Origin of the sequence: Aeromonas sp. 600724 (assembly GCF_049175135.1) — a bacterium.
Taxonomy (GTDB): Bacteria; Pseudomonadota; Gammaproteobacteria; order Enterobacterales; family Aeromonadaceae; genus Aeromonas; species Aeromonas veronii_A.
In genome coordinates this window covers 1-57,671 of sequence record NZ_JAAKUM010000005.1, presented here as the reverse complement: position 1 = coordinate 57,671, position 57,671 = coordinate 1, and the positions used below count along the sequence as shown (strand labels likewise).

Genomic DNA, 57,671 nt, shown 5'->3' with positions numbered 1-57,671 from the left:
ATCAAGCTGGTCGATGAGGCCCTTGCCGTAAAGGAGAAGGAGCTAATGGAAATCTAACCGTCTGAAAGGTATATTACGAGCGCCGTGTAGTGCCCCTGCACGGCGCTTTTGTCTTTGTGGGAGAAAACCATGTCGCTTTTGGCTGCGTTGGGTGATTGTGCCAACTCGTCTTTACCCCGTCACGTCGCCATCATCATGGATGGTAACGGTCGCTGGGCCCAGAACCGAGGCAAGATGCGGGTTTATGGCCACAAGGCGGGCGTCAAGTCAGTGCGCGAGGCCGTTACCTTTGCTGCGCGAGCCAAGATCGAGGCATTGACCCTGTTTGCATTCTCCAGCGAAAACTGGCGTCGTCCGGAAGGGGAAGTCAGCGCCTTGATGGAGCTGTTCATTACCGTGCTGGGCCGCGAGGTGAACAAACTTCACAGTCACGGGATCCGGCTCAGGGTGATTGGCGATACCGCTCGCTTCAGTGATCGGTTGCAGGCCAAAATCGCCAAGGCGGAAGCCTTGACCGCCAATAACAAGGGATTGACCCTGAATATTGCGGCCAACTATGGCGGCCAGTGGGATATCGCTCAGGCGGCTCGCAAGCTGGCCCGCGCGGTTGTTGCCGGTGAACTGGCCGCCGATGACATCGATGAATCCATGCTTGGTCGCGAAGTGTGTATGGCCGACCTGCCGCCGGTGGATCTCCTGATCCGTACCGGTGGCGATCATCGCATCAGCAACTTTGTGTTATGGCAGCTCGCCTATGCAGAGCTCTATTTTACCCCGGTATTGTGGCCCGATTTCAACGAGGCCGAGTTCAGTGAGGCGGTTGCCTCTTTCGTTGCCCGCGAGCGTCGCTTCGGTTGCACGGGTGAACAGATACGGGAATTGATCGCCGAGCAGCAGACCGGCTAAACCCCGCTCCCAAGAGAGAGGTTTCTTTTGCTAAAACAACGAATTATTACTGCTTTGATGTTGATCCCCCTGGTGTTGGGGGCGCTCTTCTTTCTGCCATTGAAATTTTTTGCCCTGTTGGCAGCGCTGGTGTTTTTGTTGGCCAGTCGCGAATGGAGTGGGTTTGTCTCTGCTGCTCCGCAGCAATGGTTACCCATCGTATTTTGTCTGTTGCTCGGTGCCAGCCTCTTTTGGCTGCCGGTGGAGCAACTCTGGACGCCTCACCTGCACCCCCTGGTGATGGGCGTGCTCTGGACCGCGGTAAGCTGGTGGCTGCTGGGTCTGCTGCTGGTGCTGCGCTATCCCCAAAGCGCCAAGCTGTGGAAAGAGTCTATCTGGCTCAAGTCGCTGTTTGGTCTGGTGACTCTGGTTCCCTTCTTCTGGTCGCTGGTCGCCATCCGTGGTTACAACTTTTACCATGACCCCATGATGGGGGCCTGGATCCTGTTGTTCGTGATGGGACTGGTCTGGGCGGCAGATTCTGGCGCGTATTTTTTCGGCAAGGCGTTCGGTAAGCACAAGCTGGCACCGGCTGTGAGTCCGGGCAAAACCATCGAAGGGATGTGCGGCGGCCTCTTTACCGCCAGCCTGCTGGCCATCGGTGTCACCTGGTCGATGGGATTTGTTCCTGCCAAGATGATCACCGTGCTGTTTTGCTCTCTGCTGGCGGTGCTAGCCTCCGTACTCGGCGATCTGACCGAAAGCATGTTCAAGCGCGAGGCGGGCATCAAGGACTCCGGCACCCTGTTGCCGGGTCATGGCGGCATTCTCGACCGGATCGACAGCCTGACCGCCGCCCTGCCGGTGTTTCTGCTCAGTTATCTGCTACTCAGTCAGGAGTTTTGATGCACAAGTCACTGGTTATTCTGGGGGCCTCTGGCTCCATTGGTCAGAGTACCTTGAAAGTGCTGCGCCATAACCCGGGCAGTTGGCAAGTATTGGCGTTGACCGCCGCCCGCAACGTGGATGCCATGTTGCGGGACTGCCTCGAATTCTCCCCCCGTTTTGCCGTGATGGTCGATGAGGATGCCGCCCGTGAACTGGCTGCCCGTCTGAAAGCGCACGGCAGTGCGACCCGGGTCATGTCTGGTGCAGCAGCCCTCTGCGAGGTTGCCGCTCACCCCGACGCCCATAGCGTGATGGCCGCCATTGTGGGGGCGGCCGGACTGGCCCCGACCATGGCTGCGGTTCGTGCCGGAAAGCGTATTTTGCTGGCCAACAAGGAGGCGCTGGTGATGTCCGGTGCTTTCTTCATGGAGGCCGTGCGCGAGCATGGCGCCGAGCTGCTACCCATCGACAGCGAACACAATGCGATCTTCCAGTGTCTGCCGACTGCCGTGCAGCGCCAGCCCGGTTTTTGCGATCTGGCGGCGGCGGGGATCAGCAAGATTTTGCTGACCGGTTCCGGCGGTCCGTTCCGTTACACCGAGATCAGCGAGCTGGCGAAGGTGACGCCGGCGCAGGCCATCGCTCATCCCAACTGGTCGATGGGGGCCAAGATTTCGGTCGACTCCGCCACCATGATCAACAAGGGGCTGGAGTACATCGAGGCGCGCTGGTTGTTCAATGCGGCGCCCGAGCAGATCCAGGTGGTGATCCACCCGCAGTCGGTGATCCACTCCATGGTGCAGTATAAGGATGGCTCCGTGCTGGCCCAGCTTGGCAATCCGGATATGTGTACCCCCATCGCCCATGCGCTGGCTTATCCCAATCGCATCCCCTCCAGTGTGGAACCTTTGGATTTCTTCAGTGTCGGAGAGTTCAGCTTTATCCGGCCTGATTATGATCGCTACCCCTGTCTGGCGCTGGCCATCAATGCCTGCCAGAAGGGACAAGCGGCGACCACTGCGCTCAATGCGGCCAACGAGGAGGCGGTTGCCGCCTTCCTGGCCGGGCGCATCGGTTTTATGGATATTGCCCGGATCAACGAGGCAGTGATGCTGGCGCTGGAGAGCAGCGCCGTCGGCTCGCTCGATGATCTGTTTGCCCTGGACGGTGCGGCAAGAGCCCGTGCTCACACTTTGATTGAGGAGCTTGGCTGATGGGCGGTGTGTTGTGGAATATCGGTGCTTTTGTTGTTGCGCTGGGCCTGCTGGTCGCGGTGCACGAGTTTGGTCACTTCTGGGTGGCCCGTCGTTGTGGCGTCAAGGTTGAGCGCTTCTCCATCGGTTTTGGCAAGGCGATCTGGCGCCGGATGGGTAAAGATGGCACCGAATATGTGCTGGCGCTGATCCCGCTCGGTGGTTACGTCAAGATGCTCGATGGCCGGGTCGATGAACTCAAGCCCGGTGACGAGCAGTATGCCTTCAACCACAAGAGTGTCTGGGCGCGGATGGCGATTGTCGCCGCAGGTCCCATGGCCAACTTCGTCTTTGCCCTGTTTGCCCTCTGGCTGATGTTTATCATCGGGGTGCCGAGCGTCAAGCCGGTGATCGGTGAAGTGCGTCCGGCATCCATCGTGGCCGAGGCGGGTGTGCTGCCCGGGATGGAGATTGTCGGGGTCGGCGATGAGCTGACCGGTGACTGGGAGAGCGTCACCTACGCTCTTATAAGTCATCTGGGTGATGATGCAGTGACTCTCAAGGTGCAGGCACCCAATACCAGCTATGCCACCGATAAAACCTTGTCGCTGACCGGCTGGACCTTCGATCCGGATAAAGAGTCGCCTATCGGCAGCTTGGGGATCGTCCCCCTGAGTGGCAAAGTGCTGCCAGTCGTGGCTGCAGTGGTGGCCAAGAGTGCCAGTGAAAAGGCGGGGCTGCAGGTCGGTGACCGTATCAAACAGGTCGGCGATCAGCCTATTACCGCGTGGGCCCAGTTTGTCGAACTGGTGCAGCAGGCACCGGGCGAACCCCTTCAAGTGGTGGTTGAGCGCAACAACAGTGATCTCAACGTGACCCTGACCCCGGATAGCCGCAAGGTGCAGGGCAAGCTGGTGGGATTCGTCGGTCTCTCACCGCAACTGGTTCCATTACCGGATGAATATCGAATTCTGTTACAGTATGGGCCTTTGCAGGCGCTGTGGCATGGCGCGGACAAAACCTGGAGCCTGATCACGCTCACCTTTGACATGATTGGCAAGTTGATTGGTGGCATCGTGTCGCTGGACAACCTGAGTGGCCCCATCTCCATTGCCAAGGGCGCCGGCAGCAGTGCCGACTATGGTCTGGTCTATTTCTTGAGTTTTCTGGCGCTGATCAGCGTCAATCTGGGGATTATCAATCTGTTCCCCCTGCCGGTGCTTGATGGTGGCCATCTGGTCTATTTCCTGATCGAAGCGGTCACCGGCAAGCCGGTATCAGAGAAAATACAGGAAGTGGGTTTCAGGATCGGTGCCGCCATTCTGATGTTATTGATGGGCATTGCGCTGTTTAACGATTTCGCTCGCCTCTGAGGCCAGAGCATCAACAAGGACACATAAGAACAAAATGGCTGTTAAAAAAGCATTGGTGTTGAGTTGCCTGCTGGGTGCCAGTTTCCTGGCCCAGGCGGCCCCTGCCTCTTTTGTGGTGCAAGATATCCAGGTCGAAGGTCTGCAACGGGTGACCCTGGGTGCCGCACTGTTGAACCTGCCGATCCGGGTCGGTGATACCGTCGACTCCGTGGCTCTGGCCAGCGCCATCAAAAAGCTCTATGCCTCGGGTAACTTCGAGGATGTGAAGGTTTACCGTGATGGCCAGGTGCTGCAGGTGATGGTCAAGGAGCGTCCAACCATCTCCAGCATCGAGTTTGCCGGCAACAAGGATATCAAAGAGGAGCAACTGACCCAGAGTCTGGAGTCCTCCGGTATTCGTGTGGGTGATCCGCTGGATCGCACCGTACTCACTTCCCTCGAGAAGGGACTGGAAGATTTCTACTATGGCGTGGGTAAATACTCCGCCAAGGTCAAGGCCATCGTCACCCCGTTGCCGCGCAACCGGGTCGACCTCAAGTTCACCTTCGTGGAAGGGGAAGCGGCCAAGATCCAGCAGATCAACATCGTCGGCAACAGCGTCTTCCCTGAAGAGAAGCTGATTGCCCAGCTCTCCCTGCGCGACGAAGTGCCCTGGTGGAACTTCACCGCCGATCAGCGCTATCAGAAGCAGAAACTGGCCGGTGATATCGAGACCCTGCGCTCCTACTACATGGACCGCGGCTATATCCGCTTCCAGCAGGAGTCTACCCAGGTCTCCATGACCCCCGACAAGAAGGGCGTCTACGTCACGCTCAACATCAAGGAAGGGGATCAGTACAAGGTCTCCGGCGTCCAGCTCAAGGGTGACCTGATCGATCGCAGTGGCGAGATGAAGGGATTGATCCCGATTGCTGCCGGCAGCACCTACTCTGCCAGTCAGGTGACTCATACCGAAGAGGTGCTCTCCAAGTTCCTCGGCCGTTACGGTTATGCCTATCCGAAAGTGGTCACCTTCCCGCAGGTCAATGACAAGACCAAGGAAGTGGAGCTGATCGTCAACGTTGAGCCGGGCCCCCGTGTCTATGTGCGCAACATCAACTTCAGCGGTAACGCAACCACCGAAGATCAGGTGTTGCGTCGCGAGATGCGCCAGATGGAAGGCACCTGGCTCTCCTCCGACAATATCGAGCAGTCCAAGAGCCGTCTCAACCGCCTTGGCTACTTCGAGAGCGTTGAAGTGGACACCAAACGGGTGCCGGGCAACGATGACCTGGTTGACCTCGACTTCAAGGTCAAGGAGCAGCCAGCGGGTTCCATCAATGCCGGTATCGGTTACGGTACCGAGTCGGGTCTGAGCCTGCAGGCGGGGATCTCCCAGGACAACTTTATGGGTACCGGTAAAAAGGTCTCCATCAATGCCAGCACCAACGACTACTCCAAGAACGTTGACCTGAGCTACAACGACCCCTACTTCACCGTGGATGGTGTCAGCCTGGGTGGTCGGGTCTACTACAACCAGTTCCGCGCCGATGATGCCGATATCGTCGATTACGAGAACGAAACCATCGGTTTCCGTCTCTCCAGCGGCTTCCCGGTCAACGAGTTCAACCGTCTCGACTTCAGTACCGGTATCGAGAGCACCAAGCTGAGCCGTCCGTCATTCAATGCCCAGAACTATCAGGAGTGTCTGAAGGACAATCCGGATACTGATGGCAATACCTACTGCTGGGATCAGTGGAATGATAACCGCCAGTCGGTACAGATGGATCAGTTCTGGAATGCTTACTCACAGGATGGTTCCAACCTCGACTTTGTGACCGTTGATGTCACCGCTGGCTGGACCCGCTCTACCCTGAACAAGGGGATGTTCCCGACTTCTGGCGATCGTCAGCGTATCAACGCCAAGGTGACCGTGCCGGGCATGGAGCTGCAGTACTACAAGCTCTCTGCCGAAGATGCCCACTACTTCCCGCTCGATGCGGATCACAGTTGGGTAATGATCGGCAAGGGTCGTGTCTCCTACGGTAACGGCTATGGCGATGACTCCATGCTGCCGTTCTTCGAGAACTACTATGCCGGTGGTTTCGATACGGTGCGTGGTTTCAAGAGCAATACCATTGGTCCCAAGGCGATCTACAAGACCTACAACAAGCCGGGTGCTGGTAGTTGCACGGGTTCTCAGCCGTGTGAAACTGGCTACTACGAAGGTTCCGACACCTCGGTGGGTGGTAACGCTCTGGCCGTCGCTTCACTGGAGCTGGTCTTCCCGACCCCGTTTGTTTCCGAGACCTATCGTCCGCAGATCCGTTCCACCGTCTTTATGGACGCAGGTACCGTCTGGAGCACTGATTTTGCCAACGGAGCATATCCTTGCGCCGCCGGTTCTGATTGCAACTATCTGAGCCAGGACTACTCCAACCCGGGCAATATCCGGGTCTCTGCCGGTGTCTCCCTGCAGTGGCTCTCGCCGATGGGCCCGCTGGTGTTTGCCTTGGCCAAGCCGATCAAGAAATATGAAGGGGATCGCACCGAAGTCTTCTCCTTCAACATCGGTCGTACTTTCTAAGCAGAGTTTCGCCCCCACCCATGCGGTGGGGGTCTTCAATGATGGGACGCGCGGTATGCGTGCCTCACCAGGTAACAAGACGGTCCTAACGCCGCTTGCATAATCGGGTAAATCAGGTAGCCCTCGCCATGAGGGAACAAGGAGTAAGTGTGAATAAAGCGTTGAAAGTAGCTGGTTTGAGCTTTGCACTGATGGCTGCCGGCATGGGTTCTGCCTTCGCTGAGACCAAGATCGCCGTGGTGGATATGGGCGAAGTCTTCCAAAAGCTGCCCCAGCGTGAAGCCGTTGCAGCCAAGCTGAAAGGTGAATTCGAGCCGCGTATGCGTGAGCTGCAGAAGCTGGAACAGGAAGGCCAGAAGCTGGTCGAGAAGTTCCGCAAGGATGAAGCCTTCATGAGCGCAGAGCAGAAGAAGCAGAACCAGGAGAAGCTGGCCAAGCTGCAGATGGAGTTCAACCAGAAGCGTCAAGCCTTTGAGCAGGACAACGGCCGCCGTCAGTCCGAAGAGCGCAACAAGATCCTGACCAAGGTGCAGGCTGCCATCGATTCCATCGCCAAGAGCAATGGTTACGATCTGGTGCTGGAGCGCAATGCCGCCCCGTATGCCGCCAGCAAGCTGGACATCTCCGGCCAGGTTATTTCTCAGGTAAGCAAGAGCAACTAATTGATGGCATTCACTCTCGCACAGCTGGCCCAGCAACTGGGGGCCCAGGTCCATGGCGACGGAACCCTGGAAATCCGCAAGGTAGCGACACTGGAAAAGGCCGGGGAGGGGGATATCACCTTCCTGTCCAACAAGAAGTACCGGCACTATCTGGAGCAGAGCAAGGCGACTGCCGTGCTTATCACAGAGGCGGATCTCCCTTTCTGTCCCACCAATGCACTGGTGCTCAAGGATCCATACGTGGGTTTTGCCCGGGTAGCCCAACTGCTGGATACTACCCCGCAGCCGGCCATGGATATCCATCCGAGTGCTGTCATCGCGGCCGACGTCCAGCTGGGCGAGAGAGTGGCCATCGGCGCCAATGCAGTGATCGAATCCGGCGTTGTGCTGGGTGACGATGTACGCATTGGCCCGGGCTGTTTTGTTGGCAAAAATACCCGGCTGGGAGCCCGCTCCCGGCTGTGGGCCAACGTCACCCTCTATCACAATGTGACCATGGGTACCGACTGTCTGGTTCAATCCGGCACAGTGATCGGGGCCGATGGTTTCGGTTACGCCAACGAGCGTGGCGAGTGGATCAAGATCCCCCAGCTCGGCGGAGTGACCATTGGCAACCGGGTCGAGATCGGTGCCTGTACCACCATTGATCGCGGTGCGCTGGAAGATACCCGCATCGCTGACAACGTCATCATCGACAACCAGTGCCAGATCGCCCACAACGTCGAGATCGGTTACGGCACCGCCGTGGCGGGCTCCACCGTGATGGCTGGTAGTCTCAAGGTCGGCAAATACTGTATCATTGGCGGCGCTTCCGTCTTTAACGGGCATATGGAGATCTGCGACCAGGCCACCGTTACCGGTATGGCCATGGTGATGCGACCCATTACCGAGCCCGGTGTCTACTCTTCCGGCATCCCTCTGCAAACCAATAAAGAGTGGCGCAAGACCGCCGCCCGGGTGATGCGTATCGAAGAGATGCACAAGCGGTTAAGCAAGCTTGAGAAGAAGCTGGATCAAGAATAATCACGATTGGTATAGGGTACTGTTTTGACTACTGAAAAGAAGAGCCTGGGTATCCAGGAAATCATGGATCTGCTGCCCCACCGTTATCCGTTTCTGATGGTGGATCGTGTAGACGACTACGAGATCAGCGATGAGCGCAAAACCCTGCGTGCCATCAAGAACGTCTCGTTCAACGAGCCGATCTTCCAGGGGCACTTCCCGGCCAAGCCGGTGTTCCCGGGCGTACTGATCCTGGAAGCGATGGCACAGGCCACCGGTATCCTGGCCTTTACCATGGTGGGCAAGCCGTCTCCCAACGAACTCTATTATTTTGCCTCAATCGACAACGCTCGCTTCAAGCGTCCGGTCGGCCCCGGTGACCAACTGGTGCTCGACGTGGAGTTCCTGAAAGAGCGTCGCGGTATTGCCAAGTTCACCGGTGTCGCCACCGTCGACGGTGAAGTGGTCTGTACCGCCGAGCTGATGTGCGCCAAACGCGAGGTTTAACACACGTGATCGACCAGACTGCCATCATTCACGATACAGCCATCGTCCATGAGTCTGCCGTGATCGGTAAAGGGGTTGAAATCGGCCCCTTTTCTGTCATCGGCGCCGAGGTGGAAATCGGTGACAACACCTGGGTAGGTTCCCATGTGGTGATCAAGGGCCCGACCAAGATTGGTCGCGGCAACAAGATCTTCCAGCACACCTCCATCGGTGAGGATTGCCAGGACAAGAAGTACGCCGGTGAGCGCACCTTCCTCGAGATTGGCGACAACAACGTCATTCGTGAGAACTGCACCTTCCACCGTGGCACCATTCAGGATCAATCCCTGACCAAGGTGGGCAGCGGCAACCTGTTCATGGTCAACGTTCACGTTGCCCACGATTGCATCATCGGTGACAACTGCATCTTCGCCAACAACGCGACCCTGGCGGGCCACGTGGTGATCGGTGACTTCGTGATCTTCGGTGGTCTCTCTGCCATTCATCAGTTTGGCCGCGTCGGCTCCCACGCCTTCGTCGGTGGCTGCGCCGCCCTGAACAAGGACGTGCCGCCTTACGTGATGGCTGCCGGCAACTACGCCAAGCCGTTCGGGGTCAACTCTGAAGGTCTGCGTCGCCGCGGTTTCAGCGCTGAGGCGATCTCTGCCGTCAAGCGTGCCTACAAAGAGATCTTCCGCTCTGGCAAGACCATCGAAGAGGTGCTGCCGGTGCTGATCGAGATGGCGCAAGCCGAACCGGCCGTCCAGCTCTATGTGGACTTCCTCAAAGATAACGAGCGCGGGATCATCCGTGCCTGATCCGGTTCGTATCGGTATCGTCGCCGGAGAGGTCTCCGGCGACATTCTGGCTGCCGGTCTGGTGCGCGAGCTGCAAGCCCGCTACCCGAATGCGCAGTTCGAAGGGATCGCCGGGCCGCGGATGCAGGCCCTCGGCGTCAAGGCGCTGTTCGAGATGGAAGAGCTCTCCGTCATGGGGATCACCGAGGTGCTTGGCCGTCTGCCGCGCATTCTCAAGGTCCGTCGCGAACTGTTGCGCCACTTTATTGCCAATCCGCCCGATATCTTCATCGGCGTGGATGCACCGGATTTCAATATCGGAGTGGAGCTGAAACTGCGCCGCGCCGGTATCAAGACGGTTCACTATGTCAGCCCCTCGGTGTGGGCCTGGCGCCAGAACCGCATTCACAAGATCAAGGCCGCTACCGACATGGTGCTCGCCTTCCTGCCGTTCGAGAAAGCCTTCTACGACCGCTTCGACGCCCCTTGCCGTTTTGTCGGTCACACCATGGCGGATGATATTCCATTGGTGCCGGATCAGGCCGCCGTGCGTCGCAACCTCGGTATCGATGCCAATCGCCGCTGGCTGGCAGTGCTGCCGGGCAGCCGTACCGCAGAAGTGGGCTTTATGTCCCCCCTGTTTCTCGAGGCGTGCAAACACCTGACGGTGCGCTATCCGGATCTCGGCTTCATCGTGCCGCTGGTCAACCAGAAACGGCGTGAGCAGTTTATGGCCATCAAGGCCGAGGTAGCGCCGGGTCTCGACATGGTGCTGCTGGAAGGGCAGGGCCGCGAGGCGATGATCGCCGCTGACGTGGTGATGCTGGCCTCTGGCACCGCAGCGCTCGAAGCCATGCTGGTGAAAAAGCCGATGGTGGTGGGCTACAAGCTCAAGCCCTTCAGCTATTGGCTGGCCCAGCGACTGGTAAAGACCGAATTTGTCTCTCTGCCCAACCTGCTCGCCGGTCGCATGCTGGTGCCGGAACTCATCCAGCACGAGTGCACCCCGGAGAATCTGGTGGAAGAGGTGAGCAAGTACTTCGAGCACGACAACAGTGCGCTGGTCAACACCTTCACCGAGCTGCACCAGCTGATCCGCTGCAATGCCGACTCGCAGGCCGCCGATGCGGTGGTGGATCTGCTCGGCAGATAACGCTATTTCGGACCGTCGATTGCGCCGCGCAGCCCGTTAATCCGTTTTCCGAGCGGTGATGCCGCGCCAGTCGACCCCTGTCAGGCCCCACGGGGCCTGTTTTGATTCAAGGCTACAAGATGATGATCGATATTCCTGACGACAAGCTGGTTGCCGGTGTGGACGAAGTGGGCCGTGGCCCCCTGGTGGGTGACGTGGTCACCGCCGCGGTCATTCTCGACCCGGCCAATCCGATTGCCGGGCTGGCTGACTCCAAGAAGCTCTCCGAGAAGAAGCGGCTGGCGCTGTTTGATGAGATCAAAGAGAAAGCGCTCGCCTGGGCCATCGGTCGCGCCACTCCGGAGGAGATCGACGAGCTCAACATCCTGCATGCCACCATGCTGGCGATGCAGCGCGCCGTAGCGGGGCTGAAGGTGACGCCCGAGCTGGTCTTTATCGATGGCAACCGCTGCCCGGCGCTGCCGATGGAAGCGCGCGCAGTGGTCAAGGGCGATAGCCTGGTGGCCGCCATCAGCGCCGCTTCTATCCTCGCCAAGGTGACCCGAGATGCGGAGATGACCGAGTTGGACAGTCGTCATCCCGAATATGGTTTTGCCCGTCACAAGGGTTATCCGACCGCGGAGCACCTCGCCATTCTGGCCGAGCGTGGCCCGTTGCCCGAATATCGCAAGAGCTTCAAACCGGTGCGCCGCGCACTGGGGATCGAGTAGACCATGCCATTTAGTTTGAGCAGCGAGAGGAGATGACGATGGCTGACCCCCGTTTTATCCACCTGCGAGTCCACTCCGACTTCTCCATGGTCGATGGCCTGCAGAAGATCAACCCCATTGTCGGGGCGGCGGCGGCCAACAACATGCCGGCGCTGGCGCTGACCGATCAGATGAACATGTGCGGTCTGGTGCGCTTCTATGGCGCCGCCCACGGCAAGGGGATCAAGCCCATCGTCGGGGCCGACTTCTGGGTGCAGAGCGATGAGCTCGGCGACGAGCAGTTCCGTCTCACCCTGCTAGCCATGGATAACGACGGCTACCAGAACATCACCCTGCTTATTTCCCGCGGTTACCAGCGCGGCCACGTGCAAGGGCGGCCGGTTATCGACAAGAGCTGGCTCGCCGAGCATGCCAAGGGGGTGATCGTCCTCTCCGGCGGGCGCGAGGGGGATGTGGGCAAGTTCCTGCTCAAGGGCAACCGGCAGATGACCGAGCAGTGTGTCGCCTTCTATCAGACTCACTTCCCCGATGCCTACTACCTCGAACTGTTGCGTACCGGTCGACCCGACGAAGAGGTCTACCTGCACATGGCGGTGGCCATCGCCACCGAGTTCGAGCTGCCGGTGGTCGCCACCAACGAGGTGGTGTTCCTCAACGCCGATGACTTCGATGCCCACGAGATCCGGGTCGCCATCCACGATGGCTATACCCTGATGGACAAACGCCGCCCCCGTCGCTACAGCCCCCAGCAGTACCTGCGCAGTCAGGAGGAGATGGCGGAGCTGTTCGCCGACATCCCCGAAGCGCTGGAAAACACGGTGGAGATCGCCAAGCGCTGCAACGTGACGGTGCGTCTCGGCGAATACTTCCTGCCCAACTTCCCGACCGGCGACATGACCACCGAAGATTTTCTGGTGGCCAAATCGAAAGAGGGTCTGGAGGAGCGTCTCGAGTTCCTGTTCCCGGATCCGGCGGTGCGGGCCGAGCGACGTCCCGATTATGACGAGCGCCTCGATGTCGAGCTGAAAGTGATCAACCAGATGGGCTTCCCGGGTTACTTCCTCATCGTGATGGAGTTTATCCAGTGGTCCAAGGACAACGGCATTCCCGTTGGCCCGGGCCGGGGCTCGGGGGCGGGCTCTCTGGTGGCTTACGCCCTCAAGATCACCGACCTCGACCCGCTGGAATTTGACCTGCTGTTCGAACGTTTCCTGAACCCCGAGCGGGTATCCATGCCCGACTTCGACGTCGACTTCTGCATGGACCGACGCGACGAGGTGATCGAGCACGTCTCCGACATGTATGGCCGGGAGGCGGTCTCCCAGATCATCACCTTCGGTAGCATGGCGGCCAAGGCTGTGGTGCGGGACGTGGGCCGGGTGCTGGGCCATGCCTACGGCTTTGTCGATCGCATCTCCAAGCTCATTCCGCCGGATCCGGGGATGACGCTCGCCAAGGCATTCGAGGCCGAGCCCAAGCTGCCCGAACTCTACGAGCAGGATGAGGAGGTCAAAGACCTCATCGACATGGCTCGTCGTCTCGAAGGGGTGGTGCGCAACGCTGGTAAACACGCCGGTGGCGTGGTGATCGCACCCACCAAGATCACCGACTTTGCGCCGCTCTACTGCGATGATGAGGGCCATCACCCGGTCACCCAGTTTGACAAGAACGACGTGGAGTACGCCGGTCTGGTGAAGTTCGACTTCCTGGGTCTGCGCACTCTCACCATCATCGACTGGGCGCTCGGCATGATAAACCCGCGTCTTGCCAAAGAGGGCAAGCCGCCGGTGGATATCGCCGCCATCCCTATCGATGACAAGAAGTCGTTCGACCTGCTGCAACGCTACGAGACCACAGCGGTATTCCAGCTGGAATCCCGCGGCATGAAGGATCTCATCAAGCGGCTGCGCCCCGACTGCTTCGAAGACATGATCGCACTGGTGGCCCTGTTCCGACCGGGCCCGCTCCAGTCTGGCATGGTGGATAACTTCATCGACCGCAAACACGGTAATGAAGCGATCTCCTATCCGGACGAGAAGTGGCAGCACGAGAGCCTGAAACCGATTCTGGAACCGACCTACGGCATCATCCTCTATCAGGAGCAGGTGATGCAGATCGCCCAGACCCTGGCGGGTTATACGCTGGGTGGCGCGGATATGCTGCGCCGGGCGATGGGTAAGAAAAAGCCCGAGGAGATGGCCAAGCAGCGGGCCGGTTTCGAGGAGGGCGCCGTCAAGAATGGCGTCGACGGCGAACTGGCGATGAAGATCTTCGATCTGGTGGAGAAGTTTGCGGGCTACGGCTTCAACAAGTCCCACTCCGCCGCCTATGCGCTGGTTTCCTACCAGACCCTCTGGCTCAAGACCCACTTCCCGGCCGAGTTCATGGCGGCGGTGATGACCGCCGATATGGACAACACCGACAAGATAGTGACCCTGGTGGACGAGTGCCAGCGGATGGGGCTGACCGTGATCCCGCCGGATGTGAACACCGGCCGCTATCGCTTCTCGGTCAACGAAGAGGGTCATATCGTCTACGGCATCGGGGCGGTGAAAGGGGTGGGTGAAGGCCCTATTGACGCTATCCTCAGCGCCCGGGATCAGGACGGCCCGTTCCGCGATCTGTTCGACTTCTGCAACCGGGTCGACATCAAGAAGCTCAACAAGCGGGTGATGGAGAAGCTGATCCTCTCCGGTGCCATGGATCGGCTCGGCCCCCACCGCGCCGCCCTGATGGCGACCCTGGAGGAGGCGATGCGGGCCGCCGAGCAGCACGCCAAGGCGCAGGCGGTGGGGCAGGTCGACATGTTCGGCGTGCTCACCGAAGAGATTGACGACGTCAAGAAGGCGTTTGCCAACGTGCCGCACTGGCCTGACAAGGTGTGGCTGGAAGGGGAGCGCGAGACCCTCGGGCTCTATCTCACCGGCCACCCCATCAACCAGTACAGCAGCGAATTGCGTCGTTATACCTCGGGTCGCCTGTGCGATCTGCATCCCACTTCACGCGATACCGTGACCACGGCGGCGGGGCTGGTGATTGCGGCCCGCAGCATGGTGACCAAGCGTGGCAACAAGATGGGGATCTTCACTCTGGACGACCGTTCCGGTCGCCTCGATGTGACCCTGTTCAGTGAAGCGCTGGAAAAATATGAAGAATTGATGCAAAAAGACCGCATTTTGGTGGTTTCTGGACAGGTCAGCTTTGATGACTTCTCCGGTGGCCTTAAAATGTCGGCTCGAGAATTACTGGATATCAACGATGCGAGGGAGCGTTTTGCCAGAGCAATCCGCATCTCCCTCGATGAACAGCGGATTGATGATCGCTTTTTCCCGCGTTTGTGCGAGATTTTGGAGCCCGCCCGTGCCGGAGTCTGTCCGGTTCAGGTAAACTATCGTCGCCCCGGCTCCCGGGTGCGATTGACGCTCGGTACCGAGTGGCGGGTGACGCCCACCGATCAACTGATAGATGACTTGCGAGTCCTGCTTGGACGAGAGCGGGTTGAATTGGTTTTTGATTAGAGGTTCTAAGGCCCTATGAGTCTTTTTCTGGATTTTGAACAGCCGATTGCCGAGTTGCAGGCGCAGATTGATGAACTCAAACATGTGAGTGAAGGCAATCACGCCGTGGATCTGAAAGACGAGATCCGCCGGCTGGAGAAGAAAAACGAAGAGCTGACCAAGAAGATCTTCGGTGATCTGGGGGCCTGGCAGGTATCCCAGATGGCGCGTCATCCCCAGCGCCCCTACACCTTTGACTATATCGAGCATATCTTCACCGATTTCGACGAGTTGGCTGGCGATCGCGCCTATGCCGATGACAAGGCTATCGTCGGCGGCATCGCCCGTCTCGACGGTGAGCCGGTGATGGTGATTGGTCACCAGAAGGGTCGCGAGACCAAGGAGAAGATCAAGCGCAACTTCGGCATGCCGCGTCCGGAAGGGTACCGCAAGGCCCTGCGTCTGATGGAGATGGCCGAGCGCTTCAAGATGCCGATCATCACCTTTATCGACACCCCGGGCGCTTACCCTGGCGTCGGTGCCGAAGAGCGTGGCCAGTCCGAAGCGATTGCCCGCAACCTGAAAGTGATGGCCGGTCTGACCGTGCCGGTGGTCTGCACCGTGATCGGTGAGGGTGGCTCCGGTGGTGCGCTGGCAATCGGCGTGGGTGACCGTGTCAACATGCTGCAGTACTCCACCTACTCCGTCATCTCGCCGGAAGGGTGTGCCTCCATCCTGTGGAAGAGTGCCGACAAGGCCTCCGTAGCTGCCGAAGCGATGGGTATCACTGCCCAGCGTCTGAAAGAGCTCAAGCTGATCGACCATGTGATCGACGAGCCCCTCGGCGGTGCCCACCGCGATGTGGAGAAGATGGCCAAAAACCTCAAGGCCCGCATCAAGCAGGATCTGGACGCACTGCGTCCGCTCGATACCGAGCAACTGCTGGAGCAGCGCTATCAGCGTCTGCTGGGCTACGGTTACTGCTAAGCGCAGCCGTCACCCCCGAGTATTCAGGCCCCCGTCATCGACGGGGGTTTTTTATTGCTGATGACTTGTCTTGCGGTGATTGCCCCAATGCGCCCTGAAACAGCGCAGGTCAGTATTCTAGGGTGAGGGGCAGGGTTGGTATGCCACGCTGTTGGTGATGACTGTCATTAGCCTGCAGCATCCTTTGGCATCGCTAGCGGTGGCATGACAAGCCGCTTGCTCATCCGATTGCGGCAAAAAAAAGCGCCCCGACTGTGCGGAGCGCTTTTACAGGTGTCTGGCGGTATTACAGTTCAATCTCGTCTGTAAGACCTTCATAGGCGATATCGATGGATTGCAGCTCCTTCTGCAGGCGATGTTTGTCTTTCAACGCCTCGATTTCACGCCATTTACGTTTTTTTCCCGTTGTCCCGCGGCTACGCGAACCGAGTTCAACCACCTCGTCATAATCGAAGTTGAACATTTCCATGGCTCCCTCCTTGGTTTTTATCGTTTTCACCACCCGTATAACATAACGAATCTGAAATTAAAACGTTTTCGTGACGACTCTATGACAGCGCTAAAAAAGCCCATGAAAAAAAACCGGGCCCCTTGGTAGGGGCCCGGTTTTTATTAGAAAAAAGAACTGATTACAGGCGGCTTGCCAGCATGGTTTCCAGCTTGCCCTGGTCGATGGCGAACATGCGGATGCCTTCGCCCAGCTTCTCGTGAGCCATGGCGTCCTGGTTCAGTTCCCAGCGGAATTCGGCTTCGGTCATCGGGGTCGGTTTGGCCTTGCGCTCACCGGTGTAGTCCAGTTTGCGTACCACGGCGCCTTCGGTCTTGCTCAGCTCTTCCAGCAGAGCCGGGCCAATGGTCAGGCGGTCGCAGCCGGCCAGTTCCAGGATCTCGCCGGTATTGCGGAAGCTGGCGCCCATCACCACGGTCGGGTAGTCGTGCTGCTTGTAGTAGTTGTAGATGGAGGTGACAGAGACCACGCCCGGATCTTCGCTGGCGGTGTAGTCACGGTTGTGCTTGGCCTTGTACCAGTCGAGGATGCGGCCTACGAACGGGGAGATCAGGAAGGCACCGGCTTCGGCACAGGCACGGGCCTGGGCGAAGGAGAACAGCAGGGTCAGGTTGCACTGGATGCCCTCTTTCTCCAGTACCTCGGCGGCACGGATCCCTTCCCAGGTGGAGGCCAGCTTGATCAGAATGCGGTCGTTGCTGATACCCGCTTCGTTGTAGAGACGGATCAGCTTGCGCGCCTTGGCGATGCTGGCTTCGGTATCGAAGGAGAGACGAGCATCCACTTCGGTGGAGATACGGCCCGGAACGATCTTCAGCACTTCCAGACCGATATTGACGGCCAGCTTGTCGCCCGCGTCGATGATTTGCTGTGCCTTGTCCTGGCTCTGGGCTTTGGCCCATTTGATGGCGTCTTCGATCAGCGGAGCGTACTCGGGGATCTCGGAGGCCTTCAGAACCAGAGAGGGGTTGGTGGTGGCATCGATGGGCTGATAGCGTTTGATGGCTTCGATATCACCGGTGTCGGCAACAACAGTGGTCAGGGCTTTCAGCTGGGTTAATTTATCGGCCATAGCGAATATCATCTCTTAATGAGGGAGTAATCCCTGGGTTGCGGGCTTGAGACGGTGGTTCTGAAATAAAATTACAGGATCTTGGTGCCTCAGGCTCAGAAAAGCGCGATGGGGGCGGCCCATCGTCATTGCCTGCCTAATTAATACTGATGTGCTGCATCCTGCAATAGGGGCGCTTGGTTGTTAAACATTCAGGCTGTTGAGTCATCCCGTTTTATGGCGTGAAACTATATGATTAGTAAGGTTTTTTACATTTCCTCCCGACCTCGCTCCGGTTTGCTTTCAGCTGAACTTTTTTAGCCAATATCCATATTTGTGTCGTCGATCACATAAATTATCTCGCTACGTACTTGAAATTTAATTACAGCGAAAACGTTTGGCGAAATGTCTCCGTTTGAAAGCCATTTCATGCAAGCGTTTGCGTTTTCGGATAGCTCATCAGGGATATATCAAAATGGTTCTCTTATGGGGCTTAATGGTGGCCTGTCTGATTGAATTATTGAGTTTGTTGAAAGTTTGCGATTTAAATGGAGCTTTATGGGCTTTTACCGTTCGTTTTTTGTGTCTCGCGTGACCGGGATCACTATTCCGGGCTCTCCCGCTGTGCTAGATTCCGCCCCTTTAGCGAAACGCTAATTAAACGACAGACAGAAAACGGTCAGCGCAGACTGGCCATGGATGTGAATAACAACGAGAGAATTATGGACACCTTGATTGCGATGCTAAACGACCTGATGTGGGGAGCCGTGCTCATCTACCTGCTCATCGGGGTCGGTATCTTTTTCACCTTCCGCCTGGGTTTTATCCAGATCCGTCACTTTGGCCACATGTTTTCCGTGCTGAAAAACAGCCGTAAATCGGACAATGCAGGCATCTCCTCCTTCCAGGCCCTCTGTACCAGCCTTGCCGCCCGTGTCGGCACCGGCAACCTGGCCGGTGTGGCTGTCGCCATCTATCTGGGCGGCCCCGGCGCCATCTTCTGGATGTGGCTGATTGCCTTTATCGGCATGGCGACCGCCTTCGTCGAAAGCACCCTGGCCCAGCTCTACAAGGTCAAGGATGAGGATGGCAACTACCGTGGTGGCCCGGCCTACTACATGGAGAAAGGCCTTGGCATGCGCTGGATGGGGGTGGTGTTTTCGCTCTGCCTGATCCTGGCATTTGGTCTGGTGTTCAACGCGGTGCAGGCCAACTCCATCAGTCTGGCGATGAAGGTGGCGTTTGGTATTCCTGACTGGGTCAGCGGTCTGGCGCTGGTGGCGCTCTCCGGCCTGATTATCTTCGGCGGCATTCGTGGTATCGCCCGTTTTGCCGAGCTGGTGGTGCCCTTTATGGCGCTGGCCTACATCCTGCTGGCGCTGGTGATCGTGGCGATGAACATCACCGAGTTGCCCCATGTCTTCATGCTGATCATCAAGTCCGCCTTCGGGATTGAGCAGGCTGGCTCGGGTGCGCTGGGTTATGCCATCTCCCAGGCGATGATCAACGGTATCAAGCGTGGTCTCTTCTCCAACGAAGCGGGCATGGGCTCTGCGCCCAACGCTGCAGCGACTGCCACTCCCTATCCGCCGCACCCGGCCTCCCAGGGTTATGTGCAGATGCTGGGGGTCTTTATGGATACCATCGTCATCTGCAGCTGTACCGCCGCCATCATCCTGATGTCAGGTCAGTTTGAGCCGGGCTCCGGCGTGACCGGTGTCGAGCTGACCCAGCGGGCGCTCTCTTCCCAGATTGGCAGCGGTGGCAACATCTTTATCGCGGCGGCCATCTTCTTCTTCGCCTTCACCTCTATCGTGGCGAACTACTCCTATGCCGAAACGAATCTGGTGTTCCTCGAGCACAACCACAAGGGCGGCCTGATGCTGTTCCGGATGTTTGTGCTGGGCATGGTGATGTTCGGCTCTGTGGGCGAGTTGCCGACCGTCTGGGCAATGGCTGATGTCTCCATGGGATTGATGGCCATCGTCAACCTGGTGGCTATCCTGCTGCTCTCCGGCGTCGCCATCAAGCTGGCCAAGGATTACAACGACCAGCTCAGGCTGGGCAAGGTGCCTACCTTTGATGCCAACAAGTACCCCGAGATCCGCTCCCAGCTGGAAGAGGGGATCTGGGACAATCCGACCAAAAAATAACAAGCGGTGAGTCAAACCTCTTGATTAAAACCTGAAGGGGGAGCCGGTGGCTCCCCCTTCTTTTATGAGCCGCTCTTCTGCAGCTGATCCCAGCGCTGGGCGAGCTGTCTGACACGCCGTTGCAACTGGCGCCAGCAGCGCCCTTGTTGCCGGTCGTTGAGGGGGGCATAACGCCAGCGGCGATAGAGCCACGCACTCTTTAGCAGGGGATGGGCAAGGTCGGGGCGCAGCCGCGCCAGCCGCTCGCACCATGCTCCCATGCTCTCGGCAGGCTCTGGGGAATAGCCGCTGCGTTTGCCCCGTTTGAGCAGGGGTTGCCAGATGCGCCGCTCTGGCGGCAGACGGGCGGGCAACAGCAGGGGCAAGCTCACCAGAAGGGCGACCAGCATCAGGCTGGCGAGGATCAACCAGGGAGTGTATCCCGCCAGTGCAGGCCAGCGCAGACCGATTTGCTGCCAGAGCTGGCCCGCATCGTAACCAATCACCCAGCGACTCCACTGGTAGTCGATATTGTTGCCCCACCAGCGCAGCTGATTGAGCAGGGCCCAGTTGTGATAACGCTGCAGAGCGAGAGGGTCGGCGGCGGTAAACTCGTCGCTCAGGGCCTCCCTCACGCCGCCTTCAATGCGCTCCGGTGCCACTGCCGCAGTGGGGTCGATTCGCCGCCATGTTCCTCCTTCATCGAGATACTCCACCCAGGCGTGAGCATCGAACTGGTGTACCGCCAGATAGTTGCCCGTGGGATTCCACTCACCGCCGAGATAACCGGTGACCAGCCGTGCCGGAATACCGGCGGCGCGCAGCACGAAAGCGGTCGCCATGGCGTAGTGGCCGCAAAAGCCGCGCCGAGTATCGAACAGGAACTCATCCACCCCGTCACCGCCAAGTCGTGGCGGTGTCAGGGTGTAGTAATAGGATTGGCTGCGAAACTGCGCTAGCAGGGCGGCGACCAGCTCTGCGCGATCCGGATAGCGCACAGCCAGCACTTGGCCATGGACGCGCGCTCTCGGGTTGCCTCCGGCTGGCAGTTGCAGGTTGCGCTGAGCGGCTTGGTGGTCGTCCTCGATCTGTGCTTCGCCGCGGCCAATGCGATAACGGATTGCCACCTCGCCGCTCCCCTGCCGATAGAGGGTGTGAATGGGGGTGAGCAGCACTGGTCCAGTCAGAATAGTCGGTTCACTTTGGGCAAAGGCCCAGCGGTGGCGCTGGGGCTCGGCGATCACCTCGTAGCTCCCGGCGGGTAATGGACTATCTGCCAGCTGATTGCTTGCCCGTGAAGATGATGCCAGAAGGGTCAGCCCGGTCTGCACCGGCACTGTCTGCTGCCATGCTTTGACCTCGGGGCTCAGCAACCAGCGCTGACCATCGAAAACTTCTTGGCGCATCACCGGAAAATAGCGCTCGCGGACAGGGGGCGGGCCATCGGCAAAGCTGACCCGAAACGCCAGTTCCGAGGAGTTGACCAGTTCGCTGATATCGCCGGGGGCCAGCTCTTCCGAGAGGCCGGACAGGGCACGGCTGGTGGTGGGCATCTGCCAGAGGGGCGGCAGCCTTGGCAGTAGTATAAACAGGGTGATAAGCAAGGGCAGCGCCAGCAGCAGGGCGCTCCCCGCACTGCGCCAAGGCCGTTTCTGCTCGGGGACGACGGCGGTCACCAGCGCGGTCACTGCCAGCCAGAGTGCCACTGCCATCCCGGCTGTCCAGCCGATGCTTTGGCGTTGTACCAGCGCCAGCGCGATGAGGAAGAAGGCGAGCAGCAGCACCTGCTCGATATCCCGCTCGCGCCGTACCTCGATCATCTTGAGGCTATAGCCGAGCCAGAGCAGATTGATCAGGGCGGGCAGGGTGCCCAATGTGCGCCACTGCAACCCCAGCAACACCACGGTTGTGATGGCCAGCAGCGCCAACCAGCGGGCAGGCAGGGGCGGCAAGCCGCGCCACAGCATCATGGCCCGGACGCCGAGAGTGATGGCGCCCACTGCCACTACCCAGAGTTGCAACTGGGGCCAGAGCGCCGCGACCAGCAGCAGCTGTTGCAGGGCGATGAGTGGCAGCAGGCGGCGGTTATCGAGCAGCATCTGGCGTGATCTTCGGTGGTGTTGCATCGAATTGGGCCAGTGCCAGCAGGCAGCGCTGCACAAAGGCGGCGCCGCTATCGGGCCCCAGCGTCTGGTTTGCCAGTGTCAGGGTAAAGGGGATGCCCCGCTTGCCGTAATCGGCGCACCACCAGGCCAGCACCGCCAGCCGCTGCTCCAGATCCCCGCCCGCGACCCGCTGCAAGGTGAGGTGAGTCTCATCCTGCTGCGGTTCATGGAACTGCTTGGTCAGCAGGCCGCGCCCTTGGGCAAGTTGCTTCCAAGCGACCCGGCTCAGTGGTTCACCGGCCTGATGTGTCCGCAGAGAGTCAAAGTCACCGAGAGTGGCCGGAGCGGGCTGGCCCTGATGCCCCTCGCTTTCGGTCGCATGCTCCCCTCTTAGCGCCCCGAACGCCGGTTTGGGGGCGAGCCAGCCCTCCAACTGCAAGTCCAGCAGGGACCAGCAGCGAAACAGACCGAGGGGGTAGCGGCTCTCGACCCGCAATCGGCCAAGGGGCAGTGGCCCACGGCGCGAGCCCGATACTGGCAGGATAACTGTGCTGGGCACAGCGTCGGCCTGTGCCAGCCAGAGGGTGCCTTCGTTGAGGCTAAACCGGAGCGCCTGCACCGGGCGAGGGCTCTGCACCAAGATACGGATAGGTAGCTGGCTACCCGCTTCCCCCAGTACCAGCTGGCCACCCAGCAGTTCCAGCCCCAACAGGTTGCGGTGGGTAAGCCACATGGCGGCCATAAACAGGCTGCCGAGGCAGTAGGCCACCAGCAGTACCAGATTGTTCTGGTAGTTGGTGCCGAGCAGATAGATGACGAGCAGCACCAGCAGATAGAGCAGCCCCATGCGGGTGGGGAGGATAAAGAGGCTGCGGGTAGCCAGCGTGATCTGGCGGGCCGGGGGAATGCGGCGATCGAGCCAGCGTCGCTGCCAGCGGGCTCGCCACTGCTGCCAACGGTTTAGCAATTTGCTCATCAGGGATTGTCCGGATCGACCCTGGCCAGCAATCGCTGGCTCAGGGGACAGGCTTCGCCGTGCTGTACGCCAAAGCTGCCCCGCAGCCGATGCTCGGCCACATAGGGGAAGACCGCCTGCACATCCTCTACCGTGACAAAGCGCCGCCCCGCAACCAGCGCCCAGGTCCGGCTCACCGCCAGCAAGGTCTGGGCTGCTCGGGGGGAGAGGGGCTGTGGCAGATCCCCATCAAAGCGGCTCTGGTGCACCAGCGCCAGCAGGTAATCGAGGGTGGCATCGGAAACATGGATGGCATCCCCTTCGCTTTGCAAGGTGGCGAGTCCGGCGGCATCCAGCATGGCGAGCAAAGGGCCAGTCGGCTGGTGGCCGCGCAGTAGCTGGCGCTCCGCTTCTCGCGGCGGAAAACCCAGCGAGAGTCGCACGGCGAATCGGTCGAGTTGGGACTCCGGCAGTGGATAGGTGCCCGCCTGATCCGCCGGATTCTGGGTGGCGATGACGAAAAACGGATCGGGGAGTGGGTGCGTGTGGCCCTCGATGCTCACCTTGCCTTCGGCCATCGCCTCCAGCAGGGCGCTCTGTACTTTGGGGCTGGCGCGGTTGATCTCGTCCGCCAGCAACACCTGGGTGAAGATGGGGCCGGGGTGAAAGCGAAATGTTTGTTGCTGGGGGTCAAAAATCTGAAGCCCCAGCAGGTCGGCGGGGAGCAGATCGGCGGTGAACTGCATCCGCCTGCATGCCAGCCCCAGCACCTGCGCCAGGGCGTGGGCCAGGGTGGTTTTGCCCATGCCGGGCAGATCTTCGATCAGCAAATGACCGCGCGCCAGCAGGGTCACCAGCGCGATTTTCAGCTGTAGCGGCTTGCCCAGAATGACTTGCTCCAGTGCCGCCAGCAGCCCGGCAATCTGCTCTTCTCTCTTCATTCCCTTCATACACATTCCCTGTATTGCGTCGCACCTACAGCTTATACGCCCGCAAGGGCGAAGGCAGATAACAGACGGGCGGTAAAGTGCAGCGCAGGGATGGTAATGAGCGGGAGGTGACCCGGTTTATTGCTGAGTCTGCTTGATTCAATATGGCCGCTATGGCACGTAACTCAATACAATATTTCCTGATTGGAATGTACCGATCGCCATCTCTTCACTAGGTGAGAGCGGTGGGCGCCCATATAGTTGCCCCATTGCGACGCGCTGCGTTGCTAGCTTTGTCACCACCTTGGCCCCGCCATTGTTCGCCTGTCACTGTGATCTGGCAGGCATCGGCACGCCAATCTGTTATGGAGCGTTCATGCCTGTATTCCTGTTGTGCACTTTTCTGATGATCATTCTCTATCCGGTCGGGATCGATCTCTATCTGGTCGCTGTGCCCCAGATTGCCGATACCCTGCAGGCGAGCGAGGCGCAGATCCACACCGCCTTCTCTATCTATCTGTTTGGCATGGCAGCGACCGTGCTACTGGGGGGGATGATTGCCGATCACTTCGGGCGGCGCTGGGTGGTGCTCGGGGGCGCGCTGATTTTTGTCCTCGCCTCGCTGGTGGCAGGCAATGCGGAGGGGATTGGCCAGTTCTATTTCGGCCGTTTCTGGCAGGGAGTCGGGGCGGGGGCGCTCTATATCATGACCTTTACCGTGCTGCGGGATGTGCTGAGTGAGGAGCGGTTGGCGATGGCGCTCTCGATGATTAACGGGGTGATCTGCGTGATCCCGGTGCTGGCGCCGGTGCTCGGTTACCTCATCCTGTCCCATTTTGACTGGCGCGGGATCTTCGTGGCGATGGCGCTGGTGGCTGCCGTCAGCGGTCTGGTGAATTTGTTGCTGCTCAAGGAGACCCGTCCGGCCCGGCAACCGGGGAGTGGCGCTGCGCTGCCCTTTGCCCTGCTGCGCTCGCCGCGCTTTATGCTGCTCTCCCTGCTGAGCAGTGCCAGCGTGACCTCCATTCTGGTCTATGTCAGCGTCTCGCCGCTGATCCTGATGAAGGAGTTTGGTTTCACCACCGAGCAGTATTCTATCGTGATGATGGTGATGGCCGGGGTGAGCATGTCTACCTCCTTCCTGACGCCCCTGCTGTTGCGCTGGCTGGGCAAAAAGAAGGTGCTGGCGGTGGCTCATCTCTCCTATCTGCTGGCGGCCTGCTCACTGATCGGCAGCTGGCAGGCGGGGGGCGATATCCATCTGTTGCTGTCGGGGTTTGCGCTGGTCTGTGTCGGGTTCTCCTGTGGCTTCGGGGTGGCGATGGGGGAGGCGCTCGATGGTTGTCAGCACAATGTGGCCTTTGCCAGCGCGGTGCTCTGCATCATGCAGATCAGCCTCTCCGGCCTCTACATCTGGCTGCTGGGTCAACTTGGCTTTGCCCCGACCGAGATGTTGATCTGCGCCTTGCTGCTGGCACTGCTCAGTTACCTGGCTGTCAAAGGGCTGTTACCATGGCTCGCGCTTCGTGAAGCGCAGTCGCAGGGCTGATGGAAGATGAGAGGGGATATGCGCAATCTGGGTGAACTCGATTTGAACCTGTTGGTGGTCTTCAAGTACCTGATGCAGGAGCGCAGTGTGGCAGGGGCGGCCAAAAAGCTCTGTGTCACCCCGTCGGCGGTGAGCAAGTCCCTCGCCAAATTGCGGGAGTGGTTTGACGATCCCCTGTTTGTGCGGGTGCGGCAGGGATTGCAGCCCACCAACCTCTCCCTGACCCTGGAGGAGGAGCTGAAGGTCTGGTTCCAGCTCACCGACAGCATCACCTCGCTCAATAGCGAGGCGATCCCCGACGGTGCCCGCTTCACGCTGGTGATGGAGTCCCCCTTCTACATCAGCTTCCTGAGCGATCTGCCCATGACCATCTACCAGAAGTACCCCAACTCGGTGGTCAGGATGCTGGGGTGGGATCACCACTCCCTCAACGATATCGTCAATGGCGATGCGGATCTCGGCTTTTGTGCCCGCGAGACCCATGGCCGTTCCCGGGCCAAGGTCAACCGCTTGCCCTACTACATCGATCACGAGGTGCTGTTCACCGATCGCCCGGTGGTTTTTCTGCGCAAGGATCACCCCTTGCTCCAGCAGAAGTGGTCGCTGGAGAACTTTCTGGCCTGCCCCCAGATCAGCATGGTGTGGGAAGCGAACGATACCTGGGCCCTCGACAGTCTGCTGGAGGACGAGGGGCTGAAGCGGGAGGTGCCCATCATGGTCTCAAGCTTCGAGCAGGCGCTGCATATTGCCTCCCAGTCGAGCCACGAGCTGATAGCGGTGGCGCCCTCTTACTGTGGTGGTTATGCCAGTCGGCATCACGGCAATCTGATCGCCATGCCGCTGCCGCTCCCCGAGAAGCTCTACGCCCAGCTGGAGATCGCCTTCATCTTGCTGTGGCACAAGCGGCACAATCAGGATGCCAAGGTGATGTGGCTGCGCAACGAGATCCGGCGACTCTACAACGATGAATCGCCACGCTAATGTGGCCGTGACGGTGCCCATCGATCAGCCGGAGCCATCTGCTCCGGCTTTTTGTTGTCGCAGCGTCCGGATGAGTGGGCTTTTGCACGACTTAAGTGCCGAGTTCGGGTTCAACTGTGTGCCATTCAACTCTCTTTATGCACAGATTGGCCTTGGTTGCACGTCTCGAGTGAAGCTCTTTTCACGAAAAAAATTCATGTGGTTTCATTAGAAAACTTCACTGATGGTCACTTTTAAAGTGTGATCGACCATTAAGTTCCTGTATTTGCAGTGATATAGCATGACACCCCTTGGAGTGGCGGGGTTAGATAGCGCCTGCGTAGGTGACTGCCAGTAGAGCGCGGCGTGAGCCAGCCCCACAGGTCGTCTGTGGCCGTGTCATGCCCCAGCTATCTGGCCACCAGCCATGAGTGACGGAGCAGAGGGGAATAAGCAAAACCGGCTTGAGTGAAGGGATGCAGCAAAGGTAGCACCTGGAGCCGGTAACTGTACTGGGAGACGCCACTCACCATCCCCCGATAACCCGTAATTGAAACCGGCTAGATGAAAAACACCTTTCATCGAACGGGGCGTGTGCACCCGAAAATAGCCAGATTGGCAGGCTGACTGTGCTCCCCGTTATAGCAATGGCGGGCAAAAAAATAGTGCGGTAGCCACCACCAGATTAATAAAAATAAATCTCAGCAAAGGCAGGTTGATATGCGTCCAGCAACAGCACCCACAGGGTTGTTACAACAGCCCAAACCCTTCTTTATGATATTTTTCGTCGAACTCTGGGAGCGCTTCGGTTATTACGGCGTGCAGGGGATCCTGGCGGTCTTCTTTGTGCAACAACTGGGATTTTCCCAAGAGCAATCCTTTATTACCTTCGGTGCCTTCTCGGCGCTGGTATATGGCCTGATCTCGGTCGGTGGCTATGTCGGTGACCATGTGCTCGGCACCAAGCGCACCATGGTGCTGGGGGCCGTGGCGCTGGTGATAGGCTACTTTATGACCGGCCTCTCTATCTACAATCCCGACCTGATTTTCTATGCGCTGGGCACCATTGCAGTTGGTAACTGCCTGTTCAAGGCCAATCCGGCCAGCCTGCTTTCAAAATGCTACCAGCCAAAAGATCCGCGGCTGGATGGGGCTTTTACCCTGTTCTATATGTCGATCAATATCGGCTCCCTTATTTCCCTCTCGCTCGCTCCGGTGATTGCCGATCACTACGGCTATACCGTGACCTATAACCTGTGCGGGGTGGGACTGATTATTGCGCTGCTCACCTTCTTTGCCTGCCGCAATATGGTCAAGGATATTGGCTCCGAGCCGGATCACCTGCCACTGAATTACAGCAAGCTGCTGCTGGTTATATTGGGCTCGGTAGCCATGGTCTTCTTCTGCGCCTGGCTGATGCACCACGTGGTGATCGCCAACATGGTGCTGATGACGGTGACCATCGCCGTGGTGATATTCTTTTTTCGCGAGGCATTCAGGCTCGATACCGTGGGCCGCAACAAGATGTATGTGGCCTTCGTGCTGATGCTGGAGGCGGTGCTCTTCTATGTGCTGTATGCCCAGATGCCGACGTCTCTCAACTTCTTTGCCATCAACAACATGCACCACGAAATGCTGGGCATGAGCGTTAACCCGGTCAGCTTCCAGGCGCTCAACCCCTTCTGGGTGGTGGTGGGTAGCCCGGTACTCGCGATGATCTATACCCGGATGGGCAGCAAGGGGCGGGATCTCACCATGCCGCTCAAGTTCACTCTCGGGATGTTCTTCTGCTCGCTGGGCTTTCTGACGGCGGCGGCATCCGGCTGGTGGTTTGCCGATGAGCAGGGGCTGACCTCCCCCTGGTTTATGGTGCTTATCTACCTGTTCCAGAGTCTGGGCGAGCTGATGATCAGTGCGCTGGGACTGGCGATGGTCGCCGCGCTGGTGCCACAACGCCTGATGGGCTTCATTCTCGGAATGTGGTTCCTGACTCAGGCGATGGCGTCCCTGCTGGGTGGCTATGTGGCGACCTTTACCGCCGTGCCGCAAGGGATGACGGATCCGCTGCAAACCTTGCCCATTTACACCGGTGTGTTTGGCAAGATCGGGATGGCGACTCTGCTGATTGCGGTAGTGATGGGGCTGATGGTGCCCTGGCTCAACCGGATGATGAATGCGACGCCGACCGAAGCCGAAGGGCTGGTCGCGGGTCAATCACAGGCGTAATGAGGGGAGGATAGTGCGAGACAAGGCAAGGGCAAGGCGCCCCTTGCCTTGCTATTGATGGTTTAGTTGTACTGCTCTTCCATCCAGGCTTCGACGATCAGCTGCGCCGAGACGCCATCCACACTGCCTTTTTCCAGCGCGCGATAGCCACCTCGCTCAAACAGCCGGGCACGGGCATCTGTGGTGGTGAGTCGCTCATCCTTGAACTCCACCGGCTTGCCGAAGCGGCCATGCAGCCGGTTGCCAAACTTGCGCGCCCGAACCGTGATCTCCTGATCGGTGCCATCCATGTTCAGCGGCAAACCGACCACCAGCAGGTCCGGTTGCCACTCCTTGAGCAGCTTCTCAATCTCGTCCCAGTTGGGGATGCCGTCGTTGGCCTTGAGGGCGCGCAGAGGTTGGGCTGTGCCAGTCAGCTCCTGACCGATGGCGACGCCAATGCTCTTGGTGCCATAGTCAAAGCCCATGATGCTGCGTGATGACATAACTGATAAATCCTCGAAATAGAGAGCGGAGCGGGCCAGCCGATCAGCTGTGGCCGACGTCGCTGGAGAGGTGAACCGGATTCACCCCTATGCTGGCGGCGGCTTGCTGCCAACGTTTGTGAATGGGGGTTTTGAACACCAGATCCGGATTGGGGGGGATCACCAGCCAGGCGCCGTCTACCAATTCCTGCTCCAGCTGACCGGCACTCCAGCCTGCATAGCCAAGGGCCACCAGCCAATGGGCAGGGGCCTCGCTCGTACCCAGAGTTTCCAGAATATCCTTGGAGGTGGTCACCATCATCTCATCCCCCACCTGCAGGGTGGAGTTGAAACCGGGGCGGAAGCTATGCAGCACGAAGCCACGATCGGCATGAACCGGCCCCCCTTGCAGCACCGGCTGCTTGAGCTCCGGGTTGTTGGGCGGGTTGAGCTGGAGCTGGGTCAGCATGGTTTCCAGCGACATCTCGACCGGAATGTTGACGACCAGTCCCATGGCGCCCTCTTCGTTGTGCTCGCACAGATAGACCAGCGAGCGCTCGAAATAGGGATCCGTCAGGCTTGGCATGGCAAGCAGGAAGTGATTTTGCAGTGTTTGCATAGAGGCCAAATAGTGCAAAGGTATTTGAGGTCAATTATGGCAGTTGATCCCCATGGGAAAAACCGCTTTTTGGGCAGGGCGAGATCCCGCCCCTCTCCGGATTGCCTTGAAACAGAGAGGGTGGCGCCGGGCCACCCTCTCTTTTTCAGGGCTTGCCAGTGGCGGGTTACCCCTGAACAGACCGGTCAGCCTGCCTGGCGATTATTTGCCCAGCCGACGCTCGATGGCATCCATCAGCATGCCGGTGATGTGTACATCGAAGGCGGCCTCGATCTCGCGAATGCAGGTCGGGCTGGTGACGTTAATCTCGGTCAGCCGATCGCCGATGATATCGAGGCCAACGAAGATAAGCCCCTTCTCTTTTAACGTCGGGCCCACCGCGCGGGCGATGGCCCAGTCGGCTTCGCTCAGGGGGCGCGCTTCACCACGGCCACCGGCTGCCAGATTGCCACGGGTCTCGCCTTGCGCCGGAATGCGGGCGAGGCAGTAGGGTACCGGTTCACCGTCCACCACCAGTACCCGCTTGTCGCCATCCTTGATTGCGGGCAGATAGGTCTGCGCCATGCAGTACTGGCTGCCGTGGGCGGTCAGGGTCTCGATAATCACGCCGACGTTGGCGTCATCTTCCTTCATGCGGAAGATGGAGGCGCCGCCCATGCCATCCAGCGGCTTGAGGATCACGTCTTTGTGCTTCGCGTGGAAGGCGCGCAGCTTGTCGGCGCGGCGGGTCACCAGCGTGGTCGGAGTGTGCTCGGCAAACCAGGCGGTGTAGAGCTTCTCGTTGGCATCGCGCAGGCTCTGCGGCTTGTTGACGATAAGGCAACCCTCATCCTCTGCCCGCTCCAGCATGTAGGTGGCGTAGATAAATTCGGTATCGAACGGCGGATCCTTGCGCATCAGGATCACATCGAGGTTGGAGAGGGGCTGATCCACCACCTCGCCCACGGTGTACCAGTCGGCATAGTCATATTTGACGGTGAGCGGGCGCATGGTACCAAAGGCACGACCGGCTTCCATGTAGAGATCCTTCATCTCCAGATAGAAGAGCTCATAGCCGCGCTTTTGCGCCTCTTCGAGCATGGCAAAGCTGGAATCTTTCTTGATGTTGATGGCCGAGATGGGGTCCATCACGATGCCGAGTTTAATGGTCATCCGCTGTTCCTTTTTAATGGCTCGATAGGGTTATAGGGTCGATTAGCGCAGCGTAATCGGCCGCTTGCGGCTGCGTCGATGCAGCCATGAGGCTGATTGATGCGGCCGATAGTATCAAGCGAGATCGCCAAAGCGGCACTGCAGCGCAGTGATCGCAGTCAGGGCGGCGGTTTCGGTGCGCAGCACCCGCGGCCCCAGCAGCATCTCTTTGAAATCTTCCTGCACGGTACGGGCGATCTCGTCGCTCGACAATCCCCCTTCCGGGCCAATCAGCAGGCGCACGCCATGCTCGGGAACGGGCAGGGTGTTGATGCTGTACTCGGCGCGCGGGTGCAGGTTGAGCTTGAGCTCTTTACTCTCTTCCGCCAGCCAGGCGTCCAGCTCCATCGGCATGCGCACTTCGGGCACCACGTTGCGGCCGCACTGTTCGCAGGCGCTGATCACCACCTTCTGCCACTGTTCGCGTTTCTTCTCCAGCCGATCGGCCGGCAGCTTGACGCCGCAGCGCTCGGAGAAGAGCGGGGTGATGCAGGTGACGCCCAGCTCCACCGATTTCTGGATGGTGAAGTCCATCTTGTCGCCACGGCTGATCACCTGACCCAAGTGGATGGCCAGCGGTGACTCCACCGATTGGACGTCGCAGCTGTCGATGGTCACTTCCACCGACTTTTTGCCGACGTTGGCGATGGTGGCGGGATATTGATTGCCATCGCCATTGAACAGCTCGAGCTGCTGGCCCGGCTGCATGCGCAGTACCCGGCCGATATGGTTGGCGCCGTCTTCCGACAGGGCGATGGTCTGGCCAACTTGCAGGGTGGCCGGTTCATAGATACGTGGAATGCGCATGGCTGCTTGTCAGTCTCTTGCTTGGAAACCCTTCATATCCTGCGCCGAGCAAGGCTCACGCGGCAGTGGGGAAGGGCTTCATGATTAGGAGGGGTGATCCCCTCCCTGGTCAAATGGGGTTATTGGCACTGTTTTTCAATAAAGGGATTGGTATTGCCCTGCAGCTTGCCGATGCGGCGGTTGCGCTCGCACTCCCAGCCTTCTGCCGGGTACTGGCGATCCCAAGCTTCAAACAGTTTACGCTGTTGCGCTGCCAGACGCAGCCCATACTGCTGGCTCATGTAGAGGTAGGCGCGGGCAATCTGGCCCCGTACCGGCCCCTTGGGCGGCTGCACCCGACGATCCTTGAAATCCACCAGCATCTGGCACTGGCCGTACTGATCCGGCTTGCCGTTCCAGTCGGAGAAGCGGTAGTTGGCCCGATCGCCGTTCACCTCGCCAATGGCGGGGAAGAGGTTGTGCATGTCCCCCTCCATCTTGTTGAACTCGGGGCTCGCTTTTTCGCAGTTCTTGCGACCGCCATCCTGCCAGCACTGCAGCTGGTGGCCGAACTCCCAGGCCGGGACCACGTGTTCCCACTCGATGCGGGCGGCGCGCTGGGCCTGCTTGCGCGGCTCATAGCCGCAACTGGCGAGATCCGGGCTCATTTTCTTGCCCTGATAGTCGATGTCGCAGCCGCAGTAGAAGGTGGTGACCGCAGGCTGGCTGCGATAGAGCTTCACCAGATCCTGCTTGGCTTCGCGAAAGGTCTGGGCGTGCAGAGGCGCGCTGAGCAGCGGCAAACCGGCCAGCAGGGTCAGGGCGAGGGAGGAGATGAAACGCATGAGATTCCTTGCAAACGGGGTGATTGACGAACGATGGCGGGCACCCTACCACAGGGGCGCGACACAAGCTGGCTTACTGCTCTGGCTCCGGCCGTTCCCGCTCCAGCGGCTGCTTGCAGCGGCGGCAGTGGTAGCGGGCCTCGCCGCGCACCACCTTGTTGTGGCGGCGTATCGACAGTTGATACTGCTGGCAGTGACAGCGATAGGGCACGGTGCGCTGGGCCAGTACTGCCAGATCGAAGCTGTGGGTAGTTCTGGGCTCAAGGCCGAACACCTCCCGCATCACCGATTGCCACTGGCGGCCGTGGGGCAGTACCCGGCTCTTGCCGCGCCCCTCTCCCCAGAGTGCATAGACCAGCAGATGGGCCACCTCGTGGGGCACCACCTCATCCAGAAACGCCTGCTGGTTGGCCTGATAGAGGGCAGGATTGAAGCGCAACTCCCAGGTTTGCAGCCGCGCTGATCCTGCCGCCCGGCCCCGCATATTGCAGTAGATCCGTGGGCGGGGGAAGGTGCGGCCAAGGCGCGCCTCGGCCTGCACAAAGCAGGCTTCTACGCGTTGTTGCAGCAGGGCGACAAGCTGGGAAGGGGTGGCAGACATCAACATCTCGTCAAATGGCGGATAAGCAAAAGGGGAGCCAGGCTCCCCTTTTATCACAACAGCGAGCCTTACAGGCCAGCGGCAGAACGCAGCAGTTCGGCCTTGTCGGTCTGCTCCCACGGGAACTCGTCACGACCGAAGTGACCGTAGGCAGCGGTAGCCTGGTAGATCGGGCGCTTCAGATCCAGCATTTCGATCAGGCCATACGGGCGCAGTTCGAAGTGCTCGCGCACCAGCTTGACCAGCAGCTCTTCGGCGACTTTGGCGGTACCGAAGGTCTCGACGCTGATGGAGGTCGGCTCGGCCACGCCAATGGCGTAGGAGATCTGGATTTCACAGCGATCGGCCAGACCGGCGGCAACGATGTTTTTGGCAACGTAACGGGCGGCGTAAGCAGCGGAGCGGTCAACCTTGGACGGATCCTTACCGGAGAAGGCGCCACCACCGTGACGGGCCATGCCGCCGTAGGTGTCGACGATGATTTTGCGACCGGTCAGACCGCAGTCACCCATTGGGCCGCCGATAACGAAACGGCCGGTCGGGTTGATGAAGTATTTGGTGTCCTTGTTGACCCACTCGGCCGGCAGCACCGGCTTGATGATCTCTTCGCGTACCGCCTCAACCAGATCTTTGTGGCTGATGGATTCGGCGTGCTGGGTAGACAGAACAACTGCATCGACACCGATGATCTTGCCTGCGTCGTCGTAGGCGAAGGTCAGCTGGCTCTTGGCATCCGGACGCAGCCACGGCAGGGTGCCGTTCTTGCGCACTTCAGCCTGACGCTTCACCAGCAGGTGAGAGTAGGTGATGGGGGCCGGCATCAGCACGTCGGTTTCGTTGGTGGCGTAGCCGAACATCAGGCCCTGATCGCCAGCGCCCTGCTCCAGCGGATCGCTGCGGTCAACACCCTGGTTGATGTCCGGGGACTGCTTGCCGATGGCGTTTAGCACGGCGCAGGAGTCAGCGTCGAAGCCCATGTCGGAGTGGGTGTAGCCGATTTCACGTACGGTATCACGCACGATCTGCTCGATGTCTACCCAGGCAGAGGTGGTTACTTCACCGGCCACCATGACCATACCAGTCTTGACCAGGGTCTCGCAGGCAACGCGTGCCTTGGTATCTTGCTTGAGGATGGCGTCCAGTACCGCATCGGAGATCTGGTCCGCAATCTTGTCGGGATGGCCTTCGGAGACCGACTCGGAAGTAAACAGCTTTGCCATGATAAGAGTCTCAGCTTGTCTGGGTTATCGCCATAGCAATAACCGGATGAATGGGATGGTGTAGAGGTATCTACATCTGGACGTCTATTTTAATTAGCGCCCCCCCCGATTGCCAGCACTATTTTGTCGCGCAGTGTCCAATGGGTCACAAGCGGTGCTCTCCTATCCCGAAAGGGATGAAAATCAAACGTTTTTCTCTGGTTGCTTGGGTCAATAGAGGGCAAGAAAAGCGATTGTCCTCCCAAAGCCACTTTATTCATCCAGATAATATTTGCACGCCGCGCGCCCTGCTGGGACAATAACGCGCCTTAATCTTGGCCATCAAATGAAGCAATCGCAGGAGATTCAGATGCCTTCTCGTAAAGAGCTTGCCAATGCCATTCGTGCATTGAGTATGGATGCCGTTCAAAAAGCCAACTCCGGTCACCCGGGCGCCCCCATGGGAATGGCGGATATCGCCGAAGTGCTGTGGCGTAGCCACCTCAGACATAACCCGAACAACCCCAAGTGGGCCGACCGCGACCGTTTCATTCTCTCCAACGGCCACGGCTCCATGCTGCTGTACTCCCTGCTGCACCTCTCCGGTTATGACCTCTCCATCGACGATCTGAAAAACTTCCGCCAACTGCACTCTCGCACCCCGGGTCACCCGGAGTACGGCTATGCACCGGGCGTTGAAACCACCACTGGCCCGCTGGGTCAGGGCATCACCAACGCCGTTGGTATGGCGATCGCCGAAAAAGCCATGGCTGAGCAGTTCAACCAGCCGGGCCACGACATCGTTGACCACTACACCTACGCCTTTATGGGCGACGGCTGCCTGATGGAAGGTATCTCCCACGAAGCGTGCTCCCTGGCAGGTACCCTGCAACTGGGCAAACTGATCGCGTTCTGGGATGACAACGGTATCTCCATCGACGGTCACGTAGAAGGCTGGTTCACCGACGACACCGTCAAGCGTTTCGAAGCCTACGGCTGGCACGTTATCCCGGCTGTTGACGGCCACAGCCCGGAAGCCATCAATGCCGCCATCGAAGCCGCCAAGGCCGAGACCGGCAAGCCGACCCTGATCTGCTGCCGCACCATCATCGGTTACGGCTCCCCGAACAAATCCGGTTCTCACGACTGCCACGGCTCACCGCTGGGCAACGACGAGATCGCCGCTGCTCGCGCCTTCCTGAAGTGGGACCACGCGCCGTTCGTTATCCCGGCCGATATCGCTGCCGAGTGGAACGCTCAGGAGAAGGGCGCCAAACTGGAAGCCGACTGGGCTGCCAAGTTCGCTGCCTATGAAGCCGCTCACCCGACGCTGGCTGCCGAATTCAAGCGCCGCACCGCAGGCGACTTGCCGGCCAACTGGGCTGCCGAATCCGCCAAGATCATCGAAACCCTGCAAGCCAACCCGGCCAAGATTGCGACCCGTAAAGCGTCCCAGAACTCTCTGGAAGCCTTCGGCAAGCTGCTGCCGGAGTTCATGGGCGGCTCTGCTGACCTGGCTCCGTCCAACCTGACCATGTGGTCCGGCTCCAAGTCCCTGACCAACGACGATGCCTCCGGCAACTACATCCACTACGGTGTACGCGAGTTCGGCATGTCCGCCATCATGAACGGTATCGCCCTGCACGGTGGTTTCATCCCCTACGGCGCTACCTTCCTGATGTTTATGGAGTACGCCCGCAACGCCCTGCGCATGGCCGCCCTGATGAAGCAGCGCGCCATCTTCGTTTACACCCACGACTCCATCGGTCTGGGTGAAGATGGCCCGACTCACCAGCCGGTTGAGCAGATCGCCTCCCTGCGTCTGACTCCGAACATGAGCACCTGGCGTCCGTGTGACCAGGTTGAATCTGCCATCGCCTGGAAACACGCCATCGAGCGTACCGACGGCCCGACCTCTCTGATCTTCTCTCGTCAGAACCTGGCCCAGATGGACCGTACTGCCCAGCAGTTGGCTGACACCGCCAAGGGTGGCTACGTGCTGAAAGATTGCGCCGGTACTCCGGAGCTGATCCTGATCGCCACCGGTTCCGAAGTGGAACTGGCTGTTGCCGCCTATGAGCAGCTGACTGCCAAGGGCCGTGCCGTGCGCGTGGTCTCTCTGCCGTCTACCGACGTGTTCGACGCTCAATCTGCCGAGTACAAAGAATCTGTCCTGCCATCTTCCGTCACCAAGCGTGTGGCCATCGAAGCCGGCATCGCCGACTACTGGTACAAGTACGTCGGTTTCGGCGGCAAGATCATCGGTATGACCACCTTTGGTGAGTCCGCACCGGCCGAGCTGCTGTTCAAGGAATTCGGCTTTACCGTGGAAAACGTGGTTGCGACCGCTGAGTCCCTGTAATAGCTGACTATTGGGCCACGATGGCTCAATAGCCGGAACGATAAAACGCCCTCCATCGCAAGATGGGGGGCGTTTTTTATTCACATTAGAGATTTTTATTAGTGTTGATTTGTTATATCAAAAGCTTTTATCCTTGATTATGTAAGTTCAGATATAGAAAAATAATTCACGACGATGCATAAAAGGAACAATATGGACCGTTTTCGGTTGATAACAAAAAAACTATTAAGTACTAATTATAAGAATAGTATTCTAATAGCATCACTCATTACCATGGTTGTATCCCCAATATTTATTTATGTTAATATTTTTAATGGTGGGATATCACATGAACACTCTCGCTGGGCTGAGTTTGGTTCAGCTATTGGTGGGATCTATGCCCCAATAGTTGGGGGGCTCACGTTATTTGTTTTACTCCGTCAGGTTGGTTTGCAGAAACAGGTAAACGACCAGTATTATTTACAGCAGGCAAGAGAGGATATCGAGTTTTATGCGTCACAATTATCGACTATCCTCGATGACCCCTTGGTTGGTGACGTGTCATTGCGTGCGGTGCTTCATGAGAGGTTTATGTTATGTAACACTGAAACGTTATCTTCTGAAGAGATGAAAGAGATTGCTATCGATATTCATCGAATAATACCTAAATCGATTGATATGTGGTCTGCAATTTATCATATTTTAATCGGTTTAACTGCTGTTGATTCTGCTCAATTCAAAATGACATTATCGTCATCTAAACAGAAGCTTATTGCATTACTTAGTATAGAAATTTGTGTGGCTTTAGATAATCTTCATTTTTCTCGGTCACATGAAACTTGTAGCTTCAACTATGAGTTTAGCCCCTACTTGGATAAAGTTAATTAAAAGTCCGTAGGTTCGATTCATGTACAGCTCGTAGGTTCGATTAGCGAAGCGTAATCGGACGTTCGCGTTCTTTTAGACGGTGCCATAAAAATAATGCCCTTCCTGTTACCTAAAAAAGAGACCGGCATATAGCCGGTCTCTTTTTTATTTACCGCAACATTACACCTGCGGCGGGGTACTTTCCGCGTTGGATATCACCGCATCCACCTCGGCCTGCTCCACTATGGGCCTTATCAATCTGACGACAAGGGTGCCATGGTTAATACCAGCTTGCCGATATGACGGCCTGAATCCAGCAAATGGTGGGCGGCCGCCGCCTCATGCAGCGGGAAGGTCTGGTAAACCTGCGGTTTGACCTCGCCGCGTTCGATAAATGGCCAGACATGAGTTTGCAACTGGGCAATCAGTTCGGCTTTTTCTTGCGGAGTCCGCGAGCGCAGGGTGGATCCGATATGGGTCAGCCGCTTTTGCAGCATGGGAAACAGATCCAGATTGGGGGCGGCGCCCGCAATAATGCCGATCTGGACTATGCGACCATTGATGGCGGCCGCTGCATAGTTGCGCGCGACATACTCCCCGCCAATGATATCGAGAATGATGTCGGCGCCATGGCCATCGGTGGCGGCATGCACGGCCTCGACAAAATCCTCCTCCTTGTAGAGCACGGCCACATCGGCGCCCAGCTTGATGCTGGCGGCCTGCTGCTCGGGTGAGCCGACCGTGGTGATGATTTTGGCGGCGCCAAATGCCTTGGCCAGCATGGTGGCGGTCGTGCCGATGCCGGAGGCGCCGCCATGAATCAAGATGATGTCGCCTTTTTTAAACTGGCCCCGTTCAAACATATTTGACCAGACCGTCATAAAGGTTTCCGGCAGTGCCGCGGCTTCGACAAAGCTCAATCCGGGCGGCAGGGGCAGGACATTGCTCTGGTGGGCGACGCTGTACTCGGCATAGCCGCCACCCGAAATCAGCGCGGCGACCTTGTCGCCAATCTTGAGATGGGTTACCTGCTCCCCTTTGGCGACCACGACCCCGGCGACCTCCAGCCCGGGAATATCCGATGCCCCTGCCGGAGGCGGGTAGAGCCCTTTGCGCTGCATCACATCCGGCCCATTGATGCCGGTCGCATAGTGCCGGATCAAAACCTCATCGGGCTTGGGCTCTGGTGTGGCGCGGGTGGTCAGTTGCAAGACATCGGGGCCACCGGGTTGGGTAATTTCTACCGCGCTCATGGTGGCGGGAATGGAATAGGCGTTAGGCATCAGCGGCTCCTTGTAACGAGGTGATATGAGGTTCCCCGAGTGGGATGAGCACCAAGATAGTGGAGATTGCTGATGAATAAACGCAGTATTATCCCTCACCTGTAATGCAAAAATGCATTTCAATCGGGAGTCGTGATGAACTGGGATGATGCGAAAATTTTTCTGGCGTTGCATCGGGAAGGGAGCCTGAGGGGCGCCGCCCGTGTGGTCGGGGTCGATCAGGCCACCATTGGCAGGCGGATTGCCGCACTGGAGCATCGTCTGGCGGCCACGCTGTTTCTCCGCACATCCAAAGGGTATGTGCTGACTAATGTCGGAGAGATAGTGCTGGCCAGCGCCCAGCAGATGGAGCTGGCAGCCATTGATTTTGTGCGGGCGGCGCAAGGGGTCGACAACCGCCTGGTCGGGGAGGTCAGTGTGGCGACCACAGACACCCTGGGGATGGATTTTCTGATACCGGCCCTGACCGAGCTGCATCAGCGTTATCCCGATATCAGGGTCATCCTCAATACCTCGACCCAGGTGGTCAATCTGTCCTTGCGGGAAGCGGATATCGCGATCCGGACGGTGAAGCCGGACAATCCTGACCTGATTATTCGCAAGCTGGCCTCCTGGCCGGTCGGGTTGTATGCCTCCGCCGACTATCTGGTTCGCCATGGCATTCCCGAAGCGGGCACCGGTTTTGCGGGCCATTCGCTGGTGGTGTATGAGCCCCACTGGCAGAGCGCTCGCTCGCCAATGATGCTCGAAGAGGCGGCCGAGGGGGCCACGGTCGCCGCGGGGGTCAATACCAGCCTGATGCTGCGTCAGGCCCTGTTGATGGGGCTGGGGCTTGGCGAGGTAGCGGTTCCGCTCGCAGAGCAAGCCGGGTTGGTGCGGGTCTGGCCCGAGCGGCAGTTACAGCAATCCTACGATGTGTGGTTGGTGACCCATCAGGATGTGCAGCATGCCGCGCGGGTCAGGGCGGTCATGGATGCCATCGTCAGGGCATTTGCCGCGATGGCCTAAATCTGGCGGGCGTTCTGTTCAGGTTTTGTCGCAGCACTGTCACATCCCTTGCCATAGTCATGGCGGTTGAGGGAAAACCCTCATTTACTTGGTCTCTGACAGTCAATACTGTGAGACCGAGTCCACCACTACTGGAGCCTGACCCATGACCGACATGCTTGTTGACGATAAACAACCGACCCCGGATCCGGCAGAGCAGAATGCCTTCTTCCCGTCGCCCTACTCCCTGAGCCAGTTCACCTCGCGCAAATCTGACCTTGCCGGGGCCGACTATCCCGCTCCCTATCGGGAGGGGCGCTGGAAGATCCTGCTGATCGGTGCCGATGAGCGTTATCTGCCCACCGACAACGGCACCCTGTTTTCCACCGGCAACCATCCGGTCGAAACCCTGTTGCCCATGTATCACCTCGACAAGGCGGGCTTTGCCTTTGACGTGGCCACCCTCTCCGGCAATCCGGTCAAGTTCGAGTGGTGGGCCATGCCCGGCGAAGACGAAGAGGTGCTGGGGCTCTATGCCAAATATCAGGCGCAGTTCCGCCAACCGGCCAAGCTGGCCGATCTGCTGAAAGAGGCGCTGGCCGCCGACTCGGACTATATCGGCGTCTTTATTCCCGGCGGCCACGGCGCCCTGATGGGGCTGCCGGAGAGTGCCGAGGTGAAAGCGCTGCTGGAGTGGGCGATGGCCAACGATCGCTTCATCATCTCCCTCTGTCACGGGCCTGCTGCGCTGCTGGCGGTGGCCAATCCAGAGACCTTCGCGGGCTACAAGATCTGCGCTTTCCCCGATGAGCTGGATGCCCAGACCCCGGCAATTGGCTATATGCCTGGCCACCTCACCTGGAAGTTTGGCGAGAAGCTCAAAGAGATTGGCTTCGAGATCGTCAACAACGGCATCTCGGGAGAGGTGTGCCGGGATCGCAATCTGCTGACCGGTGACAGCCCGCTGGCTGGTAATAACCTCGGCAAGCTGGCCGCCACCACCTTGCTGGAGGCGGTTGCCAAGCGATGAGGTTGTCGTCGTCGCCAGCGAATGCGCTGCAGGTCGCGGTGGCGCTGGAAGGGTGCCAGCGGCTGGAGGAGATCCAGCAACTGGTGCGCGCCTTTGCCACCCCGCTGGGGTATCACCGCTTTGCGCTCTTCTCCATCAGCGCCAGCGAGGAGGGGGTGGTCGAGCATCTCTACTGGCTGGAGGGGGAGTGGCTGGAGAGCGGCGAGGCGGTCGACCTGCATGCCTATATGCGCGAGTGCCCGATGGCGATGCATATCAGGGAGCGAGACCAGCCCTTCTTCTGGAGCAAAACGGTTGGCGCTGCTGGCGAGCAGTACCGTATCGTTCGCTATCCTGAGGGGCCGGGCCGACATGGCTTGCAGGTACCCGTCTATGGGCCGTTGGGACTGGAAGGGGCGATGAGCTTTGGCGGCGATCAGATCGATGCCAGTGCCCACACTCGGGTTGGCCTTGCGCTGATCGCGGTGGCGGCTTTTCATGCTGCCCGTCGGCTGATGGAGATGCCGGTAGCGGGTCACGAGCGTGGCCTCACTGGGCGCGAGCGCGAAGTGCTGGAGTGGGTCTCCCGGGGTTGGCGCCATGCCGATATCGCCACCACCCTGAAACTCTCGGTGCGCACGGTCGAGAACCATCTGCGCAGTGCCCGCCGTCGACTCGGTGTAGCCACCACGGCAGAGGCGGTCAGAGTGGCGCTCAGGAACCGCGATATCGAGGGTTGAGGGGTCATCCCTTTGTCAGGCATGTAAAAAGAGACCGGCATATAGCCGGTCTCTTTTTTATTTCCGCAACCTTTACGCCTGTGGCGGGGTGCTTTCGGCGTTGGACATCACTGCATCGATTTGTACCAGAGCACCGGCGGGCAGTTCGCGCACCGCGATCACGGTGCGGGCCGGCAGGTAGGCCGGGAAGTATTTGGTATAGATGGCATCCACCTCGGCCAGATCCGCGATATTGGCGAGCTGGATATTGACCTTGACGATATCGTCCATCACATGGCCGATGCTCTCCACAATCGCCTTGATATTGCTGAGGCACTGGGCGGTCTGTTCCTTGATGCAGCCAGCCAGGATCTTGCCGGTGGCGGGGTCAATCGGCAGTTGGGCAGAGAGATGGTTGTAGTGGGAGAAGGCGACGGTCTGGCAATGGAGCGGGCTCTGCGGTGCCTTGTCGGTATTGCGGGCACGGATCACCAGATTGTGTCTGTCTTCCACCAGTTGCGGCGGGGTGCCGTCACCGTGGGAGATGACCGCATCCATCTGCACCCGTGCCCCCATGGGCAGGGCGGCGGCACTGACCACCGAGCGGGCAGGCAGGTAGGCCACGGCGCGGGCAATGGCAGAGTCGGGGAAGAAGGTGGTGTAGACCTCGTTGACGGCCTCCAGATCGGCCAGATCGGTCAGATAGACGGTGACCTTGACGATATCGTCAAACGGCACGTCGATGCTCTCCAGCACCGCCTTGATATTGCGCAGGCACTGGCCCGCCTGCTCCTTGATGCCACCAGCAACCAGCTGGCCCGAGGCTGCATCCACCGGCAGCTGGGCGCCGATATTGTTGTAGTGGGAGAAGGCCACGGTATGGGTGGAGAGCGGATTGTGCGGCGCCTTGTCACTGTTGCGGGCGAGCTTCACCAGCGGGCAAGGATCTTGCGGGAAGGTGCCTTCGCCGTTGGAGATGATGGCATCAATCTGCACCAGCGCACCCAGCGGCAGGGCGGCGACGGCGAGGGTGGTGCGGGTCGGCAGATAGCCCGGGAAGAATTCGCGATAGACGGCGTTGACCGCCTCCAGATCCGCCATCTCTTTCAGGAAGATGGTCGCTTTCACCATATCGTCCATCACATGGCCGATGCTCTCGATGATCGCCTTGAGGTTGCTCAGGCACTGTCTGGCCTGCGCGGTGACATCGCCGCTTACCATCTTGCCGGTGGCGGGATCGACCGGCAGCTGGGCGGAGATATTGTTGTAATGAGAAAACGCCACCGTTTGGGTGCAGGGGCCCAGATCCTGGGGTGCATGGGGGGTATTTCTTGCCGACTTGATGATGGTGCCACTCATAGATATGCCTCTTTTTAATATTTGTTGTTCATTCAGGTACAGGTTTACCCCATCTCGTTGTGCGCCATGGCCACTGCGCCAGCGGCGGCATCCCCGGTTATTATTTGTGATCCACTCAATTACTGAGAGCAATAAGGGAGGAGAGGACAGGGTAGATATTTCAGACGCTGCGATTCTATGAGTGGCTATCAGGGGTTGCAAACCGCTGATTGCATTTCTATGAGATGGCTCAATGGGTGCAAATTTAATGTGATTGCTATTCAATTCATGCTGAATAGTCACCTGTTTGTCCGCCAATGGCCATGCATCGAGCAATAGTCCAGTCCGGGCGGGGGTTGGGGCAGATACCTTGGCAGTGAAGGAGTGTAAAGAAAGGGTTAATGCGATGCATCAAGCTGCCATCAAACTATTTTATTGTGCATAGATATGTACTTTATGTTTTTTTAGTCATCTATCTTGCCGCGCAAAAATATGTTAGCAGACATTACTGTAACAGTAGTTAAAGATGTGGCTGGAATATAATTCAAATATTTGCATGGGGGATGCTTGTTAATTATCGGTAGGCTGACGGTTGGCCAAGACTCGGAGCGTTTTTATCTTTTTATGTATCTGGTGAAATATGCGTGACACAGCCCAGTGGTCCCATATCGAGGTGACCAGGGTTGGCAATATATCGGCTGACCGGGTGCGGCATGGTCAAGAGAGGATGACGTTGGCTCGACGCAGCGCTATGGATCGGGCTCTCTGCGCCGGTTGTAGTCTACAGCCTGCCAGGGATGAAAGGGTCTCGGGCGAGGCCAGCTGCCGTGGCATGGTTGTCTGCGGGATTGTTAACAAAAATGTGAACGAGATCACCGGATGGACAAGGGTTTAAGGCTGGAAATGGAGCAGAAAGGAGTAGAATGGCACTTTATTTTTGAGGGTCATTCGATGCCCAACTATCACTTTTTCACGCTGGGCCAGGCGCTTACCTATCTCGATGCCAATGCCCCGCGCTATAGCGATGAGCGTCGTCAACTGGTTGAGCAGGGATTTGCCGCCATGGCGGCCCCCATCTTTGCAGATACGCCGGTTGAAGCACTGGCGTTGTTGCGCCAGCATCAGGCATGGAAGGAGGAAGCCATGGTCGATGCACTCTCCTTGACAGTTGCCACTGGGCCGACGCTCGTCTCCTGTTTGCAGGAGAACCCTTTATCCGCGAGTTGAACAGCATCATGGCACCATCGAGGTGGCGCCATGTTGCCGCTGTCCGCTTGCGATCTACCTCTGGTGCAGTTCGCCTTCCATTACCAGTAGAGTATCCATCCCTGCCGCCTTGCCAGCCTCAAGCCCGATCCGGGTATCTTCAAACACCAGACAGTTGGCGGGATTGGCGCCGAGCAGCTCGGCCACCCGCAAGAAGGTGTCGGGATGCGGTTTGTGGTTGGTGACATCATCGGCGCTGACCACCACAGAGATATAGGCATCGAGCCCGGTGCTTTTGAGGATGGAGTCCGCCTGATTGCGCGGTGAGCCGGTGCCAATCCCCATCTTGACCTTGCCGTGATAGTGCCTGACCAGCTCCCACATCTTGGGAAAGACGCTGACCTTGTCGATATGTTCCATATAGAGGGCAATCTTGCGACGGGTAAAAGCCTCGACATCCACCGTCAGCCCCTGCTGCTCGGCCAGCATGGCGATGATCTTGCGGGTGGGAATGCCGCCGTACTGATAGAGCTGATCCCGCTCGAAGGGGATGCCGAATTCGGCGCAGGTAAGCTCCCAGGCATCCAGATGGAGGGGCATGGAATCTACCAAAGTGCCATCCATATCGAAAATCAGGGCATCGTAGTGATCAAACCCGTACTGCTCACGCTCGCTCATGGGGGCTCCTCGAATCAAATAGGGCAGGCTAGCAGAAACGGTCGGCGTTTTGTGGGATCGGCCTCATGGTTGGGCAGATTGTGGCCGCCGTTTTTTCTATCTCTTGCTGATTTGTGAGACAATAATCCGTTCATTGCCGGATACTTTGGCATATCAGATCTGCGAGTCCGCTTATGACCTCGAAAATGTCCCCCAAAACCATCTTCTCCAGTGTGGCGCTTGTGATCGCGCTCGGTTCACTGGAAAAGAGCATCGTCACTACCCCGCTGCCCATGATTGGCGCCGAGCTGCATGCCGGTGCCGCCCTCACCTGGGTGGTCACCGCCTACCTGCTGGCGGCCACCGCCGTGCTGCCCCTCTATGGCAAGCTGAGCGATCTCTTTGGTCGGGTGCGGATGCTCAATATCGGCATCGGCCTGTTTCTGGCGGGCTCGGTGGCCTGTGCTCTTTCCCAGGATCTGCAGACCCTGCTGGCAGCGCGGGTGCTGCAAGGGCTGGGGGGCGGCGGTCTGATTGCCCTCGCGTTTACCGTGATTGCCGACACCATTCCGCCGCGGGAGGTGGGCAAATATCAGGGCTACATTTCGGCGGTCTATGCGGTCTCCAGTATCGCTGGCCCCTTGCTCGGCGGCTACTTCACCGAGCAGCTCAGCTGGCGCTGGATCTTCTGGATCAATCTGCCGCTCGGGGCGCTGGCAGTCTTTCTCATCAACCGCAACCTCAAGCAGCTCAACGTGCGTCGCCACAGTCGCTTCGACTGGAAGGGGGCGGGTCTGCTGATTACCGTCACCACGCTCACCCTGTTGCTGCTCTCGCCGGAAGCGGCGCTGCCCGCCGTCTGGCTTTCGGCGGCGCTGGGCGTTGCATTGCTGCTGCTGATTCTGATTGAACGGCGCGCCCACGACCCCATATTGCCCGCCCATCTGGCCCGGTTGCCCGGCTATCTGGTGAGTGTGCTGCTGGTGATGCTCTCCCAGTTGCTGATGTTTGCCGTGCTGGTCTATCTGCCGTTGCAGATGCAGTGGCAGAAGGGGATGAGCGCCAGCGAGAGCGGCGCCATCATGGTCATCTTCATGATCTGCATCACCGCTGGGGCCTTTGTCGGCGGCAAGCTGATTGGCCGTACCGGTCACTACAAGAGCTTTGTCGCGGTGGGCTTTGGCCTCGCGGCAGTGGCTCTGTGGCAGATCCACTTCGATGCCTGGGTCAGACTGGCGCTCGGGTTTGCCGGTATTGGTCTCGGTCTGGTGCTGCCCGCCCTCTCGGTGGTGGTGCAGAATGCCCTGCCGCGGCAGGATCGCGGCATCGGCATGTCGCTGTTCAACTTCGGGCGGGAGCTCGGCGGTGCCGTCGGCGTGGCTATCTGCTCCATGCTGTTCCACTTGCGCCTGCCTGCTGGCAGCGGTGGCGATCTGAGCCGGCTCGCCCCCGATCTGCTGGCCCCGGGCTTCAGCGCGACCTATATCGGCATGGCACTGATCGCCACGCTGGCGCTGCTCATCACCCTGCTGGCGTTGAAGCGCCATGAGCTGGCCTCTATCAGCGCCTGATTTGACCTGCGCCGACATAGGCTCACCATAGCTAGCATCAGGGCTCCCCGCGGGGAGCCCTGATTGTTATTTGGCGAATAGAGTGGCTGTTGCCATCAAGCCATTCTCAGGTTACTCCTGCGCCGGACTCTCCTTGCCCGCCAGCTGGCTCAGCCAGGCGAAGCGGCGATTGGCCTCCTGCTCTGCCTCTTGATAGAGCTGGCTGGCCACCTCCGGCAGCTGGCGCTCCAGCCGCTGGAAGCGGGGCTCATGGCGCAAGGTCTCGGCCAGCGAGGCATTGGGTGCCCGCGAGTCGAGTGCCAGCGGCAACTTGCCCTCGTCAGCGCGGCGCGGATCGAAGCGGTAGAGAGGCCAGAAACCGGTGGCAGTCAGCTGTTTCATCTGCTCGTGGCTCTCGGCCATGTCGTAGCCATGCTCCTCGCAGGGGCTGTAGGCGATGATGAGCGACGGCCCCGGGTAGGCTTCCGCCTCCTGAATCGCCTTCACGGTCTGGTTCATCTGGGCACCGAGGGAGATCTGCGCCACATAGACGTGACCATACATCATCACGCTGGCCCCGAGATCCTTGCGCCCCTTGCGCTTGCCCTGCTCGCCAAACTTGGTAATGGCACCGAGTGGCGTCGCCTTCGACTGCTGGCCGCCGGTGTTGGAGTAGCACTGGGTGTCGAGTACCAGCACATTGATGTTCTCCCCCAGACTCAGCACATGGTCGAGCCCGCCAAAGCCGATGTCGTAGGCCCAGCCATCGCCGCCGATGAGCCAGACCGATTTTTCCACCAGATAGTCTGCATCGCGAGCCAGCTCTTGGGCTGCCGGGGTCTGGCTCTCCTGCAGAAGCGCTCGCAACTGCTGGATATGGGCCCGCTGCTCGGAAACCGGCAGGGTGGCATCGCCGAGCGCCTCGCGCAGCGCTGCCGGTATGGTGTCGCCCAGGCTCGCCAGCAGACGGCGCACCCGCTCCCTGTGCTGATCGACGGTAAGACGGAAGCCCAGTCCGAACTCGGCGTTGTCTTCAAACAACGAGTTGGCCCAGGCCGGCCCACGCCCGTCGGCGTTGGTGGTGTAGGGGGTGGTAGGCAGGTTGCCACCATAAATGGACGAGCAGCCGGTGGCGTTGGCAATCAGCAGCCGATCGCCATAGAGCTGGGTCAACAGCTTGATATAGGGGGTCTCGCCACAGCCGGAGCAGGCGCCCGAGTATTCAAACAGCGGCGAGATGAGCTGGGAGGTGCGGATGTCGATGCGCTCCAGCTGCTCGGCGCTGCGCTCTGGCAGGTCGAGGAAGAAGTCGTAGTTGGCCTTCTGCTCGTCGAGGTGATCGAGGCGCGAAGCCATATTGATCGCCTTGCGATCCGGGTTGCTGCGATCCCTGGCCGGGCACACCTCTACGCAGAGATTGCAGCCGGTGCAATCCTCCGGCGCCACCTGCAGCACGTACTGCTGGCCGCGCATGTCACGGGATTTCACATCCAGCGCATCCAGGGTAGCGGGAGCAGCGGCCAGTGCATCCGGTTCTACCACCTTGGCGCGAATGGCCGAGTGGGGACAGGCGGCGACGCAGTAGTTGCACTGGGTACAGAGCTCCGCTTCCCAGATGGGGATCTCCTTGGCGATGTTGCGCTTCTCCCAGCGGGTAGTACCGACCGGCCAGGTGCCATCCGGCGGGAAGGCGGAGACCGGCAGGCTGTCACCCAGCCCCGCCAGCATGGCGGCGGTGACGGTCTGGACAAAGTCGGGGGCCTTGGCCGAAACCACCGGTGGGCGCGGGCGGCTGGCAGGATCCAGCTCGCCAAGTTGCACCCTGGTCAGTGCGGCGCAGGTTGCCTCCAGAGCCTGCCAGTTGCGTTCGACCAGCGCTTGTCCCTTGCTGCCATAGCTGGTGGCGATGGCCTGCTTCAGCAGGCTGGTCGCCTCTGCGGGGGGAATGATGGCGCTGAGCTGAAAGAAGGCCATCTGCATCACGGTATTGATGCGGTTGCCGAGCTGGCAGTCGCGGGCAATTTTGGCGGCGTTGATGATGTAGAAGCGCGCCTCTTTCTCGCGCAGGGCGTGCTGCACCTCGCTGGGGAGACGTTGCCAGATATCCGCTTCGCTGTAGGGGGTGTTGAGCAGGAAGATGCCGCCCGCTTTCAAGCGCTCCGCCATCCGGTACTTGTCGACAAACTGCCACTGATGGCAGCCGATAAAGTCCGCCTCTTCCACCAGATAGGCCGATTGGAGCGGCCGCTCGCCCACCCGCAGGTGAGAGACGGTGAGACCCCCCGCCTTTTTCGAGTCGTAGACGAAATAGCCCTGCGGATAGAGCTCGGTGTGGTTGCCGAGGATCTTGATGCTGTTCTTGGCCGCCGAGACGGTGCCATCGCTGCCAAGGCCGTAGAAGAGCGCCTCCAGCTTGTGTTGCTGGCTGTGAATGGGGCTTGAGGTGTCCAGCGCGTTTAGCGGTAGCGAGAGACCTGTGATGTCATCGAAGATGCCGACGGTAAAGCGCGGACGCGGGTTCTCCTGCGCCAGTTCAGCAAACACCGCCAGCGCGCAGGCGGGACCGAACTCTTTGGAGGATAGACCATAGCGGCCGCCGATAACCCGCGGCAGGCTTGCCCGCTCGCCCCGGCTGACCGCTTCGGCCAGCGCCGTCATCACGTCGAGATAGAGGGGCTCGGCCTGTGCGCCCGGCTCCTTGGTGCGATCCAGCACGGCGATGGAGCGTGCACTCTCGGGAATAGCGGCCAGCAGATGCTCGGCCGAGAAGGGACGGAACAGCCGCACCTTCACCAGCCCAACCTTCTCCCCTTGGGCCAGCAGGCGCTCGATCACCTCCTCGCAGGTGCCGATGGCCGAGCCCATCAGCACCACAATCCGCTCCGCCTGCGGGTGGCCGACATATTCAAACGGCCGGTAGTGGCGGTCGGTCTGCTCGCCAAAGGCCTGCATCGCTTCGCTCACATGGCCATAGGCGGCGTCATACCAGGGATTGCTCGCCTCCCGGCACTGGAAGTAGGTGTCCGGGTTGGCGGCGGTGCCGCGAATGACCGGTTTGTCGGGGGTGAGCGCCCGGTCACGATGGGCGCGGATGGCATCAGCGGGCAGCAGGGCACGCAGGGTGTCGTCAGCGAGCGGCGCTATCTTGGCGATCTCGTGAGAGGTACGAAAGCCGTCGAAGAAGTGGATAAAGGGGAGGCGGCTGTTGAGGCTCGCTATCTGGGAGATCAGGGCAAAATCCTGCGCCTCCTGCACATTGCTGGCACAGAGCATGGCACAGCCGGTCTGGCGCACCGCCATCACGTCCGAGTGATCGCCAAAGATCGATAGCGCATGGGTCGCCACGGTGCGCGCCGCCACATGCAGCACGAAGGGAATGAGCTGACCCGCCAGCTTGTAGAGGTTGGGGATCATCAGCAGTAACCCCTGCGACGAGGTAAACGAGGTCGCCAGCGCGCCGGTCTGCAGGGCTCCGTGGACGGCGGCGATGGCGCCCCCTTCCGACTGCATCTCGACAACCCGGGGCACATCCCCCCAGAGGTTCTTGCCCCGTTCGCTCGACCAGGCCGACGACTGCTCAGCCATGGCCGAGCTGGGGGTGATGGGGTAGATGGCGATGACTTCGCTGGTGCGGTACGCCACCGAGGCGACTGCGTTATTCCCGTCTGTGGTGATCATCTGTTTTCCACTTTGCTATGCCAGTTTGAAAGCCGATAGTTGCATCGGCAATGGATAGGTCGCAGGCATAGTAAGAGGGGCAATGAGAGCGTATCAAACGGGATAAATAATCAATTAATAAGTCAGTAATAGTGGTTAATTTAATCCCGCCGCGTGGGGGAATGATTTTCTGCTGACAGCCGATGGATGGCGATTGACGGGCCATTGGCATGGCCCGTCAGCACGGGGTTAATCCTGATCCACTCGCAGCCAGATGGCACACTGATAAGGGGCGAAGAGTGGCAGTGGTTCGCCTGGGTAATTGGCCAGCAGCAACCGCATCTTGTCTGTCACCTTGTCGAAGTGGGGCATCGGCAAGGGGTTCGCAGTGAGATTGGCGAGCAGCAGCAGGGTGTGCCGCTCGCCGTTCGCCGGATCCTGCCAGTGGCGGCGATAGCTGATGCGCTCGGGATCATCCCCATCCAGCAGATCGAAATTGCCGTGGCGAACGACAGGGTGAGCCTTGCGCAGGGCGATGAGCTGGCGATAGCAGTGAAACGGGGAGTCGGGGCGGGCCATCTGCTCGGCGGCATTTATCTCGACGTGGTTTGCATTGAGGGCAATCCAGGGCGTGGCCGTACTGAATCCTGCGTGGGGGACAGCGTCCCACTGCATCGGGGTACGGGCGTTGTCGCGGCCGATGGCATCGAGCCGCCGACTCAGCTCGGCAGGATCCAGCCCTGACTGGCTGGCGCGGTAGTTGATTGCCTCCACATCGCGCAGCTCGTCCGGCTGCCAGTGGCGGTTGGTCATGGCGAGCTCCTCCCCCTGATAGATGAAGGGAGTGCCCTGCATCATGTGCAGCACCATGGCCCACAGCCTGGCACTGGTTTCCCGCCACTCGGGCCTGTCATCGCCAAAGCGGGAGACGGCGCGGGGCAGGTCGTGGTTGCCGAGAAACAGGCTGTTCCAGCCACGCCCGTGTAGCCCTTGCTGGTGGCGGGCCATGGCTCGCTTGAAGGCGAGGGGAGCAAAGCGGGATGACCACTTGTCACTGCCCAGCCCCAGATGCTCGAAGTTGAACACCATGCTGAACTCGCTGCCATCGTGGTTCGAATAGTTCTGCATATGGGCGAGATCGGCTCCCCAGGTCTCCCCCACCGTGATGATCCCCTTGCCGCCGAAGCTGGCGGCATTGAGCTCGCGGATATAGTCGTGCAGGCGCGGGCCATTGCTCATGGCAAGCTGGTCCCACTCCTTGCTCACCATATCGATCACATCGAAGCGAAATCCCTTGATCCCTTTGCCCAGCCAGAAGTTGATCACCGCCGCCATTTCGGCGCGCACCGCCGGGTTGTCCCAGTCCAGATCGGCTTGACTGGGATCGAAGTTGTGCAGGTAGTAGCGATCAAGCTCCGGCACGTACTGCCAGCCGCTGCCGCCAAAAATCGAGGTAATGGGGTGAGCGTCAACGAAGGCCTGGTCGCGAAACACGTAATAACTCTGATAACGGGGATCCCCGGCCAGTGCCTTCATAAACCACTCGTGCTCGGTGGAGGTGTGGTTGGCGACGATATCCATCATGATGCCGATGCCGTGAGCGGCCGCTTCGGCTATCAGCAGCTCCATCTCGGTCAGGGTGCCGAAGGCGGGGTCGATGGCACGGTAGTCCGCCACATCGTAGCCGTTGTCCCGTTTGGGGGAGCGATAGATGGGGGTGAGCCAGAGCATATCGACCCCGAGGGTGGCCAGATAGTCGAGGCGCTGACGGATGCCGTTGATGTCGCCCAGTCCGTCGCCATCGCTGTCCTGAAAGCTCATGGGGTAGATCTGGTAGATGACGCAGCTATCGAGGTCTATATCGGGCGTGTGGAGGGGTTGCGGGTTCATCAGCGTGGCCGGTTGGGGGAGGAGATTTTCTATCTTACGCAGATGAGCTGCTACTCGACAGGGCAGGGGAAACCTTGAAAAGGGTTCCATTGTTGGCTGATTGCCAAAAGTGCGGGAAGGGTCACAAAGGTGCCATCCCAGGCCACGGCTGTGGTCGGGATGGCACGGCACTTAGCGTTGGATGCTATGCAGGAATACCGGTTATTGAGCAGCCTTGGCCTGCTCGCTGTGCTGCTCCTGCTGGCGCTCTGCCTTCTCTTGTTGGCGTTCCGCTTGTGCTTCCAGCTCCTTGCCGAGGAAGTAGTTCAGGAAGGTGCGGATCACCGCGATGATGGCAAGGCGGATCAGCTCCTCCTTGCTTGGCGCGACCGTGGTGGCCAAGATGTCGGCGGCGAGCTGGAACTCCAGCGCCAGAATGAGCCAACTGCCAAAGCAGAGACGAATACGCGGAAAACCGGGCTGGTGATCCCGCACTCTTGCCGCCAGCCAGAGGGTCTTGCCAAGCCCTATCACCACACAGGCGATGGAGATGATCTCCAGCAGCAGCTGGAACAGCTCGACCCCGTGCATCATCCCCTCTTTCAGGCTCGCTATTTCAAACACTCGGGTCACCTCCATGATTCAAAAGAGGACACTATTAACACATCGCTCGGCAATGGCCAAATCCGGCTCAGGCAATCAGTTTGAATTCAATCACATAGAGCGGCGGCAGATCGGGGTAGATATCGCGGATCACCTGTTTGAGTTCGGGGAGGGTCATGTTCTCCTGACGGGCGTGCTCCTCATTCAGTTCATCGAAGGCGACCGCCTTGACCGAGAGCACCTCTATGGTGCCAAAGGGCTGATGCTCCGGGTTGGTGAACAGCGCCAGACGTTGGCCGGGCTGCCAGTTGGCCTCGCTCTCGTCGCGGATGGTGATGGTCTTGCGGCCCGCCTGAATGTCGGCAACGAAGCGGCTGAAGAAGGTGAATTCGGGATAGGAATGAGCAGACATGGTGACTCCTGACTGGGTGAATCGAAATGAGGTGAATGGAAATCAAAGATCGAGATAGGCGCGCAGCTTGGCCAGATCGGTGATAACGGGGCCGTCACTGCTGTCGGCAATTATGCCCTGTTCGACCAGCTCCTTGAGGGCGCGGCGGTAAACCCGCTCGGTGGTGCCGAAGCGCGCCGCCTCATGGGCCCGCTTGCGCGATCCCAGCATCGGAGTGCGCTGGCGCTCACGCCATAGCTCATAGGCGATGTTGTAGGCGATGGGGTGGAGCAGCCGGCTGGTGGTGATCTCCAGGGTGTCGAGATAGTCGCTGGCAAGCGCCGCAGCGAAGAAGAGGGTCAACTCAGGTTCTGCCAGCAGGCGCTGGGCCAGCTTGTGGGCGCAGATGACTCGGGCATCCAGCTCGGTCTCTGCCACCACGTTCCACTGTACCGGGGTTGCGCTGAAGAACTCCATCTCGCCGAAGATTTGGCTGTGGCACTCAATTTCGCCAAGCTGGAAGCGGCGGCCAGAGTGTACCGTGCTGTTGAGGGAGACCCGGCCATGTTCGACCAGATAGAGCTGCTCGCTCTGCTCCCCCTGCCGCATGATCAATTCGCCCGGTAGGTAACGGCGCAGAAACAGGGTGCAGGCGTCGAGCGCCGCGGCAAAGCGGGGTTCAAGCTGCTGGAGTTCGGCGTGAAAACGGCCGAGGGGGTAGGGCTGTTGCTGCATGACTTGCCTGTCGCACCGGATGACGTGGGCCATGAGGCTAGCAAGAGTGCGGGCCGGATACCAGCCCGCACGGTAGCGGATGTGCCGCAGTTAACGGTTTGCGGGTTATTGCACCAGAGCGTGGAGGGCGGCGGCGATGGCGTGCTGCTCACCGGCCATCATCGCCTGTTCGGCGCTGGCGTAATCCGCCACCCCTTGTTGCACATCCTGCTCGAATAGCACCACGTTGCAGAGCACGGCGGCGACCCGCACCTTGCGCAGGCGACCCAAGGTCAGCAGGGAGGCGGTCTCCATGTCAGCGCCGAGCACGCCACGGGCATGCCAGTAGCGGCACACCTCCTGCTCATCATCTCGATAGAAGCTGTCGTGGGAGCGTACCAGCCCGTGCCAATGAGGCTGGCTGCCGGTCGCTACATGGTTGAGCAAGGCGGCCTGCAGCCAGATATCGGCGCAGGCGGGGTACTCGGCGGGCAGATAGGCCTGTGAGGCCCCCTCATTGCGAACCGCCCCTTCCACCACGATAAGGTCGCCAAGGCCGATGTCGTGCTGCAGGGCACCGGCGGAGCCGACCCGGATCAGCGAGCGGGCGCCGGCTTGCACCAGCTCCTCCAGCGCTATGATGGCCGAGGAGCCGCCAATGCCGGTGCTGCAGACCGTGATGGGCAGCCCCTGATAGCGGCCGTTGATGAGGCGAAACTCCCGGTTTTGCCCCAGCACTTCACACTGTTCGAGCTGGCTGGCGATGCGATCGACCCGGGCCGGGTCGCCGCACAGTACCACCCGCTCGGCAATCTGGTCGGGGCGGCACTGGAGATGGGGTAACAGACTCATGGCTTACAGACCTTGTGGCTGGCGCTTGGCGGCAATCACCCAGAGGCGAGTGCCGTTGGCGGCGATAAACAGCAGGATCAGATACTCCAGCGACATGGCGTAAACGCCCTGCGCGGCATAGACACCGATGCTGATGATGTTGATGACGACCCAGAGGATCCAGTTCTCCACGTATTTGCGGGTCATCAGGATCTGGGCTACGACCGAGAGCACCGTCATGCTGGCATCCCAGAACGGGAAGGCATCGGGGGAGGGCTCGGGGATGGCAAGGTTGGCACCAAACAGGTTGAGCAGGGAGACCGAGGTGCGCGCCAGGGTGGCGAAGACCGGGTCGATATAGCGGGTCAGCAGGGCGATGGCCAGCACGCTCACGGCGGCGGTCACCATCAGTTTGGATTTGCTGAGCCAGCGGATCTGCAGGGTATCCCCCTGATCGTTGGCCGGGCGGGTCCAGGCGTACCAGCCGTAGACGTTGGCGCAGAAGAAGAACAGCTGCAGCATCAACAGTCCGTAGAGCTGGATCTGGAAGAAGATGATGGCAAACAGGCTGACGTTGATCAGGCCAAACAGGTAGTTGATGGTCTTCTCCTGACTGGCGAACCAGATACAGGCCAGCCCGAACAGGGTGCCGATGGCTTCAATCCATGACATGGCATAGCCGCCACCCAGCGGTATGGTCACTAGGGTGTTATTGATGCTGAACAGCTCGAATATGCTCATTTTCTGATCCTTGGACATGAGGGTTAGTATGCGAGGGCGCCATTCTAAGGGGTGAGGGGGAGGAGGGGCAGGACTTTTGTCCGCCCCGGGCTTGGCCCATATCAAAGAAATCGCCGCTGGTGCCCAGTTATTCCAGCAGTGATGGGTTATGGGGCCCCGGCGGGCCGGACTTTATTGATATGTAGCAAGATGATAGCGCCATGGCTGTGGTCTGATAGAGTCCACTCTCCGGGAGGAGAATCACGTGATAAAAGGAGGTTGTATTGAATTCCGAGCTTGTCTGGGTGCTCTGTCTGCTGGCTGGCGCCATCTATCTCTTTATGACCAACAAGGTGCGCATGGACGTGGTCGCCCTGTTGATCATTATCCTCTTTGTGCTGAGCGGCACCCTCACCCTGCCGGAGGCGCTGGCGGGCTTTAGCGATCCCAACGTCATTCTGATAGCCGCCCTGTTTGTGGTGGGTGAGGGGCTGGTGCGCACCGGCATCGCTTATCAGGTGGGGGATGCATTGGTGAAGGTAGCGGGCAGCAGCGAGACCAAGCTGCTGGTGTTGCTGATGGTGGCGGTGGCGAGTCTGGGGGCTGTGATGAGCAGCACCGGGGTGGTGGCCATCTTTATCCCGGTGGTGCTGAGCGTGGCGAACCGGATGGGGATCCCGGCCGGTCGCCTGATGATGCCCCTCGGCTTTGCCGGGCTGATCAGCGGCATGATGACGCTGGTGGCCACGCCCCCCAACATGGTGGTCAACAGCGAGCTGATGCGTCACGGCATTCACGGTTTCGGGTTCTTCGATTTCACCCCCATGGGCGTGCTGATCCTGGGGCTGGGCATCCTCTACATGCTGCTGGTGCGCGGCTCCCTGGTGGGCGAGGGAGAAGAGGGCAAGGGCAAGCCGACCGGGCGCCGCACCCTGCGCGATCTCATCCGAGACTACCGACTGGCCGGTCGGGCCCGTCGTCTGGCGCTGCGGCCCGATTCACCGCTGATTGGTCACACCCTGGACGAGCTGCAACTGCGTGCGCGTTATGGTGCCCACGTCATCGGGGTGGAGCGCTGGCGCAAGTTTCGCCGGGTGATGGTGCCGGTGTCGGGGATCAGTGAGTTCCAGGCGAAGGATGTGCTGCTGATCGACATGTCAGACCCCGAGGTGGATGTGCGGGCGTTTTGCAGCGAGGCGCGGCTCGAACCCATGATCCTGCGCGGGGAGTACTTCTCCGATCAGGCGCGGGAGGTAGGGATGGCCGAGGTGTCGCTGATCCCCGAGTCCAAGCTGCTGGGTAAAAGCGTGCGTGAGGTGACCTTCCGCTCCAGCTATGGTCTGAGCGTGGTGGGGCTGCGCCGCGACGGTGAGGCACTGGCAGGCAAGCTAGTGGATGAGCCGCTGCAGATGGGCGACACCCTGCTGGTGGTAGGGAATTGGAGCTATATCAGACAGTTGCAGACCCATAGCCGCGACTTTCTGCTGATGGGGCTGCCCGCTGAAGTGGACGAGATGGCCCCCGCCCGCAGTCAGGCGATCCATGCCCTCTTTTGTCTTGGAGTGATGATCCTGCTGATGGTGACCGATCCGGTGCCCAACGTGATTGCCGCGCTGATCGCCTGTCTGCTGATGGGCAAGTTTCGCTGCATCGATATGGAGAGTGCCTACAAGTCGATCCACTGGCCGACCCTGATCCTCATCGTCGGTATGCTCCCCTTTGCGCTGGCGCTGCAAAAAACCGGCGGGGTGGATCTGATCGTCGGTGGTCTGGTCAATGCGGTAGGGGAGATGGGGCCGCGGGTCATGCTGGCCAGCCTGTTTGCCCTCTGCGCGGTGATCGGGCTCTTTATCTCCAACACCGCGACAGCTGTGCTGATGGCGCCCATTGCGCTGGGCACGGCGCAGCAGATGGGAGTCTCGCCCTATCCGTTTGCCATGACCATTGCCATCGCCGCCTCGGCTGCCTTTATGACGCCGGTCTCGTCACCGGTGAATACTCTGGTGCTGGGGCCGGGCAACTACAAGTTTGCCGATTTTATCCGTATCGGGGTGCCATTCACCCTGTTGGTGATGGCGGTCAGCGTGGTGGCGATCCCCTGGTTCTTCCCGTTCTGATAACCGGGATGATGAATGTGTGCACCAGCGGCCTGCGGGCCGCTTTTTTATGGCCGGGAGACAAGAGTGGCAAGGCGTGCTCGGAATCAGTGAAGAGTGATGTGGACGGGAATTAACGTGGAGATGGGTTAATAGAGGCGCGAGAGAAAAACTGGGGAGAGGCAAATTTCAGATACAAAAAAACCAGCGTGAGCTGGTCTGTTTGGTACTGCTATTAATGGTGCGGAAGGAGAGACTCGAACTCTCACGCCTAGGGCGCCAGAACCTAAATCTGGTGCGTCTACCAATTTCGCCACTTCCGCAATATTAATGGTGGCTATGACGGGATTCGAACCTGTGACCCCCGCATTATGAGTGCGATGCTCTAACCAACTGAGCTACATAGCCGTTTGTTATCGACCACTGATGTGGAAGAGAACAGAAAAATGGCTGGGGTACTAGGATTCGAACCTAGGGATGGCGAGATCAAAACCCGCTGCCTTACCGCTTGGCG

General features: G+C 59.4%; 48 protein-coding genes and 2 tRNA genes (1 of these 50 running past the window's edge). 26 read left to right on the top strand and 24 right to left on the bottom strand.

All coding sequences use genetic code 11. The annotated features are described in order from the left end of the window. The 14 genes from frr to accA form a co-directional block, all read left to right on the top strand. On the top strand, positions 1 to 57 hold the 3' end of the coding sequence (frr, locus tag G5168_RS06210; protein ID WP_421172796.1) for a ribosome recycling factor. 501 nt of this gene lie to the left of the window's left edge; only the last 57 of its 558 coding nucleotides appear in the window; its start codon lies beyond the left edge, outside the window; the stop codon is at positions 55 to 57. 72 nt (positions 58 to 129) lie between these two features. Continuing rightward, positions 130 to 906, top strand: a complete 777-nt coding sequence (uppS, locus tag G5168_RS06205; protein ID WP_216951881.1) for a polyprenyl diphosphate synthase — start codon at positions 130 to 132, stop codon at positions 904 to 906. A gap of 27 nt (positions 907 to 933) precedes the next feature. Further along, positions 934 to 1,791, top strand: a complete 858-nt coding sequence (locus tag G5168_RS06200) for a phosphatidate cytidylyltransferase (RefSeq protein WP_026034918.1) — start codon at positions 934 to 936, stop codon at positions 1,789 to 1,791. Then, a complete protein-coding gene (gene ispC, locus G5168_RS06195; RefSeq protein WP_005338569.1) occupies positions 1,791 to 2,987 on the top strand; it encodes a 1-deoxy-D-xylulose-5-phosphate reductoisomerase in 1,197 nt (398 codons plus the stop codon). Before G5168_RS06200 ends, ispC begins: the two co-directional genes overlap by 1 nt. After that, entirely contained in the window at positions 2,987 to 4,339 is a 1,353-nt protein-coding gene (rseP, locus tag G5168_RS06190) for a sigma E protease regulator RseP (RefSeq protein WP_266134120.1), read from the top strand. Before ispC ends, rseP begins: the two co-directional genes overlap by 1 nt. 34 nt (positions 4,340 to 4,373) lie before the next feature. After that, on the top strand, positions 4,374 to 6,905 hold the full coding sequence (gene bamA, locus G5168_RS06185) for an outer membrane protein assembly factor BamA (protein ID WP_421172797.1): 2,532 nt from the start codon (positions 4,374 to 4,376) through the stop codon (positions 6,903 to 6,905). Positions 6,906 to 7,054: 149 nt separating this feature from the next. Beyond that, entirely contained in the window at positions 7,055 to 7,567 is a 513-nt protein-coding gene (locus G5168_RS06180) for an OmpH family outer membrane protein (RefSeq protein ID WP_005338563.1), read from the top strand. A gap of 3 nt (positions 7,568 to 7,570) precedes the next feature. Beyond that, the gene (gene lpxD, locus G5168_RS06175; protein ID WP_042081138.1) at positions 7,571 to 8,590 is read left to right on the top strand and encodes a UDP-3-O-(3-hydroxymyristoyl)glucosamine N-acyltransferase; all 1,020 of its coding nucleotides are present in this window, start codon (positions 7,571 to 7,573) and stop codon (positions 8,588 to 8,590) included. A gap of 24 nt (positions 8,591 to 8,614) precedes the next feature. Continuing rightward, positions 8,615 to 9,076 (top strand): 3-hydroxyacyl-ACP dehydratase FabZ, encoded by a 462-nt coding sequence (gene fabZ / locus G5168_RS06170; protein ID WP_005338559.1) that lies wholly within the window; start codon positions 8,615 to 8,617, stop codon positions 9,074 to 9,076. A 5-nt stretch (positions 9,077 to 9,081) separates the two neighbouring features. After that, positions 9,082 to 9,873 (top strand): acyl-ACP--UDP-N-acetylglucosamine O-acyltransferase, encoded by a 792-nt coding sequence (gene lpxA / locus G5168_RS06165; protein ID WP_005338557.1) that lies wholly within the window; start codon positions 9,082 to 9,084, stop codon positions 9,871 to 9,873. After that, on the top strand, positions 9,866 to 11,005 hold the full coding sequence (lpxB, locus tag G5168_RS06160; protein ID WP_042055122.1) for a lipid-A-disaccharide synthase: 1,140 nt from the start codon (positions 9,866 to 9,868) through the stop codon (positions 11,003 to 11,005). Before lpxA ends, lpxB begins: the two co-directional genes overlap by 8 nt. A 119-nt stretch (positions 11,006 to 11,124) precedes the next feature. Next, the gene (rnhB, locus tag G5168_RS06155) at positions 11,125 to 11,715 is read left to right on the top strand and encodes a ribonuclease HII (protein WP_042055124.1); all 591 of its coding nucleotides are present in this window, start codon (positions 11,125 to 11,127) and stop codon (positions 11,713 to 11,715) included. A gap of 38 nt (positions 11,716 to 11,753) precedes the next feature. After that, positions 11,754 to 15,233, top strand: coding sequence for a DNA polymerase III subunit alpha (gene dnaE / locus G5168_RS06150; RefSeq protein ID WP_421251994.1), 3,480 nt, complete (start codon positions 11,754 to 11,756; stop codon positions 15,231 to 15,233). A gap of 15 nt (positions 15,234 to 15,248) precedes the next feature. Next, on the top strand, positions 15,249 to 16,199 hold the full coding sequence (accA, locus tag G5168_RS06145) for an acetyl-CoA carboxylase carboxyl transferase subunit alpha (RefSeq protein ID WP_005338549.1): 951 nt from the start codon (positions 15,249 to 15,251) through the stop codon (positions 16,197 to 16,199). Between the two features lie 286 nt (positions 16,200 to 16,485). On the opposite strand, the gene G5168_RS06140 is transcribed toward accA, so the two are convergent. Together G5168_RS06140 and tal are read right to left on the bottom strand one after the other, a co-directional pair. After that, a complete protein-coding gene (locus tag G5168_RS06140; RefSeq protein ID WP_005338547.1) occupies positions 16,486 to 16,668 on the bottom strand; it encodes a DUF3545 family protein in 183 nt (60 codons plus the stop codon). Positions 16,669 to 16,828: 160 nt separating this feature from the next. After that, the gene (gene tal / locus G5168_RS06135) at positions 16,829 to 17,779 is read right to left on the bottom strand and encodes a transaldolase (protein ID WP_139443195.1); all 951 of its coding nucleotides are present in this window, start codon (positions 17,777 to 17,779) and stop codon (positions 16,829 to 16,831) included. Positions 17,780 to 18,480: 701 nt separating this feature from the next. Between tal and G5168_RS06130 the strand changes: the two genes are divergently transcribed. Beyond that, the gene (locus G5168_RS06130) at positions 18,481 to 19,911 is read left to right on the top strand and encodes an alanine/glycine:cation symporter family protein (protein ID WP_042055130.1); all 1,431 of its coding nucleotides are present in this window, start codon (positions 18,481 to 18,483) and stop codon (positions 19,909 to 19,911) included. Positions 19,912 to 19,973: 62 nt separating this feature from the next. On the opposite strand, the gene G5168_RS06125 is transcribed toward G5168_RS06130, so the two are convergent. From G5168_RS06125 to G5168_RS06115, 3 genes are read right to left on the bottom strand one after another with little or no spacing between them, the layout of a single operon-like run. Beyond that, entirely contained in the window at positions 19,974 to 21,989 is a 2,016-nt protein-coding gene (locus G5168_RS06125; protein ID WP_421251993.1) for a transglutaminaseTgpA domain-containing protein, read from the bottom strand. Next, positions 21,976 to 22,971 carry a DUF58 domain-containing protein gene (locus G5168_RS06120; RefSeq protein ID WP_376901510.1) on the bottom strand — a complete coding sequence of 332 codons (996 nt, stop codon included), beginning with the start codon at positions 22,969 to 22,971 and terminating at the stop codon, positions 21,976 to 21,978. The genes G5168_RS06125 and G5168_RS06120 overlap by 14 nt, the downstream gene beginning before the upstream one ends. After that, positions 22,971 to 23,900: an AAA family ATPase gene (locus tag G5168_RS06115; protein WP_421251992.1), complete on the bottom strand. Its 930-nt coding sequence runs from the start codon at positions 23,898 to 23,900 to the stop codon at positions 22,971 to 22,973. The genes G5168_RS06120 and G5168_RS06115 overlap by 1 nt, the downstream gene beginning before the upstream one ends. A 355-nt stretch (positions 23,901 to 24,255) precedes the next feature. Here G5168_RS06115 and G5168_RS06110 point away from each other — a divergent pair, with 355 nt between their 5' ends. The 3 genes from G5168_RS06110 to dtpB all read left to right on the top strand — a co-directional run bounded on the left by G5168_RS06110 (position 24,256) and on the right by dtpB (position 28,614). After that, the gene (locus G5168_RS06110) at positions 24,256 to 25,428 is read left to right on the top strand and encodes an MFS transporter (protein WP_421231386.1); all 1,173 of its coding nucleotides are present in this window, start codon (positions 24,256 to 24,258) and stop codon (positions 25,426 to 25,428) included. 18 nt (positions 25,429 to 25,446) lie between these two features. Further along, a complete protein-coding gene (yidZ, locus tag G5168_RS06105) occupies positions 25,447 to 26,409 on the top strand; it encodes an HTH-type transcriptional regulator YidZ (RefSeq protein ID WP_139735835.1) in 963 nt (320 codons plus the stop codon). Positions 26,410 to 27,108: 699 nt separating this feature from the next. Next, positions 27,109 to 28,614, top strand: a complete 1,506-nt coding sequence (dtpB, locus tag G5168_RS06100; protein ID WP_421251991.1) for a dipeptide/tripeptide permease DtpB — start codon at positions 27,109 to 27,111, stop codon at positions 28,612 to 28,614. Positions 28,615 to 28,676: 62 nt separating this feature from the next. Here dtpB and ruvX read toward each other — a convergent pair whose 3' ends face one another. The 7 genes from ruvX to metK form a co-directional block, all read right to left on the bottom strand. Then, on the bottom strand, positions 28,677 to 29,099 hold the full coding sequence (gene ruvX, locus G5168_RS06095) for a Holliday junction resolvase RuvX (protein ID WP_005343821.1): 423 nt from the start codon (positions 29,097 to 29,099) through the stop codon (positions 28,677 to 28,679). A gap of 43 nt (positions 29,100 to 29,142) precedes the next feature. After that, positions 29,143 to 29,697: a YqgE/AlgH family protein gene (locus G5168_RS06090; protein WP_421251990.1), complete on the bottom strand. Its 555-nt coding sequence runs from the start codon at positions 29,695 to 29,697 to the stop codon at positions 29,143 to 29,145. A gap of 201 nt (positions 29,698 to 29,898) precedes the next feature. Continuing rightward, positions 29,899 to 30,849: a glutathione synthase gene (gene gshB, locus G5168_RS06085; protein ID WP_279489590.1), complete on the bottom strand. Its 951-nt coding sequence runs from the start codon at positions 30,847 to 30,849 to the stop codon at positions 29,899 to 29,901. 114 nt (positions 30,850 to 30,963) lie between these two features. Beyond that, positions 30,964 to 31,695 carry a 16S rRNA (uracil(1498)-N(3))-methyltransferase gene (rsmE, locus tag G5168_RS06080; protein WP_421251306.1) on the bottom strand — a complete coding sequence of 244 codons (732 nt, stop codon included), beginning with the start codon at positions 31,693 to 31,695 and terminating at the stop codon, positions 30,964 to 30,966. Positions 31,696 to 31,814: 119 nt separating this feature from the next. Continuing rightward, entirely contained in the window at positions 31,815 to 32,519 is a 705-nt protein-coding gene (locus G5168_RS06075) for an endonuclease (RefSeq protein WP_421251305.1), read from the bottom strand. Between the two features lie 73 nt (positions 32,520 to 32,592). Further along, complete coding sequence (locus G5168_RS06070) at positions 32,593 to 33,120, bottom strand: SprT family zinc-dependent metalloprotease (protein WP_421251304.1); 528 nt, start codon at positions 33,118 to 33,120, stop codon at positions 32,593 to 32,595. 68 nt (positions 33,121 to 33,188) lie between these two features. Continuing rightward, positions 33,189 to 34,340 carry a methionine adenosyltransferase gene (gene metK / locus G5168_RS06065; RefSeq protein WP_206900326.1) on the bottom strand — a complete coding sequence of 384 codons (1,152 nt, stop codon included), beginning with the start codon at positions 34,338 to 34,340 and terminating at the stop codon, positions 33,189 to 33,191. Positions 34,341 to 34,689: 349 nt separating this feature from the next. Between metK and tkt the strand changes: the two genes are divergently transcribed. Together tkt and G5168_RS06055 are read left to right on the top strand one after the other, a co-directional pair. Continuing rightward, complete coding sequence (gene tkt / locus G5168_RS06060; protein WP_421251303.1) at positions 34,690 to 36,681, top strand: transketolase; 1,992 nt, start codon at positions 34,690 to 34,692, stop codon at positions 36,679 to 36,681. Positions 36,682 to 36,873: 192 nt separating this feature from the next. Then, positions 36,874 to 37,548, top strand: coding sequence for a hypothetical protein (locus G5168_RS06055; RefSeq protein ID WP_270904712.1), 675 nt, complete (start codon positions 36,874 to 36,876; stop codon positions 37,546 to 37,548). A gap of 233 nt (positions 37,549 to 37,781) precedes the next feature. On the opposite strand, the gene G5168_RS06050 is transcribed toward G5168_RS06055, so the two are convergent. Further along, positions 37,782 to 38,810 carry an NAD(P)H-quinone oxidoreductase gene (locus tag G5168_RS06050; RefSeq protein WP_421251989.1) on the bottom strand — a complete coding sequence of 343 codons (1,029 nt, stop codon included), beginning with the start codon at positions 38,808 to 38,810 and terminating at the stop codon, positions 37,782 to 37,784. A 135-nt stretch (positions 38,811 to 38,945) separates the two neighbouring features. Here G5168_RS06050 and G5168_RS06045 point away from each other — a divergent pair, with 135 nt between their 5' ends. From G5168_RS06045 to G5168_RS06035, 3 genes are all read left to right on the top strand, one after another. Then, a complete protein-coding gene (locus G5168_RS06045) occupies positions 38,946 to 39,818 on the top strand; it encodes a LysR family transcriptional regulator (RefSeq protein WP_421251988.1) in 873 nt (290 codons plus the stop codon). 145 nt (positions 39,819 to 39,963) lie between these two features. Then, positions 39,964 to 40,827: a glyoxalase III HchA gene (gene hchA, locus G5168_RS06040; RefSeq protein WP_104015454.1), complete on the top strand. Its 864-nt coding sequence runs from the start codon at positions 39,964 to 39,966 to the stop codon at positions 40,825 to 40,827. Beyond that, complete coding sequence (locus tag G5168_RS06035) at positions 40,824 to 41,546, top strand: PA1136 family autoinducer-binding transcriptional regulator (RefSeq protein ID WP_335844189.1); 723 nt, start codon at positions 40,824 to 40,826, stop codon at positions 41,544 to 41,546. The genes hchA and G5168_RS06035 overlap by 4 nt, the downstream gene beginning before the upstream one ends. 72 nt (positions 41,547 to 41,618) lie before the next feature. Here G5168_RS06035 and G5168_RS06030 read toward each other — a convergent pair whose 3' ends face one another. Continuing rightward, entirely contained in the window at positions 41,619 to 42,884 is a 1,266-nt protein-coding gene (locus G5168_RS06030; RefSeq protein ID WP_421251987.1) for a RidA family protein, read from the bottom strand. Between the two features lie 858 nt (positions 42,885 to 43,742). Here G5168_RS06030 and G5168_RS06025 point away from each other — a divergent pair. After that, positions 43,743 to 44,090, top strand: coding sequence for a hypothetical protein (locus G5168_RS06025; protein WP_254204217.1), 348 nt, complete (start codon positions 43,743 to 43,745; stop codon positions 44,088 to 44,090). Positions 44,091 to 44,144: 54 nt separating this feature from the next. Here G5168_RS06025 and G5168_RS06020 read toward each other — a convergent pair whose 3' ends face one another. Next, positions 44,145 to 44,747 (bottom strand): HAD family hydrolase, encoded by a 603-nt coding sequence (locus G5168_RS06020; protein ID WP_421172810.1) that lies wholly within the window; start codon positions 44,745 to 44,747, stop codon positions 44,145 to 44,147. Between the two features lie 185 nt (positions 44,748 to 44,932). On the opposite strand from G5168_RS06020, the gene G5168_RS06015 reads away from it, so the two are divergent. Next, positions 44,933 to 46,297 (top strand): MDR family MFS transporter, encoded by a 1,365-nt coding sequence (locus tag G5168_RS06015; RefSeq protein ID WP_421251986.1) that lies wholly within the window; start codon positions 44,933 to 44,935, stop codon positions 46,295 to 46,297. 111 nt (positions 46,298 to 46,408) lie between these two features. Here G5168_RS06015 and nifJ read toward each other — a convergent pair whose 3' ends face one another. The 7 genes from nifJ to pnuC all read right to left on the bottom strand — a co-directional run bounded on the left by nifJ (position 46,409) and on the right by pnuC (position 55,082). After that, on the bottom strand, positions 46,409 to 49,954 hold the full coding sequence (gene nifJ / locus G5168_RS06010) for a pyruvate:ferredoxin (flavodoxin) oxidoreductase (protein WP_421251985.1): 3,546 nt from the start codon (positions 49,952 to 49,954) through the stop codon (positions 46,409 to 46,411). Between the two features lie 228 nt (positions 49,955 to 50,182). Then, complete coding sequence (locus G5168_RS06005; RefSeq protein WP_338711229.1) at positions 50,183 to 51,823, bottom strand: alpha-glucosidase; 1,641 nt, start codon at positions 51,821 to 51,823, stop codon at positions 50,183 to 50,185. 201 nt (positions 51,824 to 52,024) lie between these two features. Beyond that, positions 52,025 to 52,426, bottom strand: coding sequence for a DUF1622 domain-containing protein (locus tag G5168_RS06000; protein WP_199416841.1), 402 nt, complete (start codon positions 52,424 to 52,426; stop codon positions 52,025 to 52,027). Positions 52,427 to 52,493: 67 nt separating this feature from the next. After that, the gene (gene yqfB, locus G5168_RS05995; protein WP_421249701.1) at positions 52,494 to 52,817 is read right to left on the bottom strand and encodes a N(4)-acetylcytidine aminohydrolase; all 324 of its coding nucleotides are present in this window, start codon (positions 52,815 to 52,817) and stop codon (positions 52,494 to 52,496) included. Positions 52,818 to 52,859: 42 nt separating this feature from the next. Then, on the bottom strand, positions 52,860 to 53,531 hold the full coding sequence (locus tag G5168_RS05990; RefSeq protein ID WP_421251984.1) for a Crp/Fnr family transcriptional regulator: 672 nt from the start codon (positions 53,529 to 53,531) through the stop codon (positions 52,860 to 52,862). Positions 53,532 to 53,636: 105 nt separating this feature from the next. Beyond that, positions 53,637 to 54,362 (bottom strand): nucleoside phosphorylase, encoded by a 726-nt coding sequence (locus tag G5168_RS05985; protein ID WP_421251983.1) that lies wholly within the window; start codon positions 54,360 to 54,362, stop codon positions 53,637 to 53,639. Between the two features lie 3 nt (positions 54,363 to 54,365). Next, positions 54,366 to 55,082 (bottom strand): nicotinamide riboside transporter PnuC, encoded by a 717-nt coding sequence (gene pnuC, locus G5168_RS05980; protein ID WP_040066934.1) that lies wholly within the window; start codon positions 55,080 to 55,082, stop codon positions 54,366 to 54,368. Between the two features lie 263 nt (positions 55,083 to 55,345). Here pnuC and G5168_RS05975 point away from each other — a divergent pair, with 263 nt between their 5' ends. Beyond that, entirely contained in the window at positions 55,346 to 57,178 is a 1,833-nt protein-coding gene (locus tag G5168_RS05975) for an SLC13 family permease (RefSeq protein WP_421251982.1), read from the top strand. Positions 57,179 to 57,396: 218 nt separating this feature from the next. On the opposite strand, the gene G5168_RS05970 is transcribed toward G5168_RS05975, so the two are convergent. Further along, a tRNA-Leu gene (locus G5168_RS05970) sits at positions 57,397 to 57,480 on the bottom strand. Positions 57,481 to 57,488: 8 nt separating this feature from the next. Continuing rightward, positions 57,489 to 57,565 (bottom strand) — tRNA-Met (locus tag G5168_RS05965). Positions 57,566 to 57,671: the final 106 nt, after the last annotated feature.

What these genes read in the sequence shown, in the direction of transcription:
- accA (WP_005338549.1), top strand. Translation starts at nt 15,249, where the DNA reads ATGAGTCTTTTTCTGGATTTTGAACAGCCGATTGCCGAGTTGCAGGCG.
- G5168_RS06140 (WP_005338547.1), bottom strand. Translation starts at nt 16,668, where the DNA reads ATGGAAATGTTCAACTTCGATTATGACGAGGTGGTTGAACTCGGTTCG.
- tkt (WP_421251303.1), top strand. Translation starts at nt 34,690, where the DNA reads ATGCCTTCTCGTAAAGAGCTTGCCAATGCCATTCGTGCATTGAGTATG.
- dnaE (WP_421251994.1), top strand. Translation starts at nt 11,754, where the DNA reads ATGGCTGACCCCCGTTTTATCCACCTGCGAGTCCACTCCGACTTCTCC.
- rnhB (WP_042055124.1), top strand. Translation starts at nt 11,125, where the DNA reads ATGATGATCGATATTCCTGACGACAAGCTGGTTGCCGGTGTGGACGAA.
- G5168_RS05990 (WP_421251984.1), bottom strand. Translation starts at nt 53,531, where the DNA reads ATGCAGCAACAGCCCTACCCCCTCGGCCGTTTTCACGCCGAACTCCAG.
- G5168_RS06035 (WP_335844189.1), top strand. Translation starts at nt 40,824, where the DNA reads ATGAGGTTGTCGTCGTCGCCAGCGAATGCGCTGCAGGTCGCGGTGGCG.
- rseP (WP_266134120.1), top strand. Translation starts at nt 2,987, where the DNA reads ATGGGCGGTGTGTTGTGGAATATCGGTGCTTTTGTTGTTGCGCTGGGC.
- nifJ (WP_421251985.1), bottom strand. Translation starts at nt 49,954, where the DNA reads ATGATCACCACAGACGGGAATAACGCAGTCGCCTCGGTGGCGTACCGC.
- G5168_RS06090 (WP_421251990.1), bottom strand. Translation starts at nt 29,697, where the DNA reads ATGCAAACACTGCAAAATCACTTCCTGCTTGCCATGCCAAGCCTGACG.
- tal (WP_139443195.1), bottom strand. Translation starts at nt 17,779, where the DNA reads ATGGCCGATAAATTAACCCAGCTGAAAGCCCTGACCACTGTTGTTGCC.
- G5168_RS06110 (WP_421231386.1), top strand. Translation starts at nt 24,256, where the DNA reads ATGCCTGTATTCCTGTTGTGCACTTTTCTGATGATCATTCTCTATCCG.
- dtpB (WP_421251991.1), top strand. Translation starts at nt 27,109, where the DNA reads ATGCGTCCAGCAACAGCACCCACAGGGTTGTTACAACAGCCCAAACCC.
- G5168_RS06050 (WP_421251989.1), bottom strand. Translation starts at nt 38,810, where the DNA reads ATGCCTAACGCCTATTCCATTCCCGCCACCATGAGCGCGGTAGAAATT.
- G5168_RS06025 (WP_254204217.1), top strand. Translation starts at nt 43,743, where the DNA reads ATGGACAAGGGTTTAAGGCTGGAAATGGAGCAGAAAGGAGTAGAATGG.
- yqfB (WP_421249701.1), bottom strand. Translation starts at nt 52,817, where the DNA reads ATGTCTGCTCATTCCTATCCCGAATTCACCTTCTTCAGCCGCTTCGTT.
- metK (WP_206900326.1), bottom strand. Translation starts at nt 34,340, where the DNA reads ATGGCAAAGCTGTTTACTTCCGAGTCGGTCTCCGAAGGCCATCCCGAC.
- G5168_RS06075 (WP_421251305.1), bottom strand. Translation starts at nt 32,519, where the DNA reads ATGCGTTTCATCTCCTCCCTCGCCCTGACCCTGCTGGCCGGTTTGCCG.
- yidZ (WP_139735835.1), top strand. Translation starts at nt 25,447, where the DNA reads ATGCGCAATCTGGGTGAACTCGATTTGAACCTGTTGGTGGTCTTCAAG.
- G5168_RS05985 (WP_421251983.1), bottom strand. Translation starts at nt 54,362, where the DNA reads ATGAGTCTGTTACCCCATCTCCAGTGCCGCCCCGACCAGATTGCCGAG.
- G5168_RS06115 (WP_421251992.1), bottom strand. Translation starts at nt 23,900, where the DNA reads ATGAAGGGAATGAAGAGAGAAGAGCAGATTGCCGGGCTGCTGGCGGCA.
- G5168_RS06120 (WP_376901510.1), bottom strand. Translation starts at nt 22,971, where the DNA reads ATGAGCAAATTGCTAAACCGTTGGCAGCAGTGGCGAGCCCGCTGGCAG.
- G5168_RS06045 (WP_421251988.1), top strand. Translation starts at nt 38,946, where the DNA reads ATGAACTGGGATGATGCGAAAATTTTTCTGGCGTTGCATCGGGAAGGG.
- pnuC (WP_040066934.1), bottom strand. Translation starts at nt 55,082, where the DNA reads ATGAGCATATTCGAGCTGTTCAGCATCAATAACACCCTAGTGACCATA.
- rsmE (WP_421251306.1), bottom strand. Translation starts at nt 31,695, where the DNA reads ATGCGCATTCCACGTATCTATGAACCGGCCACCCTGCAAGTTGGCCAG.
- G5168_RS06030 (WP_421251987.1), bottom strand. Translation starts at nt 42,884, where the DNA reads ATGAGTGGCACCATCATCAAGTCGGCAAGAAATACCCCCCATGCACCC.
- bamA (WP_421172797.1), top strand. Translation starts at nt 4,374, where the DNA reads ATGGCTGTTAAAAAAGCATTGGTGTTGAGTTGCCTGCTGGGTGCCAGT.
- gshB (WP_279489590.1), bottom strand. Translation starts at nt 30,849, where the DNA reads ATGACCATTAAACTCGGCATCGTGATGGACCCCATCTCGGCCATCAAC.
- ispC (WP_005338569.1), top strand. Translation starts at nt 1,791, where the DNA reads ATGCACAAGTCACTGGTTATTCTGGGGGCCTCTGGCTCCATTGGTCAG.
- G5168_RS06055 (WP_270904712.1), top strand. Translation starts at nt 36,874, where the DNA reads ATGGACCGTTTTCGGTTGATAACAAAAAAACTATTAAGTACTAATTAT.
- G5168_RS06070 (WP_421251304.1), bottom strand. Translation starts at nt 33,120, where the DNA reads ATGTCTGCCACCCCTTCCCAGCTTGTCGCCCTGCTGCAACAACGCGTA.
- G5168_RS06005 (WP_338711229.1), bottom strand. Translation starts at nt 51,823, where the DNA reads ATGAACCCGCAACCCCTCCACACGCCCGATATAGACCTCGATAGCTGC.
- G5168_RS06015 (WP_421251986.1), top strand. Translation starts at nt 44,933, where the DNA reads ATGTCCCCCAAAACCATCTTCTCCAGTGTGGCGCTTGTGATCGCGCTC.
- uppS (WP_216951881.1), top strand. Translation starts at nt 130, where the DNA reads ATGTCGCTTTTGGCTGCGTTGGGTGATTGTGCCAACTCGTCTTTACCC.
- G5168_RS06020 (WP_421172810.1), bottom strand. Translation starts at nt 44,747, where the DNA reads ATGAGCGAGCGTGAGCAGTACGGGTTTGATCACTACGATGCCCTGATT.
- ruvX (WP_005343821.1), bottom strand. Translation starts at nt 29,099, where the DNA reads ATGTCATCACGCAGCATCATGGGCTTTGACTATGGCACCAAGAGCATT.
- lpxD (WP_042081138.1), top strand. Translation starts at nt 7,571, where the DNA reads ATGGCATTCACTCTCGCACAGCTGGCCCAGCAACTGGGGGCCCAGGTC.
- G5168_RS06125 (WP_421251993.1), bottom strand. Translation starts at nt 21,989, where the DNA reads ATGCTGCTCGATAACCGCCGCCTGCTGCCACTCATCGCCCTGCAACAG.
- G5168_RS06130 (WP_042055130.1), top strand. Translation starts at nt 18,481, where the DNA reads ATGGACACCTTGATTGCGATGCTAAACGACCTGATGTGGGGAGCCGTG.
- hchA (WP_104015454.1), top strand. Translation starts at nt 39,964, where the DNA reads ATGACCGACATGCTTGTTGACGATAAACAACCGACCCCGGATCCGGCA.